Annotated in this window: 46 protein-coding genes and 4 tRNA genes (1 of these 50 only partly in view); 14 read left to right on the top strand and 36 right to left on the bottom strand. The window is 61.5% G+C overall.

Annotated elements, in window-relative coordinates:
- From B7Y64_RS03680 to B7Y64_RS03670, 3 genes are all read right to left on the bottom strand, one after another.
- Nucleotides 1–616, bottom strand: the 5' portion of a protein-coding gene (locus B7Y64_RS03680) for an HD-GYP domain-containing protein (protein WP_114656027.1). 410 nt of this gene lie to the left of the window's left edge; only the first 616 of its 1,026 coding nucleotides appear in the window; the start codon lies at nt 614–616; its stop codon lies beyond the left edge, outside the window.
- A gap of 10 nt (nt 617–626) precedes the next feature.
- Nucleotides 627–1,277, bottom strand: coding sequence for a TIGR02281 family clan AA aspartic protease (locus tag B7Y64_RS03675; RefSeq protein ID WP_291323896.1), 651 nt, complete (start codon nt 1,275–1,277; stop codon nt 627–629).
- A gap of 61 nt (nt 1,278–1,338) precedes the next feature.
- Nucleotides 1,339–1,824 (bottom strand): YajQ family cyclic di-GMP-binding protein, encoded by a 486-nt coding sequence (locus B7Y64_RS03670; RefSeq protein ID WP_024814772.1) that lies wholly within the window; start codon nt 1,822–1,824, stop codon nt 1,339–1,341.
- 74 nt (nt 1,825–1,898) lie between these two features.
- Between B7Y64_RS03670 and murB the strand changes: the two genes are divergently transcribed.
- A complete protein-coding gene (gene murB / locus B7Y64_RS03665) occupies nt 1,899–2,972 on the top strand; it encodes a UDP-N-acetylmuramate dehydrogenase (protein ID WP_291323897.1) in 1,074 nt (357 codons plus the stop codon).
- 108 nt (nt 2,973–3,080) lie between these two features.
- Here the strand turns inward: murB and argG are convergent, their stop codons facing one another.
- From argG to B7Y64_RS03645, 4 genes are all read right to left on the bottom strand, one after another.
- On the bottom strand, nt 3,081–4,418 hold the full coding sequence (argG, locus tag B7Y64_RS03660) for an argininosuccinate synthase (protein ID WP_291323898.1): 1,338 nt from the start codon (nt 4,416–4,418) through the stop codon (nt 3,081–3,083).
- Between the two features lie 72 nt (nt 4,419–4,490).
- Nucleotides 4,491–4,808 (bottom strand): pyrimidine/purine nucleoside phosphorylase, encoded by a 318-nt coding sequence (locus B7Y64_RS03655; protein ID WP_024814775.1) that lies wholly within the window; start codon nt 4,806–4,808, stop codon nt 4,491–4,493.
- 157 nt (nt 4,809–4,965) lie between these two features.
- Nucleotides 4,966–5,652: a glycine zipper 2TM domain-containing protein gene (locus B7Y64_RS03650; RefSeq protein ID WP_291323899.1), complete on the bottom strand. Its 687-nt coding sequence runs from the start codon at nt 5,650–5,652 to the stop codon at nt 4,966–4,968.
- Between the two features lie 129 nt (nt 5,653–5,781).
- Nucleotides 5,782–6,168 carry an arsenate reductase gene (locus tag B7Y64_RS03645; RefSeq protein ID WP_291323900.1) on the bottom strand — a complete coding sequence of 129 codons (387 nt, stop codon included), beginning with the start codon at nt 6,166–6,168 and terminating at the stop codon, nt 5,782–5,784.
- A gap of 36 nt (nt 6,169–6,204) precedes the next feature.
- Here B7Y64_RS03645 and folC point away from each other — a divergent pair, with 36 nt between their 5' ends.
- From folC to B7Y64_RS03605, 8 genes are all read left to right on the top strand, one after another.
- Nucleotides 6,205–7,530, top strand: a complete 1,326-nt coding sequence (folC, locus tag B7Y64_RS03640; protein WP_291323901.1) for a bifunctional tetrahydrofolate synthase/dihydrofolate synthase — start codon at nt 6,205–6,207, stop codon at nt 7,528–7,530.
- Nucleotides 7,531–7,552: 22 nt separating this feature from the next.
- On the top strand, nt 7,553–8,413 hold the full coding sequence (locus B7Y64_RS03635) for an SPOR domain-containing protein (protein WP_024814779.1): 861 nt from the start codon (nt 7,553–7,555) through the stop codon (nt 8,411–8,413).
- A 27-nt stretch (nt 8,414–8,440) separates the two neighbouring features.
- Nucleotides 8,441–8,929, top strand: coding sequence for a CvpA family protein (locus B7Y64_RS03630; protein WP_291323902.1), 489 nt, complete (start codon nt 8,441–8,443; stop codon nt 8,927–8,929).
- A 72-nt stretch (nt 8,930–9,001) separates the two neighbouring features.
- Nucleotides 9,002–10,501, top strand: a complete 1,500-nt coding sequence (gene purF / locus B7Y64_RS03625; protein ID WP_291323903.1) for an amidophosphoribosyltransferase — start codon at nt 9,002–9,004, stop codon at nt 10,499–10,501.
- 97 nt (nt 10,502–10,598) lie between these two features.
- On the top strand, nt 10,599–12,014 hold the full coding sequence (gltX, locus tag B7Y64_RS03620; RefSeq protein WP_111864352.1) for a glutamate--tRNA ligase: 1,416 nt from the start codon (nt 10,599–10,601) through the stop codon (nt 12,012–12,014).
- A gap of 62 nt (nt 12,015–12,076) precedes the next feature.
- A tRNA-Ala gene (locus B7Y64_RS03615) sits at nt 12,077–12,152 on the top strand.
- 37 nt (nt 12,153–12,189) lie between these two features.
- A tRNA-Glu gene (locus B7Y64_RS03610) sits at nt 12,190–12,265 on the top strand.
- Between the two features lie 50 nt (nt 12,266–12,315).
- Nucleotides 12,316–12,392 (top strand) — tRNA-Asp (locus tag B7Y64_RS03605).
- A gap of 158 nt (nt 12,393–12,550) precedes the next feature.
- Here B7Y64_RS03605 and B7Y64_RS03600 read toward each other — a convergent pair.
- Nucleotides 12,551–13,309: a 3-hydroxyacyl-CoA dehydrogenase gene (locus B7Y64_RS03600; RefSeq protein ID WP_111864350.1), complete on the bottom strand. Its 759-nt coding sequence runs from the start codon at nt 13,307–13,309 to the stop codon at nt 12,551–12,553.
- Between the two features lie 140 nt (nt 13,310–13,449).
- The gene (locus tag B7Y64_RS03595) at nt 13,450–14,502 is read right to left on the bottom strand and encodes an extracellular solute-binding protein (protein WP_291323904.1); all 1,053 of its coding nucleotides are present in this window, start codon (nt 14,500–14,502) and stop codon (nt 13,450–13,452) included.
- A gap of 403 nt (nt 14,503–14,905) precedes the next feature.
- Here B7Y64_RS03595 and B7Y64_RS03590 point away from each other — a divergent pair, with 403 nt between their 5' ends.
- Nucleotides 14,906–16,030, top strand: coding sequence for a site-specific integrase (locus B7Y64_RS03590; protein WP_291323905.1), 1,125 nt, complete (start codon nt 14,906–14,908; stop codon nt 16,028–16,030).
- A gap of 61 nt (nt 16,031–16,091) precedes the next feature.
- Here B7Y64_RS03590 and B7Y64_RS03585 read toward each other — a convergent pair whose 3' ends face one another.
- From B7Y64_RS03585 to repC, 12 genes are all read right to left on the bottom strand, one after another.
- Nucleotides 16,092–17,501 carry a zincin-like metallopeptidase domain-containing protein gene (locus tag B7Y64_RS03585; protein WP_291323906.1) on the bottom strand — a complete coding sequence of 470 codons (1,410 nt, stop codon included), beginning with the start codon at nt 17,499–17,501 and terminating at the stop codon, nt 16,092–16,094.
- A 508-nt stretch (nt 17,502–18,009) separates the two neighbouring features.
- Complete coding sequence (locus B7Y64_RS03580; RefSeq protein ID WP_291323907.1) at nt 18,010–18,264, bottom strand: hypothetical protein; 255 nt, start codon at nt 18,262–18,264, stop codon at nt 18,010–18,012.
- Nucleotides 18,265–18,275: 11 nt separating this feature from the next.
- Entirely contained in the window at nt 18,276–18,917 is a 642-nt protein-coding gene (locus tag B7Y64_RS03575) for a hypothetical protein (RefSeq protein ID WP_291323908.1), read from the bottom strand.
- An 81-nt stretch (nt 18,918–18,998) separates the two neighbouring features.
- Nucleotides 18,999–21,110 (bottom strand): MobA/MobL family protein, encoded by a 2,112-nt coding sequence (locus tag B7Y64_RS03570; protein ID WP_291323909.1) that lies wholly within the window; start codon nt 21,108–21,110, stop codon nt 18,999–19,001.
- A gap of 528 nt (nt 21,111–21,638) precedes the next feature.
- Nucleotides 21,639–24,659 (bottom strand): DEAD/DEAH box helicase family protein, encoded by a 3,021-nt coding sequence (locus tag B7Y64_RS03565; protein WP_291323910.1) that lies wholly within the window; start codon nt 24,657–24,659, stop codon nt 21,639–21,641.
- Complete coding sequence (locus B7Y64_RS03560; RefSeq protein WP_291323911.1) at nt 24,656–25,738, bottom strand: PDDEXK nuclease domain-containing protein; 1,083 nt, start codon at nt 25,736–25,738, stop codon at nt 24,656–24,658. The genes B7Y64_RS03565 and B7Y64_RS03560 overlap by 4 nt, the downstream gene beginning before the upstream one ends.
- A 14-nt stretch (nt 25,739–25,752) precedes the next feature.
- Nucleotides 25,753–27,789 (bottom strand): site-specific DNA-methyltransferase, encoded by a 2,037-nt coding sequence (locus B7Y64_RS03555; protein WP_291328386.1) that lies wholly within the window; start codon nt 27,787–27,789, stop codon nt 25,753–25,755.
- Nucleotides 27,790–27,864: 75 nt separating this feature from the next.
- Nucleotides 27,865–28,530 carry a DUF4391 domain-containing protein gene (locus B7Y64_RS03550; protein ID WP_291323914.1) on the bottom strand — a complete coding sequence of 222 codons (666 nt, stop codon included), beginning with the start codon at nt 28,528–28,530 and terminating at the stop codon, nt 27,865–27,867.
- 35 nt (nt 28,531–28,565) lie between these two features.
- Nucleotides 28,566–31,901, bottom strand: coding sequence for a helicase-related protein (locus B7Y64_RS03545; RefSeq protein ID WP_291323915.1), 3,336 nt, complete (start codon nt 31,899–31,901; stop codon nt 28,566–28,568).
- 272 nt (nt 31,902–32,173) lie between these two features.
- On the bottom strand, nt 32,174–33,079 hold the full coding sequence (locus B7Y64_RS03540; protein WP_291323916.1) for a hypothetical protein: 906 nt from the start codon (nt 33,077–33,079) through the stop codon (nt 32,174–32,176).
- A 1-nt stretch (nt 33,080) separates the two neighbouring features.
- Complete coding sequence (locus tag B7Y64_RS03535) at nt 33,081–34,394, bottom strand: MT-A70 family methyltransferase (protein ID WP_291323917.1); 1,314 nt, start codon at nt 34,392–34,394, stop codon at nt 33,081–33,083.
- A 441-nt stretch (nt 34,395–34,835) separates the two neighbouring features.
- Entirely contained in the window at nt 34,836–35,978 is a 1,143-nt protein-coding gene (gene repC, locus B7Y64_RS03530) for a replication protein C, IncQ-type (protein WP_291323918.1), read from the bottom strand.
- 298 nt (nt 35,979–36,276) lie between these two features.
- On the opposite strand from repC, the gene B7Y64_RS03525 reads away from it, so the two are divergent.
- Nucleotides 36,277–36,561, top strand: a complete 285-nt coding sequence (locus tag B7Y64_RS03525) for a hypothetical protein (RefSeq protein WP_291323919.1) — start codon at nt 36,277–36,279, stop codon at nt 36,559–36,561.
- Here the strand turns inward: B7Y64_RS03525 and B7Y64_RS03520 are convergent.
- Nucleotides 36,558–37,220: a hypothetical protein gene (locus tag B7Y64_RS03520; RefSeq protein WP_291323920.1), complete on the bottom strand. Its 663-nt coding sequence runs from the start codon at nt 37,218–37,220 to the stop codon at nt 36,558–36,560. The two genes, B7Y64_RS03525 and B7Y64_RS03520, sit on opposite strands and share 4 nt — an antisense overlap.
- Before the next feature lie 13 nt (nt 37,221–37,233).
- Nucleotides 37,234–37,310 (bottom strand) — tRNA-Arg (locus B7Y64_RS03515).
- Between the two features lie 428 nt (nt 37,311–37,738).
- On the opposite strand from B7Y64_RS03515, the gene ybaL reads away from it, so the two are divergent.
- The gene (gene ybaL, locus B7Y64_RS03510) at nt 37,739–39,472 is read left to right on the top strand and encodes a YbaL family putative K(+) efflux transporter (RefSeq protein WP_291325924.1); all 1,734 of its coding nucleotides are present in this window, start codon (nt 37,739–37,741) and stop codon (nt 39,470–39,472) included.
- 116 nt (nt 39,473–39,588) lie between these two features.
- On the opposite strand, the gene B7Y64_RS03505 is transcribed toward ybaL, so the two are convergent.
- The 3 genes from B7Y64_RS03505 to B7Y64_RS03495 all read right to left on the bottom strand — a co-directional run bounded on the left by B7Y64_RS03505 (nt 39,589) and on the right by B7Y64_RS03495 (nt 43,921).
- Nucleotides 39,589–41,448, bottom strand: a complete 1,860-nt coding sequence (locus B7Y64_RS03505; protein ID WP_291325922.1) for a M14 family metallocarboxypeptidase — start codon at nt 41,446–41,448, stop codon at nt 39,589–39,591.
- Between the two features lie 102 nt (nt 41,449–41,550).
- Entirely contained in the window at nt 41,551–42,057 is a 507-nt protein-coding gene (locus B7Y64_RS03500) for a nucleoside-diphosphate sugar epimerase (RefSeq protein WP_291325920.1), read from the bottom strand.
- A gap of 97 nt (nt 42,058–42,154) precedes the next feature.
- A complete protein-coding gene (locus B7Y64_RS03495) occupies nt 42,155–43,921 on the bottom strand; it encodes a DEAD/DEAH box helicase (RefSeq protein WP_291325918.1) in 1,767 nt (588 codons plus the stop codon).
- A 243-nt stretch (nt 43,922–44,164) separates the two neighbouring features.
- On the opposite strand from B7Y64_RS03495, the gene ettA reads away from it, so the two are divergent.
- Together ettA and B7Y64_RS03485 are read left to right on the top strand one after the other, a co-directional pair.
- A complete protein-coding gene (ettA, locus tag B7Y64_RS03490) occupies nt 44,165–45,826 on the top strand; it encodes an energy-dependent translational throttle protein EttA (RefSeq protein WP_111864342.1) in 1,662 nt (553 codons plus the stop codon).
- Nucleotides 45,827–45,887: 61 nt separating this feature from the next.
- Complete coding sequence (locus tag B7Y64_RS03485; protein ID WP_291328384.1) at nt 45,888–48,308, top strand: DUF1631 family protein; 2,421 nt, start codon at nt 45,888–45,890, stop codon at nt 48,306–48,308.
- A 72-nt stretch (nt 48,309–48,380) separates the two neighbouring features.
- Here B7Y64_RS03485 and B7Y64_RS03480 read toward each other — a convergent pair whose 3' ends face one another.
- From B7Y64_RS03480 to B7Y64_RS03435, 10 genes are all read right to left on the bottom strand, one after another.
- Nucleotides 48,381–49,703 (bottom strand): TAXI family TRAP transporter solute-binding subunit, encoded by a 1,323-nt coding sequence (locus tag B7Y64_RS03480; protein ID WP_291328382.1) that lies wholly within the window; start codon nt 49,701–49,703, stop codon nt 48,381–48,383.
- Between the two features lie 35 nt (nt 49,704–49,738).
- On the bottom strand, nt 49,739–50,743 hold the full coding sequence (locus B7Y64_RS03475) for a P1 family peptidase (RefSeq protein ID WP_291328380.1): 1,005 nt from the start codon (nt 50,741–50,743) through the stop codon (nt 49,739–49,741).
- 134 nt (nt 50,744–50,877) lie between these two features.
- On the bottom strand, nt 50,878–51,261 hold the full coding sequence (locus B7Y64_RS03470; protein WP_291328378.1) for a copper-binding protein: 384 nt from the start codon (nt 51,259–51,261) through the stop codon (nt 50,878–50,880).
- Nucleotides 51,258–51,785, bottom strand: coding sequence for a DUF411 domain-containing protein (locus tag B7Y64_RS03465; protein WP_291326324.1), 528 nt, complete (start codon nt 51,783–51,785; stop codon nt 51,258–51,260). The genes B7Y64_RS03470 and B7Y64_RS03465 overlap by 4 nt, the downstream gene beginning before the upstream one ends.
- Nucleotides 51,786–51,830: 45 nt before the next feature.
- Nucleotides 51,831–52,328 carry a cupredoxin family protein gene (locus tag B7Y64_RS03460; RefSeq protein WP_291326322.1) on the bottom strand — a complete coding sequence of 166 codons (498 nt, stop codon included), beginning with the start codon at nt 52,326–52,328 and terminating at the stop codon, nt 51,831–51,833.
- 12 nt (nt 52,329–52,340) lie between these two features.
- On the bottom strand, nt 52,341–53,723 hold the full coding sequence (locus tag B7Y64_RS03455; RefSeq protein ID WP_024814796.1) for a copper oxidase: 1,383 nt from the start codon (nt 53,721–53,723) through the stop codon (nt 52,341–52,343).
- 1 nt (nt 53,724) lies between these two features.
- Nucleotides 53,725–55,149 carry a TolC family protein gene (locus tag B7Y64_RS03450; RefSeq protein WP_111864329.1) on the bottom strand — a complete coding sequence of 475 codons (1,425 nt, stop codon included), beginning with the start codon at nt 55,147–55,149 and terminating at the stop codon, nt 53,725–53,727.
- Nucleotides 55,146–55,538: a hypothetical protein gene (locus B7Y64_RS03445; protein WP_024814798.1), complete on the bottom strand. Its 393-nt coding sequence runs from the start codon at nt 55,536–55,538 to the stop codon at nt 55,146–55,148. Before B7Y64_RS03445 ends, B7Y64_RS03450 begins: the two co-directional genes overlap by 4 nt.
- Nucleotides 55,539–55,636: 98 nt before the next feature.
- Nucleotides 55,637–56,071: a hypothetical protein gene (locus B7Y64_RS03440; protein ID WP_291326320.1), complete on the bottom strand. Its 435-nt coding sequence runs from the start codon at nt 56,069–56,071 to the stop codon at nt 55,637–55,639.
- Between the two features lie 151 nt (nt 56,072–56,222).
- Nucleotides 56,223–56,867, bottom strand: a complete 645-nt coding sequence (locus tag B7Y64_RS03435) for a YitT family protein (protein WP_114656198.1) — start codon at nt 56,865–56,867, stop codon at nt 56,223–56,225.
- Between the last annotated feature and the right edge of the window lie 250 nt (nt 56,868–57,117).

Raw genomic sequence — 57,117 nt, 5'->3', positions numbered from 1 at the left:
GAGGGCTGATCATGGCGGCATAGCGGTCGATGGTGCCCAGGATGCGGGTGAGCCGGTCGTGCGGCTCCTGGCTGGCCAGCGGCACGCGGTCGGAAATGCTGGCGTGGTGCTGGCCCACCACGTCCAGCCAGAGGTTGTCGGTGATGAACAGGCGTTCGAGCAGTGCCTGGCTCTCCTGGGGGTGATTGCGAATCGCATCCTGCTGTGCTGCCGTGGGTTTTTCCCGCTGGCCGGCCAGCACGTCCTGCAACGCCGTCATGGCGATGTTCATGGTGAGGGCGGCGCGCACCAGGCTGTCGCGCTCGCGGGGAGGCAGCTGCAGCTCTTGCGCCATGATGTGGCACAGGGTGCCGCACACCAGCGCGTGCGATGCGCTGTAGCCCACCGAGGAGGTGGAGGCCAGCTGGAACATCAGGTACAGCGCGGCGTCGATGTCGTGGGCCACCAGGTCTTGCAGCCAGCGGTCGACCTGGCGCACCTTGGCCGGAAAATCCTGCACCCGCAGCGGCGCCGAGAGCACGACGGACAGCGCCGATTCCAGATCGGACCACAGGCTCAGAAGGTCTTCATATTCGCCATCGTGGCGCTGGTTTCCGGGGGGAAGTCGGGCAGCCATGGGCAGCAGGTCAGTGGCGCTTTTCCAGCACCATCTGGTCGTTGGTGCGGGTCATCTGGAACTCGGTCAGAAAGCTGTTGCCCAGCAGCACGAAGGGCATGGACTGGGGCGTGACGATGGCTTCCACGCCAAACACCTCGACATCACCGATGCGCACCGAATCGAGTTTCATGCGCCATCCCTGGGCAACGCCGTTGGCGGTGCTCATGCGCACGGGCTGGCCGCTCAGGTATTTCAGGCCCATGCGTTCCGCATCGGGGCGCCCGATGGCCACGGTAGAGGCGCCCGTGTCCACCATGTATTGCATGACGCTGCCGTTGATGGTGCCGCTGTTGATGAAATGCCCCCGGCCGTCGGCGGTCAACACCACGCGCTTGCCGCCGCTCTTGCTGCCCACGCTCACCGGGGCCTCGCCAAGATGCAGGGTGCGCCGGGCACCCGAGATTTCGACCATGGCCTCGTCCTTGCCAACGGCGACCACCTTCACTCCCTGATGGGACTCACCGGCCCCCACACCCTTGGGCGCACCGTTGTTGACGATGAGCAGCGCCTTGGTGCCCAGAATGCCGCCCAGGGCCACCGATTGAGCGCGCGCAAACAGCGGCGCCAGCAGCGCGGCGGCCAGCAGCGCAGCGGCGGGGTGCAAAAGGTGCTTTTTCATGGTGAATGGCGGCGCCCCAGGGTGCAGTGGGTGTTCGGCGAAACGGGGGCAGGCCCTGTGTTCAGTCGCGAAAGTTGTCAAACGACAGGGGCACGTCGTTGATCTCCTTGCGGATCAGCGCCATGGCCGCCTGCAGGTCGTCGCGCTTGGCGCCCGTCACACGCACCTTGTCCTCCTGGATGGCGGCTTGCACCTTGAGTTTGCTCTCTTTCATGAGCTTTTGCAGTTTCTTGGCCAGCTCGCTCTCGATGCCGTTGCGCACCTTGATGACCTGCTTGACCTTGTCGCCGCCCATTTTCTGCACGTCGCCCATGTCGAGAAAGCGCACGTCCACATTGCGCTTGGTGAGCTTGTTGCGCAGCACGTCCTCGATCTGGGTGAGCTGGAACTCGGCATCGCCCACCATGGTGATTTCCTTGTCCTTGATTTCAATGCTGGCAGAGGTGCCCTTGAAATCAAAGCGGGTCGTGATTTCCTTGACGGTGTTTTCCACCGCATTCTTCACTTCAACGAGGTTGGCTTCACAGATGGTGTCAAAAGAGGGCATGGCGGTTCTCAATCTCAGGGGAAACGGGAGCAATTCACAGAAGGCCGAAAGGACCCGGTGCGACAATCGGGCCAATGGTAGTCGAGAAAAACGCCCCTTTGCAGCCCTGGAACACCTTTGGCATCGTTGCACGTGCCCAAACCCTGGTGCGCGTGCGCTCCGTGGCAGATTTGCACGCTGTTCTGGCCGATCCGGAACTGGCGCCCGCGCCGAAATGGGTGCTGGGCGGCGGCAGCAACATCATCCTGACGGGCGATGTCAAGCCCGTGGTGCTGAAGATGGAGATCAAGGGCCTGCGCCTGGTGCAAGAGACCGATCGGGCCTGGATCGTCGAGGCGGGCGCGGGCGAGGTCTGGCACGACGCGGTGGCCTGGACACTGGCGCAGGGATTTCCGGGGCTCGAAAACCTGGCGCTGATCCCCGGCACGGTGGGTGCGTCGCCGGTGCAGAACATTGGTGCGTATGGCGTCGAGTTGCAGGACCGGTTTGAGTCGCTGGATGCCATTGATCTGCCCACCGGCCAGCCTTTCAGCCTGGACGCCGCGCAATGCGGTTTTGGCTACCGCGACTCCGTTTTCAAGCACGCACCTTCCGAATCGACGGACGGCAGCTCAATGCCGCGTGGCATGGGCCTGGCAGGCCGCGCCGTGATCACCCATGTGCGCTTTCGGCTGCCCAAGCCGTGGCAACCGGTGCTCGGATATCTCGATCTGGAGCGGCGGCGCATTGAGGCGGGGGTCGATCAGCCCACGGCGCAGCAGATTTTTGACTGGGTGTGCGACATTCGCCGCGCCAAGCTGCCCGACCCGGCGGTGCTGGGCAACGCCGGCAGCTTCTTCAAGAACCCCACGGTGACGCCAGAGCAGTGTGTCGACATCATCGCCCGCGACCCCAAGATCGTGCACTACCCCATGCCGGATGGCAGCATCAAGCTGGCGGCAGGCTGGCTCATTGATGCGTGCGGCTGGAAAGGCAAGAGCGTGGGCAAGGCCGGGGTGTACGAAAAGCAGGCGCTGGTGCTGGTCAACCGCGGCCAGGGAACTGACAGCGTGACCGGCGGCGAGGTGATGACGCTGGCCCGCGCCATCCAGACCAGCGTGTACGAGCGCTTTGGCATCCGGCTGGAGCCCGAGCCGGTAGTGTGGTGATGCTATATTAAATATAGCTAATGGCGCTTGCTGCATAAGCGCCAAAGGTCAAAAAGACCATAAAAAAACCGCCCGAGGGCGGTTTTTTGTTGCGCGCGTGACGCGGGCTTATTTGTCGTCGTTGCTCAGCTGCGGCAGCGGCGAACCCTGGCCCAGCGTCAGCAGGCCGGACTGGGCGTAGGTCATCAGCTTGGCGCGCGTGTCCACGATGTCGAGGTTGCGCATGGTGAGCTGGCCGATGCGGTCGGCGGGCGAGAACGGCGCGTCTTCCACCTTTTCCATCGACAGGCGCTCGGGCGCGTAGGTCAGGTTGGGGGATTCGGTGTTCAGCAGCGAGTAGTCGTTGCCGCGGCGCAGTTCCAGCGTGACGGTGCCGGTGATGGCGCGCGCCACCCAGCGCTGGGCGGTTTCGCGCAGCATGATGGCCTGGGGGTCGAACCAGCGGCCCTGGTAGAGCAGGCGGCCGAGTTTGAGACCGTTCATGCGGTACTGCTCGATGGTGTCCTCGTTGTGGATGCCAGTCACCAGGCGCTCGTAGGCGATGTGCAGCAGCGCCAGGCCCGGGGCCTCGTAGATGCCGCGGCTCTTGGCCTCGATGATGCGGTTCTCGATCTGGTCGCTCATCCCGAGGCCGTGGCGGCCGCCAATGCGGTTGGCTTCGAGGATCAGCTCGACCGGGTCGGTGTATTCCTTGCCGTTCAGCGCCACGGGCTGGCCTTCGTTGAAGGTGACCGACACTTCCTCGGCCTTGACCACGACATCGTCCTTCCAGAACGCCACGCCCATGATGGGGTTCACGATGCGGATGCCGCTGGAGAGGAATTCGAGGTCCTTGGCCTCGTGGGTGGCGCCCAGCATGTTGCTGTCGGTGCTGTAGGCCTTCTCGGCGCTCATCTTGTAGCCAAAGCCTTGCTGGGTCATGAAGGCCGACATCTCGGCGCGGCCGCCCAGTTCGTCGATGAACTGCTGGTCCAGCCAGGGCTTGTAGATGCGCAGCGAGGGGTTGGTGAGCAGGCCGTAGCGGTAGAAGCGCTCGATGTCGTTGCCCTTGAAGGTGGAACCATCGCCCCAGATGTGGACGTCGTCTTCCTTCATGGCCGACACCAGCATGGTGCCGGTGACGGCGCGGCCCAGCGGCGTGGTGTTGAAGTAGGTCACGCCGGCGGTGCTGATGTGGAAGGCGCCGGCCTGCAGCGCGGCGATGCCTTCGTGGGCCAGTTGCGTGCGGCAGTCGATCAGGCGCGCCAGCTCGGCGCCGTATTCCATGGCCTTGCGCGGGATGGCGTCGTAGTCGGGCTCGTCGGGCTGGCCCAGGTTGGCCGTGTAGGCGTAGGGCAGGGCGCCCTTGTTCTTCATCCAGCGCAGGGCCGCGCTGGTGTCCAGGCCGCCGGAAAACGCGATGCCGACCTTCTGGCCGAGGGGGAGGTTTTGAAGGATGGTAGCCATGGAATGTTTCTCAAAAATGATAGCTGCTCGCGCTTACTGGATAAGCGGTAGATGCCAAAAAGACTAAAAAAATCAGCCGAAGTGGCAGATGTAGTGGTAGGCCTCGGTCACGCGGATGTCGAACTTCGAGTTGCCGGGCACATTGAATTGCTCGCCGGCGGAGGACTTCACCCAGGCGTCGCTGCCCGCAAGCTTGTACTCGCACGAACCAGCCACGCATTCCATGATCTCGGGCGCGCCGGTGTTGAACGTCAGCGTGGCGGGCAGGATCACGCCCACCGATTTTTTCGTGCCGTCGGGGAACGTGATGCCATGGCTCACGCATTTGCCGTCGAAATAAACACTGGCCTTGGTCGTGACGGACACGCCGTCGATTTTTTCGGTGGTCATGGATGCGCGGGGTAGAAAGAAGGAAACCGGTGATTTTAGGGCAGGGGGCACGGCCTGGGCGCCGTGGGGCACGGTTGCGCTGGCGTTTGCTGGCGCATCGGGGCAAAAAAAGAGCCCCTACGAGGGGGCTCTGGTGACGCAATGCGCTAAAGGCTGCTCAGCGCCAGTGGGGGTTGCGGTGGGTGGGGTAGGAGGGGCGACCGTAGCCGTACTCGATCACCATCGCAGGCGGGCTCACGTAAACGGGTTGATCCGGATAGGCAGGCTGGACGGCGTAGGTGGGTTGCGTGCGGTATGTGGACGTGACCACCCCGGGCTGCGAATACACGCCCTGCTGCCGGTACGAATCGGGCTGTGTGGAGTAGATCCTGCCCTGGGTGCCGGTCAGCGGCTGAACGCTGAGCGCAATCCACGGTCCCGGATCGGCCTGGGTGCGGGTGTTGTACTGGCGCCCGGCATATTCATACACCACGTCATAGCCCACGGTGCGGTCCTCGTAATAGGTTTCGGTGGTACAGCGCTGTACGTTCTCGTACCGGGGCTGGCCGTTGCCTTCGATCTGGTTGCCCAGCAAGGCGCCACCGATCACGCCCAGCGCAGTGGCGGCAGCGCGCCCGCTGCCATGGCCCACGGCATTCCCTGCCGCACCACCGGCAATGGCGCCCAGCAAGGCTCCGGCGCCCGAGTTGGGCGCGCCGCCGTAAACGGTTTCGTTGCCGCACACCTGCTGCGGAATGCCCACTTGCTGCACCACGGGGGTGGCTGACAGCACACGGCCTTGCTCCTGCGCTGTTGCGACAGTGGCCACGGCGAGTGCGCCGAGAAATAGGGCGGTCTTCTTCATGAGGTAACTCCTGACAGTTCGGTACATAACGCGCCAGACTGAAAAAAAGTTGAGGTGCGCCGTGTCAATCCGCCGGCACGGCACCGTAAAGCTGGGTAAAGAACCACGCCTCGGCGGGGTTCCTGGGTTTCATTCATTTGCCAGCGCTGTGCGCAGCGTCTGCCAGTGCGCCGCATCAAAGCCGACCGTGATGGCAGTGCGTTCCCCCTGGCGCCATTCCACCACCGGGCGTTTGATGATGCTGGGCTGCGCCTGCATCAACTGGCTGGCGCTGGCATCGTCTTGCACGGCCGCCTGGGTGCCGGGGTCCAGCTTGCGCCAGGTGGTTCCCTGGCGGTTCACCAGCTTTTGCCAGCCCACGGCGGCCAGCCAGTCGGGCAGGCGCCCCACCGGAACACCTTGCTTCTTGAAATCGTGAAACGTGTGGTCAAGCCCCTGCTCGGTGAGCCAGGCGCGCGACTTTTTGACGGTGTCGCAGTTGGGGATTCCGTACAAGGTGATGAGGGGTGTTTGCATGACCGCCATCATCCGCTAAGCGACAATTGCCCGCGTATGCACACCAAAATTCACACACTGGAAGGCTGGCTCCGCCATTGCGAGCTGCTGCACCCGCAGAACATCGACATGGGCCTGGAGCGGGTTCGCGAAGTGGCCACCCGCATGGGCCTGCGTTTTGACTGCCCTGTGATCACCGTCGCCGGCACCAATGGCAAGGGCTCTACCTGCGCCATGCTGGAGGCCGTGGCCGAGCAAGCCGGTTTTCGCACCGGGGTGTACACCTCGCCGCACCTGGTGCATTTTGAAGAGCGCTGCCGCGTGCATGGCGAAGCTGTAAATGCTTCTGATCTGATAGCGCACTTTGAAGCGGTGGAAAGCGCAAGAACGCTCAATGGCAATGATGTTTCGCTGACCTATTTTGAGTTCACCACGCTGGCCATTCTGCGCCTGATGAGCCATTCGCTGCTGGATGTGGCCATCCTGGAGGTGGGGCTGGGCGGCCGGCTGGACGCCACCAACATCATCGACGCAGACTGCGCCATCATCACCAGCATCGACATCGACCACACCGAATACCTGGGGCCGGACCGCGAAAGCATCGGGCGTGAAAAGGCCGGCATCATGCGCACGGGCCGCCCGGTGGTGGTGAGCGACCCGATGGCGCCGCAAAGCGTGATCGACCATGCGCGCGAAATGGGGGCCGACCTCTGGCGTTTTGGTCACGACTTCAATTTTTCGGGCGACAAGCAACAGTGGAGCTGGGCCGGGCGCGGGCGGCGTTATGCCGGGCTGGCCTATCCGGCGCTGCGCGGGGCCAACCAGCTGGTGAATGCCTCGGGGGTGCTGGCGGCGTTTGAGGCGCTGCGCACACGCCTGCCCGTGACGGCGCAGGCCGTGCGCAATGGCCTGGCACTGGTTGAATTGCCGGGCCGTTTTCAGATCGTGCCGGGGCAGCCGACACTGGTGCTGGACGTGGCGCACAACCCGCATTCCGTGGCGGCGCTCACGGCCAACCTGGATGCCATGGGCTATTTCCCGGCAACGCACGCCGTGTTTGGCGCCATGGCCGACAAGGATCTGGCCCCCATGCTGGCCAAGGTGGGGCCGCTGGTAGACCACTGGTATTTCACCGATCTGCCCACGCCACGCGCCGAAAAGGGCGCCGTGCTGCAGCAGAAATGGAATGCGCTGCAGATGGTGTCGGGCGGCCTGCGGCAGGTAAACACCAGTGTCCACTCCGACCCCTTGCAGGCCCTTCAGGCAGCGGTGGCTGCGGCAGACCCCGCTGATAGAATTGTGGTCTTTGGCTCGTTTTACACGGTGGGTGGTGTGCTGATCAACGGAATCCCCCGCCTGCACGCCAAACATCTGGGCGCATAAGCTCCGCACGAGTCTCTACTCCATGGCATTTTTCAAGTTTCGGTGGCCCGGTCAGAGTGAACAGGCCGACAAGCCGGCCAAGCGTTCCCGTTCGGCCCAAGCCGAGAGCATCGAAGTCATGCGCCGGCGCGCACGGCATCGTCTGATCGGCGCTGCGGTGCTGGTTTTGCTCGGCGTGGTGGGCTTTCCGTTGCTGTTTGATACCCAGCCACGCCCCATCCCGGTGGATATTCCCATTGAGATCCCCGACCGCAACAAGGTAGCGCCGCTGGTCGTGCCAGCGGCAACGCACGATTCACCTGCAACGCGGTCCGCTGTGTCGCAGTCCAGATCGCCAGCGGCCGCATCATCGCAGGCACCGGAGCGCAGCGCTGCCGGGGCCGGGCTGGGTGACGGCGAGGAGCTGGTGGCCAGCCGCCGCAGTGCAGACAAGCCGGCGGCGGGAGAGCCTGCAGCGGAAAAGTCCACCGCCAAGCCGGATGCCAAGCCAAAGCCCGCAGCGTTGCCCGAGCCGAAGCCGGAGCCCAAACCCAAGCCAGAGCCCAAGCCGTCTGTCCCCGAGCGTAAGCCTGCGGCGGTCGATGAGTCGGCGCGGGCCCGGGCCTTGCTGGAAGGGCGCTCTGCACAGCCCGCCGCCGGTGCACAAGCCGAGGAAGGCCGGTTCATCGTTCAGGTAGGCGCCTTTGCCGATGCCGACAAGGCCCGCGAGGCGCGCACCAAGCTGGAGCGGGCTGGGCTCAAGACCTACACCCAGGTGGTGGATACCAAGGACGGAAAGCGCGTGCGTGTGCGTGTGGGGCCCCTGACCAGCCGCGCCGAAGCAGACAAGGCCGCCAGCCGCATCAAGGGACTGGGGTTGTCGGCCTCGGTGTTGACGCTGTAACTGCAGGCGGTTTCACCATTGCTCACCATGGCATCGCTGGACTGGATTTTTGCGGTGGTACTGCTGGCATCGATGGCGATCGGCGCGTGGCGGGGCCTGGTCTTCGAGGTGTTGTCAGTAGCAGGCTGGGTGGCGTCATTTTTTGTGGCCCAGTGGTTTGCCCCGGACGTGGCGGCCGTGTTGCCACTGGGGGATTCCGATGGCGCACTGCGCTATGCGGCCGGCTTCATCGTGGTCTTTGTCGGGGCAGTGTTTGCCTGCGGATTTCTGGCCTGGCTGGCCAAGAAGCTGGTGGATGCCATCGGTTTGCGTCCGGCAGATAGAACGCTGGGGGCGGTGTTTGGTGTGGTGCGGGGGGTGGTGTTGTTGCTGGTGGTTGCCGTGGTGGTGGGCTTGACGCCCTTGCATGAGGCGGCGTGGTGGCAGGAGTCGCACAGTGCACCGGTGCTGGGTGGCATGCTCAAGAGCCTCAAGCCTGCATTGCCCGAAGAATTTGGAAGGCATTTGCCTTCGTGACAGGGGGGTGGCCACAAGCCGCTGCCAAAAAATTGCCGCGGGGCTGTTCCCGCAAATGGATGGAATCGAACTATGTGTGGAATCGTCGGCGTCGTCAGCGCAGCGCCCGTCAATCAGCTGATTTATGACGCCTTGCTGCTGCTGCAGCACCGGGGCCAGGATGCCGCAGGCATCGTGACCCAGCAGGGCCGCAAATTCTTCATGCACAAGGCCAAGGGCATGGTGCGCGATGTGTTTCGCACGCGCAACATGCGGGCCTTGCCGGGCAATGCGGGGTTGGGCCAGGTGCGCTATCCAACGGCCGGCAACGCCTTCAGCGAAGAAGAGGCGCAGCCGTTTTACGTGAATGCACCGTTTGGCATCGTGCTGGTGCACAACGGAAACCTGACCAATGCGCTGTCCCTGCGCAACGAGCTCTTTCAAACTGACCACCGGCACACCAACACCGACAGCGATTCGGAGGTGTTGCTCAACGTGTTTGCCCATGAGCTCGAGCGCGCGACCCGGGGCGTGCCGCTGCAGCCCGAGGACGTCTTTACGGCGGTGCGTGCCGTGCACCAGCGCATCAAGGGCTCGTATGCCGTCATCGCCCTGATCGCAGGCCATGGGTTGCTGGCTTTCCGCGATCCCCACGGTATCCGTCCCCTGGCCATGGGGCGCAGCCAGGATGGCACCGTGATGGTGGGCAGCGAGTCGGTGGCACTGGAGGGAACGTCGCACGTCTTCGAGCGCAACATCGACCCGGGCGAAGCCATCTTCATCACGCTCGATGGCAAGGTGCATGCGCGCCAGTGCGCCGAGAATCCGCAGCTCAACCCCTGCATCTTCGAGTTTGTCTATCTGGCAAGGCCCGATTCGGTGCTCGACGGTATTTCGGTCTACCAGGCGCGGCTCAACCTGGGCGAGGCGCTGGCCAAGCGGGTGGTGTCCACCGTGCCGCCGAACGAGATCGATGTGATCATTCCCATCCCCGAGTCGAGTCGTCCCAGCGCAACCCAGCTGGCGCATCTGCTGGGCATTCCCTACCGCGAAGGGTTCGTGAAGAACCGCTACGTGGGCCGCACCTTCATCATGCCGGGGCAGGGCGTGCGCAAGAAATCCGTGCGCCAGAAGCTCAATGTGATTGGCAGCGAGTTCAAGGGCCGCAATGTGCTGCTGGTCGATGATTCCATCGTGCGTGGCACAACCTCGCGCGAGATCGTGCAGATGGCCCGAGACGCCGGTGCCCGCAAGGTGTATCTGGCCAGCGCTGCGCCTCCAGTGCGCTACCCCAATGTGTACGGCATTGACATGCCCACCAGCAGCGAGCTGGTGGCCCACGACCGCACGGTGGAAGAGGTGCGCCAGGCCATTGGCTGTGATGCGCTGATCTACCAGGATGTGGACGGCATGAAGCGGGCCATCGGTTCCCTGAACCCGGCCATTGTGGGGTTTGATGCCTCGTGTTTCGACGGCGTGTATGTCACCGGAGACATCACTGCGGACGACATTGCGCGCCTCAACGAAGGCCGCGTGGGCGTGGAGGAGGGTGAAGAAGACACCTCCCGCCTGGCACTGCCCAACGCGCAATAGAGCCACGCGCGATGATCGAGGGCCGGGTTTCGCGAGGAGCCCGCTCTTGTTGCCGACCCCAATAACGACGCCGGGCCCATGCCCCGGCCTGACTGCCATGACTGAAAACCAATCCCCCGCACACGTGCGCACCCGTTTCGCGCCATCGCCTACCGGCTTCATTCACCTTGGCAACATCCGCTCGGCGCTGTACCCATGGGCGTTTGCGCGGGCCACCGGGGGTGATTTCATCCTGCGCATCGAGGACACCGATCTGGAGCGCTCCAGCCAAGCGGCAGTGGACGTGATCATCGAAGGCATGGCCTGGCTGGGGCTGGATCACGATGAAGGTCCGTTCTACCAGATGCAGCGCATGGACCGCTACAAAGCCGTGCTGGCTGAACTGCAGGCGGCCGGACATGTCTACCCGTGCTACATGAGCGTGGCCGAACTCGATGCCTTGCGCGAAAAGCAGATGGCCGACAAGGAAAAGCCACGCTATGACGGTACCTGGCGCCCAGAGCCCGGCAAGACGTTGCCTGCGGTGCCCGAAGGCGTGCAACCCGTGCTGCGTTTTCGCAATCCGCAGGGCGGCGTGGTGGCATGGGACGACAAGGTCAAGGGCCGCATCGAGATCCGCAACGACGAACTCGACGACCTGGTGATTGCGCGCCCCGACGGCACGCCCACCTACAACTTCTGTGTGGTGGTGGACGATATCGACATGGCCATCACGCATGTGATCCGTGGCGACGACCATGTGAACAACACACCGCGTCAGATCAATATATTCCGCGCCCTGGGCAAGGAACCGCCGGTGTATGCCCACCTGCCCACCGTGCTCAACGAGCTCGGCGAGAAGATGAGCAAGCGCAATGGCGCAAAACCTGTCACGCAATACCGCGATGAAGGCTATCTGCCCGATGCCATGGTGAACTACTTGGCGCGCCTGGGCTGGAGCCACGGAGATGACGAAATCTTCAGCCGCGAGCAGTTTTTGCAGTGGTTCAACCTCGACCACCTGGGGCGCAGTGCGGCGCAGTTCGACGAAGCCAAGCTGCGCTGGGTGAATGCCCAGCACCTCAAGGCCATGGCCGATGATGCACTGGCGGCCCTCGTCGCCCCCCAGTTGGAGAAGCGCGGCATTGCTGCTTCAGACTTGGCCGATGGCCGTTTGCCCCGCATCTGCGCCTTGTTCAAGGACCGGTGCGATACCACCGTGGCCCTGGCAGACTGGGCGTTCGTGTTTTATGGACCCGTTTCCCCTGCGCAGGCAGAGCTTGCCCAGCATGTGACCGATGCCATTGCGCCTGCTTTGGATGCGTTGGCTGATGCGTTGGCTTCATGTGACTGGGACAAGGCTGCCATCAGCGCGGCGTTCAAGCAAGTGCTGGCGACACATGGGCTCAAGATGCCTCAACTGGCCATGCCCGTGCGGGTTCTGACCGCGGGGTCCGCCCACACGCCATCGGTCGATGCAGTGCTCGAACTGGTGGGGCGTGAAAAAGTTGTCGCACGTTTGCGAAACCGCTAAAAATCTGTCTATAATTCAAGGCTCTGATGACAACGATTGCAATGTGAACGTTGTTGCCAAAGGGGGGTATAGCTCAGCTGGGAGAGCGCTTGCATGGCATGCAAGAGGTCATCGGTTCGATCCCGTTTACCTCCACCAAGGTTTGTTAGTAGTTATCGGTTAGTTCCAAGGTTTTGACCCCATCGTCTAGAGGCCTAGGACATCACCCTTTCACGGTGAGTACCGGGGTTCGAATCCCCGTGGGGTCGCCAAGTTGTAGCGCTTGGCTTGCGTGAAGAATGCAAGCAAAAGCTGCCTGCCAGGAGTGGTAGTTCAGTTGGTTAGAATACCGGCCTGTCACGCCGGGGGTCGCGGGTTCGAGTCCCGTCCACTCCGCCAGATAAGAAACCGCTGCAGTCGCAAGGCTACAGCGGTTTTTTTGTGTCTTGGTGCGACTAAAACCCCGCAAATTTCCGTTTGCGGGGTTTGTGTTGAATTGGCTTCTAGCGCTTGATGGGTAAGCGTCAATAGCTATTAAATTAATAGCAAAATCTTATTCAACGCGGAGCCAGGCGGATGGCACCGTCCAGGCGAATCACCTCGCCGTTGAGCATGTCGTTTTCAAAGATGTGCTGCACCAGCTTGGCATAGTCCTGCGGCGTGCCAAGGCGGCTGGGGAACGGCACGCCGGCTGCGAGCGCGTCCTGCACTTCCTGGGGCATGCCAAACAGCATAGGGGTGCCAAAGATGCCGGGTGCAATGGTCATGTTGCGGATACCGTTGCGGGCCAGGTCGCGTGCAATGGGCAAGGTCATACCCACCACGCCGCCCTTGGACGCGGAATAAGCGGCCTGGCCAATCTGGCCGTCATAGGCGGCCACGCTGGCGGTGGAGATCATCACGCCGCGCTCTCCGGTGGACTCGGGGTCGTTCTTGCACATGGCCTCTGCGGCCAGACGGATCATGTTGAAGCTGCCAATCAGGTTTACCGTGATGGTCTTGCTGAAAACGGCCAACGCGTGGGCGCCGTTCTTGCCCACGGTTTTTTCTGCAGGGGCAATGCCTGCGCAGTTGACCAGACCCATCAGCTTGCCCAGCGAAACGGCCTTGGCCACCACGGCCTGACCGTCGGCTTCGTTGCTGACATCACATTTGACGAATGCGCCGCCAATGTCCTTGGCCACTTGTTCACCCTTGTCCGTCTGCATGTCGGCGATGACTACCGTGCCACCCTGTGCGGCCAACATGCGCGCGGTGCCTTCGCCCAAGCCCGATGCGCCGCCGGTCACGATGAATACCTTGCCCTTGATTTCCATGTTCTGTCTCCAGTGAATGACGTTGACGTAAACGTCAATTATCACCCAGGCATTCGGGCTTCAACGGGCAAAAAAATGCCCAGCCAGAGCTGGGAATTTTTACAAAACCCCTGCGCAGCAGGGCGCGCAGAGGAGGGCGATTACTGAAAACCCACCCGGTCCAGCATCTGCTGCACTTTGGTGATGTTGGCGCCCACCGCGCTGATTGGAATGGTTTCGCTCTTGAAGGGCTGGCCTTGCGTCATGGCCTTGAGCGCCGGATTGTCGATGTTCAGGCCCTTCGCTGCAGGCCATTCATTGTTGCCGTTGGCAAAGTAGTTTTGCGCTTCTGCGCCGGCCAGATATTCGAGGAACTTGACCGCGTTGGCCTGGTTCTTCGCATGGCGGGCCACGGCGCCGCCAGCAATGTTCATGTGGGTGCCCCAGGACTGCTGGTTGGGGAACACCACACCCACCTTGTTGACCACGGCAACGTCTTCAGGCTTGCTGGAGCGCATCATGCGTGCCAGGTAGTAGCTGTTGGTGACGGCAATGTCGCATTCGCCTGCTGCTACGGCCTTGATCTGGTCGGTGTCGCCACCCTTGGGCGCGCGGGCAAGGTTGGCCACCATGCCTTTGAGCCATGCCTCGGCCTTCTGCTCGCCAAGGTGCTCGGTGACAGAACCGAACAGACTCAGGTTGTAGGGGTGCGAGCCCGAACGAATACACAGCTTGCCCTTGTTCTTGGGATCGGCCAGCTCTTCGTAGGTGTCCACGTCACTTTTCTGGACCTTGGCCTTGTTGAACACGATCAGCCGCGCACGGGTGGACAGGCCGAACCACGAAATGCCACTGTCGGCAACCGGCAGACTGCGCAAGTTGGCGGGGATGGCGTCTTCCAGCACCTTGGAGCGGATAGGCTGGAACAGGCCATCCATTTCTCCCCGGTAAAGCCGGGCTGCATCGACCAGCAGGATCACGTCTGCGGGGGAGGCAGTTCCTTCCGCTTTCAGCCGCGCCAGAATGCCCGCATCGTCCGCATCCACCCGGTTGATCTTGATGCCAGTGGCCTTGGTGAAGCCGGTGTACAGCGCTTCATCGGTGGAATAGTGACGAGCCGAGTAGAGATTGACCACCTGTTCCTGGGCGGTGGCGGCACCTGCAGCAGCGGCCAGGGCGCAGGCGGTGAGCAGGGCTTTGACGGTCTTTGACATGTAGTGCATCTTTTGAAGGTTGGAAACCTTGATGATAAAGCAAACGCGAATTATTCGTAATAAAACCACGTTGCAACCCAGTGCATATGCTGCGCTTGACGCGCAATGCCTTCACCAGGAAGTGGCGCGCTGGCGGGATTGACATCTTCAGGGGGGCGTCTGCGCGGCTGAGGAAATCCCCCTGCCAATGGCAGGCGACTTCCAGCGAACTGTTCAGGCGCAGTGAATGCAGGCTTGGCCTGCCCGGAGGGACTCGAACCCCCGACCTATAGCTTAGAAGGTAGCTGATATTTGTTGAGTTTTCACCTTTTAAATCAACAAGTTACGATGATTTTCTGATACGATAAAACCCTAATATCTCACAAAAATCTCTCCGACGTGTGGAGAATCTTGAAAGATTACGATGGGTTCTATCAAGAAACGGGCGCTTAAAGACGGCAGCTCCGTCTATGACTGCCGCATCAATCGGGGAGTTGCTGGGACCCTGAGCAAGACCTTCAAGAGGAAGGATGAAGCCGAAAGCTGGGCCCGTGCTATCGAGGGAAAAATTGATCGCGGCGAGAACATCAGCCGCAAAGCGCAGACGACTATGTTTACGGTCGCCTGTGCTGAATACATCAAGCACTACAAGCCCTTGAAAACCAAAGAAAGGGTGCTGACGCCGGGCGAAATCATGGCAGTCCAAAGCTTGAACCAAGATTTCAAGAAATTTGCCATTAGCGAAATCACGAACCAACTGATACAGGCATGGATTGACCGGTTCTTGGAGACAGAGGTGGCCACGCAGCCTCGCAAGAAAGTTCACCCGTACTACAACGGTGGGCTCGACAAGAACGGCAAGAGGAAGACGTACAGCGAGAGTACCGTGCGTCGGCACTTCTTTGTGCTTAAAAAGATCCTGGTTTGGTATTCAGTGCGCGAGGACTTCGTCCTTCCAAGCAATCTCTTCTTGCAGCTCCAAATCCCGCGTGCATGGGCAGGCAAGCGCAAGCGCCGATTGGAAGCGGGAGAACTGGAACGCCTGCATGAGGCCGCAGTTAGGGGATACGATCACAAAGTAGAGTGGCCGTTGCTGATCGACTTTGCGTTGAACACGGCGGCGCGAATGCAGGAAATCCTCAAAACCAAGTGGAGCGATCTCAACTTGGAAGGGCGAAGCTGGACCATCCCGCCAGAGAACGTCAAGACGTCTACTTTCCGCACCGTACCGCTGTCGAAAAAGTCGCTGGCCATTCTCGAAAAAATGGCGACTCTTCGGGTCAAGGGTGAAGACCGCATTTTCCACATGTGGCGCGATAGTGCTACGGCCAGCAAAGGATTCCGGCGGCTCGCGGTGCGCGCTGGCATTGAAGATTTCCGCTTTCATGATCTGCGGCATGAAGGTGTCAGCCGCTTGTTTGAGACCACTGACCTGACCGACAGCGAAATCATGAGCATCACCGGACACACCTCGTCCGAAATGCTCAAAGCCTACTCGGCACTTCGCCCCAACGCGCTCGCGCGCAGACTTGACGGCGAAAAACGGTAGTCGGCGCGGCTCGTTCGTCATCCTGTGCGCATGGCGGGTATTTCGAATGGTGCTGCCGGATCTACGGCATTGGGAAAGAGCCGAGGCCAGTCCAATCGGTGGCATTGATCGGCATCACCCAGTTGTTTTGGTTCTCACATTCCGGTGCGTCACGCGTTTGCCGAACGCCAGTGTCCGCGCCCATCTCATGTCCCATGGCTTGTCCCTCGAATGCCGCCTTGGCTGCGGCTTCCAGCTGAAAGGGATGACGTTGCATCACCCAGTCAGCAGCTTTTTCCGCTTCTGCGAATGCGGTCATGAGTGCCTTGGGGTCATCAAGAATCGTTTGCCGCCATGAACTCAAATACGCTGCGGTTCTTGCCGTGGTCTCTGAGGAAGTGGCGGCGCAAGCCAGCCCGGTTTCTGCCAGCAGGAAGCAGCTAGCCGTCTCCGCGACCAGTTCCTCTCTCCCGTATGAGGGTGATCCATGCACCCCGCTCATGGGGCGCGCAAGGCGATGCTTGGCACCAGTGGCGTGGGATGCCTCATGCAGCAACACTGAAAGGTATTTGTCGCTCGCCGCCTCGGCTATATGGCCGCTGGCGTCCACTGTGTCCTTGAACTGCGCGCGTGCGGGGATCGTGATCGAGTCCGTAGTGATGGAGTAGTACGCGCGATTGCCAGGCGTGTGTCTGACGGGCACCCCCATTTTTTCGATCAGCTCTTCCACTTGCGAGCGCACTGCCCACACCGGCTCTGGCTCTGTCGCGGGTAGCTGCGGCATGTTCGCGATGGCACTGGCTGGAAAGACCGTGTAAGACCGCAAGTAGGGACGCCCACGCACAATGTCGAAGATGGGCTTGCCATCGCCGTCCATCCGGGGACGGCCCGCAGCATCCAGAGCGGGCGTCTTCTTCTCCACAAAGCCGAACTTGTAGATGGGCAAGCCGCGCGCTCCTGCTTTGACATGCGGTAAATCCTCTGGCTTCACTCCTTCATTGGCCATGCTCGCCGCCATGGCCTGTACCTGGCGGTACGTTATGAATCGCGCATCGGTCCATCCGTTGGCGAGCATCTCGCACATCAAGCTGAATCGGTTGAACCCCGAGAACGGCAGGCCGCTATGTGCGCTGTATGGTCGTGAATGGCCGCGTGGCGCCACCCACGGCTTTTGCCATATAGAGTTGCCAGCATCCATGAGTGCCACGATGCGTTCCGCAGCATCGCGGTATATCTGGTTGGTGATCTGCTCCATCGTCTTTTTCTTGGAAGCTGTGGGCGCACCAGCCTCCGATTCCGCAAGGGTGGCACCTGTGTCGGGCGTCGATTCGTCAGCTGGTACGGCGGGGGATCTGGCAGGCTTTGGTTTGGGCCTGCGCGGTCTTGGTTTCTTCCTTGATGCCACGGGGGCGGTGGTCTTCCTTGGCTTCTTGGGTTTTTCTTCTGCGACAGCGCTGAATGCCAGTGCGTCGATATCGGCGTCGTTGTCCATGTGGTTCTCCTGGGGTGGGTTGACCGTCCCAAGCTAGCGAACGCCGATATGAAGATCCACCAATTCGCATGTGCTGCGGGCGACGAACGGTATGCGTGTCGCTTAGCCAAAAAGGCGTTGACGCATCACTGCACACACAGCAGGCCTGGGAGCTGATGCAGGGCCTCCGGTAGCGTGCGTTTTGATGCCTGCGATCTGGAAGAACGCCACAGCGGCCCAGCACAAAAACAGGGCCAAGTGGTGAACGCGGACTTTCGCGGTGGATGTGGGGCGGTCGCATAAGTGCATGGTGTCGGTCCTTCGCCCATGACAGGACCGAACCATGAACTGACCGCACAATGTTCAACGCGCTGTCTCCCGCACCATGCCTACAACTCAAAGCAATCAGCATGACGCGAGCATGCGAATGGCGTGATGGATGCGAAGTTGAGAGGCACGAAGAGACCTATTTGCTTTTGGCCGCTTCCACCGTTCTGAGGACGGCGAAGCCGCGTAAGGCAATGTTTTTTTACAGCTCAAACGTACCGATGGCTGTGTCATTTCTTTGCTTTGCAAGAGTGGCTTTTTCAGCTGCTTGCCGTAAATTTTCGGCTTCTTTGGATTGCATCGCAGCACTGCGGGACTGCACTTCTGATTGCGATTGCTGAGCCACCGCTGCCCAATGCGCGGATGTCCAGTCAAACGCAGAAACCTTGTGGGGCTGCACTTCGGCGAACAAGGGCTGTAACAGTCGCTTGACCCATGCCCACAAAAACTGCTCCATAGCGTGCGCCATCAAATCACCGCCGCCAGTGGCAAGTTCACGTTGAGCGCGGCCAGATGAGGAATGCCCACGTTGATGTTGAGCACGTTGAGGAGCGGTGCTTCGGCTTGCGTTGAGCCGCCAGACATCGTGTTGCCGGGCGCTGTCGGCGGCTCCCCCTCGGTGATCGACAGGGTTAGGGCGGGGTTTTTCCCGGCCATTGCGATGCGAATGGGTGCGTCATCGCCCTTGATGACTACGTTGCTGACAGTGAAGGTGTCGTCGCCGAACACAATACCGCTGGCCAGCCGCAGTCCCAAGGGCTTGTGCAGCAACGTCATGGGATGCGTCTCTGCCAATACCGCCTGTCCCGGACCATAGAAGAACGCGACAAACACGCGCCTTTGTCTGGTGCTCGCTGATGGCGGTGCAACGAGATAGCCGATAGACCTAATTGGGGCCGGGGTGGGGGGCACCACGTAATGCAGTGCGCGCTGCGAGTTGCCCCAGTCAGCGTACCCGTCCAGCGCATTGAACGGCGCGTAAGAGAAACTCATCTGCTTGCCCAGGTTCATAACCTCAGGGAAGCTGCCATTGGGGGAGGGACTGTTCGCCAGCCGCTCCCAAAACTTGCTGTCTGGAATGCATTGCACCCGGAAGGCCTTATCTGACATATTGAACTCCTTGAAAGCACGCGAACGATCAGCGTGCGTGCGCGTTCAAGCTAGCAGTAGGTGCTCCGGCCAGACAAGCATTTATGCCGTTGCACCCGGCGCTGCGCCGTTGTCGCGCGCAGCGGGATGAACGTGCCATGGATCTGGCTGGTGTTCGGTAGTCAGATGCGCAGGATAGATGCAGCCAACAGCCTCGCTTTGTGAGGGCTCGGGCGTAGCCGCTTTGGGGCCGCGCAGGTCGCGCGTCATCGACATCGACGGGTTGGGGTCATGGGCAGCAAGGGAATACTGCTGGGGACGTGGCAGTCCGAACCAAGCTGGTAAGTGCTTGCGGAAGGCCGCCAGCTCACGGCCTTGCAACGTCACTTGCTTCTCCTGCCACCATGCTGTCTGCCATCCACTGTGATGCTGCGCATGGCGCTGGATGTCCCGTTGGAATTCGCTCCACAGGTATTCCTTGCCCATCGCCTTCATTGCGATACACCGTATTGGATAGTCGGCCAGCTGCCAGTCGCTGAGTGCCATCCGCACATTGCATTCGGCCTGCACTTCCATCTGGGCTTGTGCAGGCAGTGCACGCGATGCCACGGCATGGCCCGCATCCACCACGCAAGCACCCAGCACCGATGCAACAACGTGCTCAAAATGACTGCGGTGATCAGGTGGCACAGCATTCAGTGCGTCGGCAAGTTTGTGCTGCCGACGTTTGGCCGCGAAGACAATTTCGCCAGTGATCAGCGCATCCAACAATTGGGCTTGGTTGGCTGGCCAGGTATCACCCGCCAGCAGTCGGTTTATGCGCTTGGCCAGGATGTCTGGGGATATCTTTTTTTCGATGCTGCGCGCGACCTGCTGACAGGTTCCCACCAGCGCGGCCATATCGGTAATGAGATAGGCCAGTGGTGTGAAAGCATCGGCGTAACTCAGAAAATCGGGCTCCGGCGAAGCGCCGCTCGCGGGCATAGCTTGCTTGTCCGAGTCATTCGGCGAAGCGGCAGCCGCACCGGCCACCATGCTATCTATGAGATGCAGCACTTCGGGCTGAGATGAATGCGCCCACGCTCTGGCGGCTGTCGCAATGTTCGCCATGCGGGAGCGCGGCACCAGCTTGCCGAACTCCGAAATCTGCTCGGGCGACCGGCTGGCTACCCAGATCAAATCTTTGACCAACAGCGTGTCGAGCACGTCGCCGCCGGATTTTTTATCCAAGCGCTTGTATTGGGCTGCGAGTGTGGGCCAGTTCCACTGCCGTCCCAATCCTGCGCGAACCCGTCCCATTGCCAAGAATATTTCGTCGGCACCTGGCTCTTCGGTATGCATGTATTCGTGTGCCGCAACGGCGTCGGCCGACATGGATGGAGTCAGCGGTGCTGCGGAAGCTTCACGGCTGTCATCAAGCTGATCGCGCAGGGCTGTCATCAGCTTGCCCGCTTGCACACCGGCTACGAGACTTGGGCGCGCTTCGGCACGTCGCCGCTTGCTTCGTTGCTGATAGACGGTTTTGACGCGCCGGTTGTGGCGCATGCGGTCTTCGCGTTTGGCTTGGTAGGGTGTGTCCTGTTTGCCAGAATACTCCGGCCCAACATGTTTCGTGGGTTCCCGGTCTATCCCCAGATCGGCATACGATTTGTGCGTTACGCGCTGAGGAAATCCTGCCTTTTCCAACGCCTCGTTGATGTGTTGGGCGAAGCGCTCTCGCGTTTTGTACAGCAATGCAAGTTGCCGCCAGCGGTGGTTTTTGACCCCGAATTGCTCTCCCTTGATGTGGCGAGTTGTGGCCATGGCGTGAAAGTGTCGGTTGCCCGGTTTATCGTGCAGTGCCCAGCTAATCACCATCCCCTCCACAACCAAGTCGTTCACGAATGCGGAGGCGATGGCCTTGCAGGCTTCGATGTCCAACTCGTTCGGGAGGGCGCCCACCCACTCAGCGAAAAGGACAGAATCGCTGCGGCGCTCGCCACCCTCTACCGCACGCCCCCATAGCTCAATGGGATCTCGCATCCACTCGGGGGCTCCGGGCGGCAGCAGGGTCTCGCAAAAAACGACCTCTTTTTTGTTCGTGGAGTTGTAAACCCGAGAGTTCAAAGGATCGATGACCCGAGCACCTGCCCGGTATGCGTAGGCCCGCAGAGCCCGGAGTTTTTTGTTTTTACTTCGTGTGTGCCACTTGGCCGTGAGATGGTAAATCGCCATGGGTATCGCCCTGCGCTGCTCGCGCACCCGATAGGCCGACCCCGGCCAGCTCGGGCAAATTAGGCACATGCCGTCCGTCCTCGGACAGCATGCGGGAGCCGTGGGGACGAAGGCCAGCACGGGGCGAAGCCCACGAGAGCGATTGACCGCCAAGGTCAATCGCTAAGTGCGCATTCCATACACGCAGTGGATGGCGGAGTTCGTGCTTTCTGTGTCCCATGCAAACAAAGTACAGGGTGCAGCCAAAAGAGCAACCAATTCGTGGGGGCGGTAAGGGTGCCCAAGGTGCCTGATATCCGGCAGCTCAATGCAGAGTAATTCCATGAAAAAACCGCGCGACCGCAATGCCCGGTGAAGTGTCGGCAAAACATCCATCAAACAGCACGCTATCGACCACGTTCCCCATTGAATGAGATGGGCTGAATCAACTCGCGCGGCGTACAACACCCATGAGCAGCTCTACGACGGCATTACGGGGCGCAATTGCCAGCGTTTTGACAGCGATGGGCTGTGCATCCTGTCGATACGCTACGCCACCAGCTCCATCAACTTCCCATACCCATCAACCACGTCGTACTTGACCTGGTCAGACGTGATCTTGGCGAAGAACTTGCGGGCGCACTCGATCTTGCTTTCCTCGATTTTCCGCAAGTCCATGCTGGACATCGAACCCTTGGTCTCGGCGACAAAGTAAACGTGCTTGACCTTGCCCTCCTGGAAGGCAATGGCCCAGTCGGGGTTGTAGTTGCCAACCGGCGTTGGGATGAAGAACCCACGAGGCAGCTTGGCATACACCACCACTTCGGTGCTGGCATCCAGCTCGCGCACAAAGTCCCGCTCGTTCTTGGAGTCCGTGAAAACGTAGTCGTAGATGTGGTGGTTGGCCTTCACCGCCTTGCTGAAATCTTCCTTGGGCTTGTCCTGCGTGAAGATTTCCATGGTGTGCGTTTCACCCGTGGGGTCGTAGGCGATGTGCTCCACAATCACCGTCGCCTTCTGCTCGTTCATCAGGCGCGCGGCCTTGCGCATGAAGTCTTCGGGGTTGGTGCGGTACTGGCTGAACACGGCCTTGTTGATGCCCTGCAAGATGCTGGCGACCGTGGCACGCGTCAGTTGTGTCTCTTCGGCCAGGCGGCCAATCAGGTCGTACTTGACGGCGGAATGGGCTGATGCACGGTGGTAGTCCGTCGTGGACTCTGTTACCTTGAAGGACTCGCCCTGGCGAACGCCGTCGTAGGTTGCGGTGTCGGCCTGCTCCCCGGCCACCACGGTGTACTGCATGGGGCTCACTTTGAGTTCGGCCTCCAAGGCCTTCACGCACTTGGCCACCAGCTCTGGCGTCTCGAAGTCCACCGTGTACGCAGCCTTGCGGTTGATGCGACTCCACAGCGCCTTGAACTCGGCTTTCTCAAAATTGCCGTTCAGCGGATTGGTCTTGGCCTTGCGGTCGTCCTCCGGTAATGGCAGCTTTGTATCGCTGAACACGGTGTCGATCAGCGCAAAGACCGCTTCGGCATGGGCCACCAAGTCGGGCGGCAACGCGGCAAGCGTCCCTTCCTTCTTGGCCTCATGGTACGCATCCGCGATGCGGTCCTTGTCGTCGGTGTAGTCGTTTTTAAGCAGGTACTTGTATATCTGCTTGGCCAGTTGCGGGGTTACCTCCACATCGCCAGCCGCTGTTTTGAGCACCTTGCCGGTGAAGTAGGACTCGTCGGCCACCCGTGGCCGCTCCGACAAGCCTTCGCTCATGTCCCGCTGCAAGGCGGTTACGAAGTCCTTGTAGCTCTCGCTGGCCACTACCGTCAGCACGTTGACGTGGTGCACCGTTGCAGGTGCGTCCATGCGGTCGCCATGCTGATTGACAGATAAGCGCAATCCGCGCCCCACCTCTTGCCGACGGCTGATGGTGTTGTCGCTGTGCTTCAACGTGCAGATCACAAACACGTTGGGGTTGTCCCAACCTTCGCGCAGGGCTGAGTGGGAGAAGATGAAGCGCACCGGCTCTTCAAATTTGAGCAACTGCTCCTTCTTGCGCAAAATCAGGTCATACGCGTCCACGTCGTCGGTTTCCGTTGACTTCTTGCCCGTTTCGGGGTCCACCATGCGCTTGCTCTTCTTGTCGATGGAGAAGTAGCCTTCATGCGTTCGGTTGGTGGCAATGCCTTTGAGATACCGGTTGTAGGGCGTGTCTTCCAGCGTCATCACCTCGGCCAGCTGCTCGTTGTACTCTTCCTCAAACATCTGGGCGTACTCGCCATTGCGCTCGCCCGCTTCGTCATAGCTGCGGTACTTGCTGACGGCATCAATGAAGAAGAGAGACAGCACCTTGATGCCCTGCGCAAACAAGGCCTGCTCTTTCTCGAAGTGGGCTTTGACAGCCTCGCGGATCTGGATACGGCGCAATGCGGATTCGTTGACATCGCCCGTGGCTTCGCCTGCTATCAGCTCGTGGCCATTGGTAAAGCTCACGGTGTTGGTCAAGGCATTGATGTCAGCCACCACAAAGCCACGGTACTGCTCCAAGCCGCCCGACAGGTCGAATAGGTTGTCGTTGCGCGACAGCTTGCGCAGCACGCGTTTGATACCGCTGTTCTGCTTGATCTCGAACTCTACCCGCGCCACTGGGGCGCTGGTGGACACTTCAATTGACTCCAAGTACAGGTAGGCATTGGTGCCAGTGAGGCCCTTGACCGATATGCCGCGCACCGCAATCTTCTTGACCAGCTTCTGGTTATAGGCATCCAGCGCATCCAGCCGGTGGATCTTGTTGTGCGTTGTCTTGTGCGTGGCCGAATACCGCAGCACCGCCAGCGGCTTGAAGTTGGCCAGCGAGTCCAACGTCTTGCCTCCTTCCATCTTCTGCGGCTCATCCAGGAACAGGATGGGGCGGTTGGCACTGATCACATCAATGGGCCTGCGGGACTGGAAGTCGTCCAGCTCCTCATAAATTCGGCGCGCGTCCTTGCCCGTGGCGTTGAAGGCCTGCACGTTGATGACCATGACATTGATGCCTGCATCGCTCGCGAAACTTTCCAGGTTGTGCAGCTGTTTGGAGTTGTAGATGAAAAAGCGGGCGCGCTTCTTGTAGTCGTCCTGGAAGTGCTCCGCTGTGATTTCCAGCGACTTGAACACGCCTTCACGAATGGCAATGCTGGGCACCACCACAATGAACTTGCTCCACCCATACCGGGCGTTCAGCTCGAACATGGTCTTGACGTAGCAATACGTCTTGCCCGTGCCGGTCTCCATCTCCACGTCCAGATTGATGTCGCACACCTTGGTTTTGACCAAGGCGGCAGACTGCGGCAGGTTTTGCCTGCGCTGCACCGCGTGGATGTTTTCCAGCATCTGGCCAGGAGTCAGGGCCAGATCTGCATTCTTGAACCCGGATGACTCCAATGCCGCAGTCGCCTGGCCGCTGGCGTCAACCACACGGCCTGGGTCAATCCGGTAATTCAGCCCTTCGCGCTTGGGCTGCCCGGCAAAGCAATCTGCGACGGCCTCCACGGCGTTGGTCTGGTAGGCCTGTTTCTTGAATTTGAGCTTCATTGAGCCGCCTCCCATGCCTTTTCGGCTTCCTGAATTTTTTGACGCAACTCTTCCTTGGAAGGCAGGTACAGCTGGTACTGCGCGGCGTAGATGTTGCTGTTCTGGGGCAGCGTGAGTTCCACCAGTGCGTCGTTCTTGTCGTAGCACAGCAAGATGCCCACCGTGGGCGCTTCGTCGGCGGTTTTGACGTGCCGGTCGAAGTAGTTCACGTACATCTGCATCTGGCCCAGGTCTTGGTGCGTCAGCTGGCCGATTTTCAGGTCGATCACCACATAGCACCGCAGCAAGCGGTTGTAGAACACCAAGTCCACGTAGAAGTGGCTGTCGTCAAACGTGAACCGCTTTTGCCGTGCCTCAAACAAGAAGCCCTTGCCAAGCTCCAACAAGAAGTGCTCCAACTTGTCGATGATGGCCAGTTCCAGCTGGTGCTCTGAGTAGGTGGGGTGCTCTGGCAAATCCAGAAACTCCAACACATAGGGGTTCTTGATCACATCCGCAGGTTTGGCCAGCACCTGTCCCACCTGGGCCAGGGCTTTCACTTCATCCTTGCTGCGGCTCAACGCCAGGCGCTCGAATAAGCCGCTGGCAATTTGGCGTTTCAGCTCACGCACGCCCCAACTCGCCTGCTGCGCTTCCACCTCATAGAAGCTGCGGGCCTGCACGTTGCTCACCGACAGCAGCACCACATAGTGCGACCAACCCAAGCCCAGTTGGGCTTTGAGCGCGTTCAGGTCGGGCGGCTGCGGTGCAGTGGCCGAAGATTCAACAGACGCCGTCTGTTGAATCTTCTGGAACGACTCGTAGAAGCTGCGGCACAAGCGCAAATTGGTCGGCGACACGCCTTTGATGCCCTGGCTACTCAATGCAGCCGACAGTTTGTCCACCAAGCTCTTACCGTACACCTCTTGCCGCCGGGCCGAGGCGTTCTCAAATTCCACTAAGTGCCAGCCAAACAGCCAGTTGCGCAGCACCAAAGCCGTGTCCACCGACCGCGCGGCCTGCGCTTGCAACTGCTGGTGTGTGGCGCTGAGCGCCTGCACCAAGACAGAAAAATCAGTGCCCAGAGGTTCCAAACCCATTGTGTGCCGCCCCATCAAATGCACTTGACTTCGGTGCTGGGGCTCATCAGCTTGAAGATTTGCTCCACGTTGATCTTCACGCTGTCGCTGGCAAAGCCCGCATCGCGGAACACCACGCGTAGCGGCTCACGCTGGGCCAGCAGCTTGACGAAATCTTCGCTGACACCCTCTTCAAAGCATGCGGCCAGCGCGTTGCCATCCACAAAGTACACCGTCTTGCCCGCAATGGTCTCCTGCGTGATGGGCAGCGCCAGGTCAACGCCCCAATCCAGCAGCACCTGGAACAACAGGTCTTCTGACGTGCGGTCTTCGCGGATGTTGTTGATTTGGTCGGACAGCAGGTCTTGGGACACCGCGTCGGGGGTATAGAACACCTCCTTCATGTTGGAGGTGTCAATTTTGAGGACTCGGAAACCAACGTCTCTATCCCAGTCTTTGTGACATCCGCCATCTAGGACCTGCTTTCCGGCACGCCGGATACGCTCCTTGCTTATGTCTGCGATTGTGTTCAAGCCAGACTTGCGCGCGTCACTTTGCTCGTCGCACTGCTCTGGAATTTGCACCAAGATAAATTTGCGATCGCCACCGTCTTCTGCATTTTGCTGCATTACCGCATGGGCAGTACTTCCACTCCCGGCAAAGAAATCTACAACTAGATCGTCCTTCGATGTAGCCAATGAAAGCATTCGCTGGATAAGTTTGATCGGCTTTTTCCCATTTGCGAATTCCGTATTGCCTTCCTTTGTGAGATTATTGTAATCAATATCATCCCAAAGTGAACTCACTTTGTCCATGTAGTAGTAGACACCGTCAATCTTCTGAACAACATCTGACAAAAACATGACCATATTGCGTTGGTCAGCAGTAGCGCCTGATTTGTACAGAACCTCGATCACTGAGCCTTCATTCCGTCCCTTTATTGGCGCATATTCACAACCATACATGGGACAGTCCGTATTCTTTGTTTCTCTGATGACTGTCTGGCGCACGCTGCTCTGTGCGTTTGTTGTCCTAAAAATCTTGTCCGCATACTGGTTGTACACATCTTCTACGGTCAGACCTTTTTCACGAGCAAATGCCTGAATGGATATGGTTTCCAGGGCCTTGTAGCCAAAGTAACGAATACTTCGAACAGCATCTTCTTTGATCAAGAACTTTTCGCCCAATTTTGTAATGATGGACGTGTACTTCCAACTTTTACCCTCAGCTTCATAGCTATTTATTCTTTCGGATAATTTTGTCTTGATGTAAACAGGAGTCAGAAGTACGACCTCCTTATTCTTTGCGTAAATCCAAATGAATTCGGTGGTATCTTTTAGACTCTTACCTTCTGAGCTGCCGGACACTCCACCTACTTTCGTCTTTACTGTAACGATATTGATGAAGTTTTCTTCTCCAAAAACTTCAGAACACAGCTTGCCGAGCGTCTCAACTTCGTTGTCATCAATGTGAACAAAAATTACACCATCGTCACGCAACAAATTTTTTGCTAATTTGAGACGTGAGTACATCATCGAAAGCCAATCCGAATGAAATCTTCCGTTGGAATCGGCGTTTGCCACAAGCCTGTTTCCGCTCTGATCTTTCTGATTCGACTTGATAAAAAATTCTTCTGAACTCTGCGCGAAATCGTCCTCATAAATGAAGTCATTACCAGTGTTATAAGGCGGATCGATGTAGATCATCTTCACCTTGTTCAGGTAGGTCTCTTGCAGCAGTTTCAACGCGTCAAGGTTGTCCCCCTCAATGAACAGGTTCTGCGTGGTGTCAAAGTCCACGCTCTCTTCGCGGCAGGGGCGCAATGTCTTGGCGATCGGCGCATTGGCAGTCAGCAGGGCCTCCCGCTTGCCGGGCCAGTTGAGCTGGTAGCGTTCTTGCGGGCCTTCCACGATGGATGGGGACAGCTCCTGCCGCAACTGGTCAAAGTCGATGCCGCGCTTGACCTCACCATCGGCGCCACGCATTTCGGTCAGGCAGTTGGGGAACAGCTTTGCCAGCTTGTCGATGTTGGCCTGCGTCAGGTCGGGGCTGTGCATTTTTAGTTTATTCATGGTCAAATTGGCTTGTAGCGCTTATTCAGAAATCGCTGCACGCTATTAAATATATAGCAATTGTAGTGGCCCGGTTCACAAGGCCAGTGCTTGAAGCTCGCTGCGAATGGTACGCAACTGAGCGTTGATCTCGACTTTGCGGTTGAACTGCTTTTCCTGCGCCAGCCGGGTTTCCAGCCTGGCCGCTGCGGCCTGCTTGGCTTCCAGCTGCGCCAGCCGATCCAATTGGTCGCGCAAAGTCTCCCCAGCCCGGGCGGGCACCGCCAGATGCTGGCGCAGCAGCTGCTCGTACAGGCCTTGCAAATCCAGTGCAACGGGTAAGCCGTGGCGCGGCAAGTCGTCCGACTGCCACGGCGCTGCATGGTAGTCGCCCAACACCCATTGGCCGCTGGCGGCTTCGCTGGGGCGCTTATAGGCGGCGACGGGTCGGCTGTTGCCATCGTGCCGCAGCACAAACAGGATGGGGAACGGAATGGCTTTGTCGATGCAGCGCAGTACCGAATGACTGACATCCGGCAGCTTCAAGGCGATTTCAAACACCTCGATTTCGGGCACGTCTGGCTTGGCGGGCAAATTGATGCTTTCCGGGGATAGCTTGTAGGCCCAGGTGATGCTTTCGACCTGCTCCACAAACAGCGCGCGCAATGCGGCGGTGGGTTTGGCGTGCGCGTAGATTTTGGCCTTGGCCACAGGGCGAGACACTGCGGCTTTTGCAGGCCAGGCGAATAGGGCGCGGGCCATTGTTTGCGAGGTGGTTGGCGCAGTCGTTGGATGGGTCATGCAGGCTGCACCACGAGGAAGCTGACCAGCTCGAAGTCTTCCAGACCGGCCACCTCGTGCACCAAAGCACTGGTCTTGCCCGGCGAGAACAGGCTGTCCACGTCTTGCTCTTGCTGGCGCTCGATCATGGAGTGGATGGCCTGGTCCAGCAGCGTTGAGTACACCGCCATGTTGCGGCCATCGCTGGTGGCTGTATTGAAGGGTTCAAAGGCGGTGGGCACTGGCTCGGTGCGGCCTTTGCAGGCGTTGCGGGCCAGGTCCAGCAGCGTCTTGACTTCGGTGTGGTCGGCAATGATGCGGCCGTCCATACCGATGTACACCACGTAGTAAGGGTGCAGACGGTTTTTCTGCCGCACCACTGCACCGGCTGCACCATCAAGTTGCCGGTTGCGCAGCGTAAAAATCACGCCGGGGCGCAAGCCCTTTTCCACATCGGCGGGCACCACGGCGTGCAGGCCATTGGGCAGGCGGGACAGGTCGCCATGGGCTTTGACGTAGTTCAGCAGGTCCATGCGGAAGTCGTTGAGCCCGAGGTCAGTAATGGACACCCCGGTTTTGAGGTCTTCCATCTCGATGACCTCTTCTTGCAAACGGCGCAATTGCTCTTTGCGATAGGCCACGTCGTTGGACTGCGCAGACAGCACGTTGTCATCGCCTGTGGCCGTAACGTCGGCAATCATCATGCGGCTCTCCACCCGCTCTTTGAGGCGGATGTATTCGTCCAGGCTGATGTCGGGCCAGTAGTTGACCAACTGGATGCGCGCGTTGGGCGAACCGATGCGGTCCACCCGCCCAAAGCGCTGGATGATGCGCACCGGGTTCCAGTGGATGTCGTAGTTGATGACGGTGTCGCAGTCCTGCAAGTTCTGCCCTTCGGAAATGCAGTCTGTGGCGATCAGCACGTCAATCTCGCCGGGCTCGTGGGGCAGGGTCAGCGCCTTCTCTTTGGCGCGGGGCGCAAAGAGGGTGAGCATGGTCTGGAAGTCGATGCCCTGGCGCGGGTTGGCGGCAAGCCGCAGGGTAGTTTTAGGCTCTGTGGTGCCCGTAACCTTGCCAGCGTGGATTCCATGGGCCTGGAATAGGCCAACTGCCAGGTTGTCGTAGAGGTAGTTGGCGGTGTCTGCAAACGCAGTGAATATCAGCAGCTTGCGGTTGCCCGGATTGATGGGGTTGGCCAGCTTGTGCTCGATCTGGGCTTTGAGGTGTTGGAGCTTGGCGTCGTCGGCTGGGGTGATTTTTTCCATTTCGGCCAGCAGGCCATCAATCACGCCCAGGTCGGCGCTCAGGTCGTACTCCCACGATGGCAGGTCCATGTCGGCCAGGTCGATTTTGACCTTGCCGCCCGTGCTGCTCTCGTTTGCGTCGTCAAAATCGGGCAGTTCTTCGCCGTCGAAATCGACATCCTCAAAAACCGATGCCTGATCGGTGAACGGCCTTGCCCGGCCCGTTTGCTTGAATGCTGCGATCTGGGCCAGCGCTTTCTGGTGATTGCTTTGCAGACTCTGCAAGGTGAGCCGGAACGATGCGACTGAACTTTCCAGCCGTTTGAGCAGGTTGACGGTCATCAGCGCCTGCAAGCTCTTTTCGCGGTCGGCCTGTTTGAGCTTGCCACCGCCACTGGCCACCTCGGTGTCATACATGTCTTCGTACTTCTTGATGCGGCTGGGCAAGATGTAGCCCACAGGCGCATACACGGCCAGCTTCAAGAGTGAGAGCTGGTTGAAGATATCGTTGAAGCCAATGACATCGGTGCGCAGGGTCAGAGGGCAGTGGAATGACAGGGGTTTGAGGCGTTGCGGGAAGGTGCCAATGTCCTTGGTGTCGTAGAACGTCTCGATGTGCTTGCGGGATCGGGCAATCGTTACGCTGTCGAGCAGCTCGAAAAAGTCGAAGTCCAGGGCGCTCAATATGGCGTTGGCGGTACGCTCTTCGGGCGGCAGCTTGGTCCAGTTGTTGAACGCGGCCTGCGCCCTGCGAAAAATCTCCTCAACGTCTTTCTCGGTGTGCAGCTTGTCGCCCAACTGCAAGGAGTTGCCCTCATAGGCCAGCGCCAACTGGTTGCGCAAGTCGTTGAAGCGGTTGTTGACGGGCGTGGCCGACAGCATCAACACCTTGGTCTTCACTCCTTGCCTGATGACGGAGTCCATCAGCTTTTGGTAGCGCGTCTCCTTGTCCTTGTAGGCGTCGTTGTTGCGGAAGTTGTGCGACTCGTCGATCACCACCAAGTCGTAGTTGCCCCAGTTCACCCGGTTCAGGGGTGTACCAAACGATTCGCCACTGGTGCGCTGCAAGTCGGTATGGCACAGCACTTCGTAGTTGAACCGGTCCTTGGCGAAGATGTTGGTTTTGAGGTTGCGGTTGTAGGTCAACCAGTTGTCGGCCAGCTTCTTGGGGCACAGCACCAGCACAGACCGGTTGCGCAGCTCGTAATACTTGATAACGGCCAGCGCCGTGAACGTCTTGCCTAGGCCCACGCTGTCGGCCAGGATGCAGCCGTTGTAGGTTTCGAGCTTGTTGATGATGCCGGTGGCGGCGTCGCGCTGGAAGTTGAAGAGCTTTTGCCACACCAGCGTGTCGAGGTAGCCCGTGCGGTCGTTGGGCAGCACGTCTTCGTTGAGGTCTTCCAGAAACTCGTTGAAGATGTTGTAAAGCATCAGGAAGTAGATGCGCTCGGGCGAGTTCTCTTGGTACACCGACGCGATGTGCTCGCACACCAAGCTGGTTACGTCGTTCAGCTTGGCGGGATCAGCCCAAATCTGGTCGAACAAGCTCAGGAATACGCCCGTGTTGGCGGGCTCGTCGAATTTGTTGACGATGTTCGATACGGCGTTGCCAGGCTGGTAGCCCAAATCGACGGCAGTAAAGCCATGCAAGGGCATGTAGACGGCATTGTTCATGTCTTCCGTCGCAATGGCCGCTTGTACCGCAGCAAACTGCTGCATGGGCGCGTTGCCACTATTGGTGCGGAACTTGGCCTTGCGGCGCATCCAGTCGGCGCATTCACGGGCAATGGCGCGCTGGGTCAGCTTGTTTTTGAGCTGCACCTCGAATTCGGTGCCGTAGAAGCTGCGCTCGGTTTTCGCTTCCGAGGGGGGCTTGGGGATGTGGAACTCGCGCCGCTCTTTCTTGGCCGCGTCCGTTGCCTCGTCGGGCATGAACGATGGGGAGGTGAAGATGAATTCGAACGATTCGACCGACTCCAACTCGCGCTTCAAGGCCTCATAAGCGTAGATCGAGAAGCAGGAAGCCGCGATTTTGAGGCGCGCGCCTGGCTGGACAGACTGTTTGATGTCGTCGCCCAGCAGGTCGTTGATGTTGTCGATGAGTTTCATGCCATTTTCCCGCCGCTCCTTGGTTACATCTTAGCGAAGGAGGGGGGATGCCCGAACCAGGCAATTGCGACCGGACTTAGCTCCAAGCCATCACGATCTGTGTTGGCTAGGTTTTGGGATAAGCCATGCGGCAAAGGGGAGGTGCGCCCGCCAGGGCCGTGGTTGTGCCCGGATGGGCATGTTCCGGTCTGGCGGGAATGGCTGCCCTTTTTGAGCTAGTTATGGGCGATGGGACGTAGCAGAGGCAGAAAGCAGTTGAGTCAACTGGATGGCTAGTCCTCGTCCAGAAAAAATTCAGGCAGAGAAATGACATCGATTTTGGCTTTTCGTTTTCGCTTTGCTTTCGGGCCTACTCCCGTCGTGTGCTCCTCTAAACAAATTGCGATTGCTCGGCGGATTTCGTGCCACTCGCAGCCTTCTCTCCCAAACCAGAGGGCTGGGAAGTCTGGCATCAGCAACGCAATCCGCGCAACGATGACGTCGATAGATTTCGCGTGGAGCACTGGCGTAGTCATCATGCTCAACAGCGCGGTCATGTAGAACGCGGGCGGTGGCTCGTGAAACGGAAAGTCTTCCTCGCCCAATTCGGCGCCATCACAGAAAACCTCTCCGTACCAGACCCATACCCCAGTGTGGTTTCTGCTGGTATTTACTACGGCGGGACCATCGCACCGATGGAGAAGGCCGTGGTAGTACCACTTCTCGAAGCAGTCGATGAGCGCCGGTCCATCGGCTCGATGTCTCCGGCCCATGTGCCAGTATTCGCAGTAGTTGAAGATTCCTGGGCACAGCTGTACTGCTGGATCTCCAATGCGATGGATTAGACCGTCTTCACACCACACGAGTGCCCCTGATCCGAAGTCCAACCGGTCGCAAATGGTGCCGCCTTGCAGTCCCGAAGGAACAAATACGTCAAGTTCGCTGGAATTGCCCAAAGAAATGGCAGGCCAATCGTCAACGCTATGGGCATGGCCATGTCGCCACCACTCCTCTGTCCCGTCGTCAAGAGCCACGGCAAAGCCATGTTCGTTGTGCAATCGACCAGCCTCATCGCGATATTCAGCAAGGGTAGCCGTGGTCCTGACAGGTTCTGCTTCAAAGTAGCGTACCGCAGGCGGCAGTTTTAGTTCTCGGTCGATATCGGAGGGGCGCGTGATGTCAGTATGGGTAGAGGCCATATCAAGCCACCTTCCTTGCTGCAACCGTCTCACCTACTTGATTGCCGAACATGGTCCAGCCCGTTCGCTGCGCTCGGCTAAAAAGCTCGATGCGACTAACCTTGGGATACAGCTTTTCCAACCGCTCGTGCACCACGGCGGGTTTGGCGCTGTGGCCTTTTACCGACGCGCTGAAAACGGATGATTCCCTCGCCTTTTTGCCCACGATGGTCAGGCCAGCGCCACGCTTGCCGACTAAAAGCAGTTCGTGATGGATGGCCGCCGTGCCGCCACCGCAGTTGAGTCTGCCGCCGCTTTTGTGCCAGACCCAGTTCGAGGAGTAGTCGAACCCCCAGGCTGCCATGACTTTGAGGCCGTCGGGCAGCAAAGAGGCCGGGCACCACATGAAAAGCATGGCATCGTCCGCCGCGATCTCCTCGACCTCCATGTCGCAGATAGCCGCAACGGTCATCGTCGGATAATGATTGTGCGGAAGGACTCTGCTGTGTGATCGGTCAGCCGCCATGCCGTAGTCCCAGGGAGGATCGGCCAAAACGATGGAATGGCGTGCACCGGTAGGCAGCGCCAAGTTTTTGGCGCTGGTGGCCGCTTGTTTGATCAATCGCAAGTTGCGAGATTCCTCGCCCAGCCGTTCCTTCAAGCCAGCAACTACTTGCAGCGCTTCGCGTTCTTTTTCTGTCGTTTTCGCTCGCAAGCCAGTTTTGCCGTTCTTATAAATTTCATAGGCCACATTGAGCTTCATGGTGCCGTTGTGAACACTGTCCAGCAGAGCCGTGTTATTGCCACGGATCAGAAGGCAAGCCTTCTGGACGGCATCTCGCGATGCTCCAAACAAGGCCGCAGCTTCTGGTTGGGAAAGAACGGCACCAACATGCTTGGCTGCTTTGGTCTGGCCAGGCTTGCGGGTTGCGAGTTGCGCGGCCAGCAGAGCCAGCTGACCATGTCGTAGTTGGCGGCGATTGATGTTCGCGGCGAAGGTCGCGCTGACCGCCTGCGCGTAGTCGCAGCTCAATCGCTTGATCATTGGTTCAAGGCCGAGCTCTTGGCAGGCTTTGAGCCGGTGGCGGCCATCCACAATGCGGTCGTTCCATACGATGATGGGCTCTTGTTGACCGTTTCGTTGGATGCTGGCTTTGAGCCCCAAGAATTCGTCGTGCTGCATCGGCGGGAACGCCTCGCAGCAGGGGTCGATAGTCAACGCAGTGTGCGTCTTATCAGCGTCTACCGCTGCAACGGATTGGCCAGCGCAGGAGGGGGTTTTTTGTGTCGAAACGACACGATTTTGGCCGCGATTGGCCAGAGAAGAAGTTCGCATGAATGTGCTCCAAAAGGGTTGAACCCTCCGCTTGCGTTTGCAAGCGGGATGAAGCGGCGAAACTGGGTGAGGTTTGCCGCTTAGAGCGGCCGTATGCGCGCAGACGTAGTCTGGCGAGGGAGATGTGAGGTGTAGATGGAGAGCGAAAAACTCATGCAGCTAATGTAGCTTTTCGCGCCCCGAACGTCAAGCGATTTTCATGCCAGCTAGTTTTCATGTGGCTGCTGCCGGATGTCAGGTGGCAGAGCGCAGAACGAGGGGATCTCCACGCCCAGAGATGTAGCATGACATCAAATTGATATCACCCTCTATCCTTGGCTAGTAACGTTTTATCCCCCAAGATGCAGCGTCTCATCCGATGGGCGATGCCTCGGCGCTCATCGTAGCGACGGGGCTTCGCCCCACACCACCATGGTTCGTCTTATTCTCTCCTTGGTGGTCTTAGAGAGAGAACACAAGCTCATCAGAATCCAAGCTGGGCGCGGCTTCCAGCGTATCGGCGGTGGGCGTGGCAGCGACCGGGGTGGCCGTTGCAGCAGTTTCGGTGGGCGTTGCAGCGGCTTTGGTGGGCGTGGCAGCGGCAGGCACAGCAGCAGTCAAATCCTCCTTTGCGGCTGGCGAGGGCGTCGAGTGCTCGGCCTGCGCGGCAGTACCGGCAAACAGGGGCTTGCGCACTAACAGGTGCCGCCCGTCCTCACTCAATGCGCAAGACCAGCCCGCCAGTTGGCCGACCTCCTGAATGGCCTTGCGCAGCGTGCGCATCCTGTCTTTGCGGATGGCGGGCGTTGCGGGCGGCTCGCCCCATACGCTGACCAAGAGTTTGTCGAGCGCCACCAGCTTGCGCTCCCACGGTGAGGCCCATGCCGTCATCCAGGCATGCAGGCGCTTGGCAGGCTTGCTGGCCAGGCTGCGGTGCTCGCGCATGTTGACCCAGGCCACGCCCTTGTGTTGGTGGGCGTGTAGCCCGGATTCGAGGTTCAGCACGACCCACACTTCGGTGTCAAAGTTCAGCAAGCCCAGGAACCTGCTGTGGCCTTCCTCGGCCACTGACCCTGCCCCGAACTTGCGGCGTTGCAGAGTAGTGCACGATAGTCGGGCAAGGGAAGCCAGCATGGCCTTGGCGTTAGTGCCGGTGCGGGTTAGGCCAATGCCTGCGGCGAGGTCTGCGGGCTGGACGCGAACCACCGGCAGCGGGGAGTTTGCCCACATGCCGCTCAGCCCGAGTGCTTTCTTGAAGGCGGCATAGTTTTCGTGGGCGGGCACTAACAGGTGCTTGCTCTGTGCCATGAGCTGGCACAGGTGAAAGTACACGGCCTGGTCAGGAACGTTGAGCGCTTGGGGGCTGCGCGCCACGTAGTGCATCTGGGAGCCCTGAATCTTGGAGGTGAAGTGCACTTCCAATGGCTGGGCCGGGGCGCCGTTTTGTGTGGGCCGGAACAGACCCCGCGCGAAGATAGGCGCTTGCCAGACGGGCGCGTGATCCATGTAGTCCACGGCATAGCGCATGGTTCTTTTTGCTAGGCGCTTCTGGTCGATGGGGCGATTGCGCGCGTGGGCAGTTTTGCTGGGTTGGGATGGTTTCATGTGGCTCCTTGAAGTGAGTGAGCCACCAACCTAGCAAACGGGTGGGCGTTTGAGCAAGTGAAGGGGGGAGGGCTGCCTGAGTTCAGGTAGCAGTCCTTGCCGAAGTCCCGGGTGATGCGCGGGCCTTGTTCTCGTCTCAGTTGTCGTCCGCATCCGAAGATGAGAACAGCACAAACAGCGCGATGGTGCCCATTTCAAACATGGACAAACTGGTTCCGGTTGGCAACTGATCGATAGGGGGGCGTACAAACGCGGAGTGGAGGTACCATCCGTGGCTGTTGTCCGAGCGGCCTTCCACATGTCTCTTTCCCCCCGTGCGCGTGCCGACTTCCTGTTGCTGGGACCAGCGACGGAGCAACGGTGTTTAGAGGCTTTTGCGACAGCAGAAGGTGTAATGCTGTATGCCGGGTACCCGAACATCGTCAGCAAGGCTACGTGGGTTTTTCGCGAGTTACCCGCTCTGATCGACGAGGGGCTACCCCCAGAACTGGTTGCGGTGCAGGTGTGCCGCTTTCTGGACGGGGGATATGCGGCACTCGAAGTGCCTGAAACTATTTCTATTGACGGTCTGATCCCCGACTAGATGCGTTGAAGGATCGCCTCGCGCTCGGCTTCCACAAGGGCGGCGGTTCCCGGTGCAACGGCCTCTGCACGGCGTAACCACTCCATACGGGTATCTTCACTTTTCCAGGGCTTTGCCAAAGCAGCAGTCCACGTTAGCCACTCTAAATCCACCTCATCGCCTTGCGGCGCAGCTTCTTCATCGGGACCATAAGTTAGGACAAGCCCGCTGGCCTCGACAAAAAATAGGTCTGGTTGGTCATCAAAAACGGCCAGACTAACCGTGTGGACTGGGCTAGCGCTTTCTTGTTCGAGCTGGTGCTGAATAGCCACTTCGAGGTCGGCGAGAAACTTCCGTTGGGCATGTACCTGCAAGAGGAAGCCGGACATGTCCGCCTTGTGTCTCTTCGGCTCGGGAACTGAGACTTCCGCTTCCTTCTGCGGCTTCGAGCGCGCTGTTTTTGGCGTGTTCCCCGCAAGCCAGTCCGCTACGTCATAGATCGACACGGCCACGCGTCCGCCCACTTTGAAGCAGGGCACCGGCAAGGTGCCGCGTGATTTAAGGGTGTAGATAGCGCTGGTGGACCGGTGCAACGCTATGGCCAATTCCTCGGCGTAAAGCACGGCCTTTCGGGCTCCAAACTGTTCACGCAGATCGGCGAGGATGATGGAAGAGTCCATGCAGAGGTTTGGTTGGCCAGCCAGGAGGGACTCGAACCCCCTACCCACGTCTTAGAAGGACGTTGCTCTATCCGGATGAGCTACTGGCTGGTGTGTAGATTCTAAACGGGAGCAGTGTCAGCCCAGAATTCCTGTCGCAACTGTCTTGGCAACAGTTTCATCTCACAAAAATCTCTCCGGAAAGTGCAAAAAGCTGCGAAATTTTGACAAATTCAACTTTAACTTAAATCTGTAAGTTGTTGATTTGTAATGATTTTTTTGGTCTAAAAAAATCAAGAAATTCAGATTGCACTTGCTTAGAAGGCTATTGCTCTATCCAGTTGAGCTACGGGCAGATGGATTTGCTGGGCGCCTGGGGCAGCGCCTGGCGTGCAGTGAGTCAGATTGACTCCAAGGGTGCGAATCATACCCGCCGCACGGCTGGGTTCTGGTGGTTGGGTGGCATTTTGCCGCTGAGTCGTGATTGCAGTTATAACAACTCTTCTCCCCCACCTTTGGCCACTCTGGCCGCATGGACCATGCCGCACAGCCTGAACCTCATCAACACCATTGCTGCCGCGCTGGGCCTGGCGCTGGTGTTGGGTTTTCTGGCCACGCGTGTGCGGCTCCCGGCGCTGGTGGGCTACCTGTTGGCGGGTGTGGTGATTGGCCCGTATACCCCCGGTTTTGTGGCCGATGCCGCCATGGCCAGCCAGCTGGCCGAAATTGGCGTGATGCTGCTGATGTTCGGGGTGGGGCTGCATTTCTCGCTGGGCGACCTGTTGGCGGTGCGCAAGATTGCGGTGCCCGGGGCGGTGGTGCAGATCATCGTGGCAACCGCCCTGGGCATGGCCGTGGCGTCATGGTGGGGGTGGAGTCTGGGTGGGGCTTTGGTGTTCGGAATTGCGCTGTCGGTGGCCAGCACGGTGGTGCTACTGCGCGCGCTGGAAACCCTGGGCATTCTCGATACCTACACCGGCCGCATCGCGGTGGGCTGGCTGGTGGTGGAAGACCTGGCCATGGTGCTGGTGCTGGTGTTGTTGCCGCCGTTGTCCGGCGTGCTGGGCGGCAATGCTGCCGCAGCCACGTCGGTCAGCATCTGGCAAACGTTGGGGTGGACGCTGCTGCAGGTGGGCGGGTTTGTGGCGCTGATGCTGGTGGTGGGGCGGCGGGTGTTTCCGTGGGTGTTGTGGCAGGTGGCGCGCACGGGTTCGCGCGAGTTGTTTACGTTGTGCGTGGTGGCGGCGGCCGTGGGCATTGCGTTTGGGTCGGCTGTGCTGTTTGGGGTGTCGTTTGCGCTGGGTGCCTTTTTTGCCGGCATGGTGATGCGGGAATCCGAATTCAGCCACCGGGCAGCGCAGGAGTCTTTGCCGCTGCGGGATGCGTTTGCCGTGCTGTTTTTTGTCTCGGTGGGGATGTTGTTCAATCCCTCTGTCATGTGGGAGCGGCCATTGCAGGTGCTGGCCGTGGTGGCGATCATCATTGTGGGCAAATCGCTGGCGGCGGCCGCTTTGGTGCTGGCGTTTCGGTATCCGCTGCACACGGCGCTGACGGTGTCGGCCAGCCTGGCGCAGATTGGCGAGTTTTCGTTCATTCTGGTGGGGCTGGGTGCATCGCTGGGCTTGCTGCCGCCCGAGGGCGCCAGCCTGGTGCTGGCTGGAGCGCTGATTTCGATTGCGCTCAATCCGCTGGTTTTTCGTGCCATAGCGCCGCTGCAAAAGTGGCTGCTGGCGCGCTCGGCCCTTGCGCGGCGGCTGGAGCAGCGCGACGACCCGCTGGCCGAGTTGCCCACCAGCACGGACGAGCGTTATCTGGCGCGCCAAGTGGTGCTGGTGGGCTATGGCCGCGTGGGGCGGCGTGTGGCCAGTGTGCTGGCTGCGCACAACATCCCGCTGGTGGTTGCCGAGCAGAACCGTGAACTGGTCGAAAAGCTGCGGGCTCAGGGCATGGCGGCCGTGTTTGGCGACGCGGTGGAGCCGGCGGTGTTGATCCAGGCCCACATCGCGCGCGCTCACATGCTGGTCATTGCCACGCCCGATACGCTGAATGTGCAGCAGATCATTGCCACTGCACGCCTGCTCAATCCCGGCATTGAAACCGTGGTGCGCAGCCACGGCGAAGAGGAGGCGGTGCGCCTGGAGAAAGAGTGTGGCAGCACGGTTTTTATGGGCGAAGAAGCTTTGGCCCAGGCCATGGCGGGCCATGTGCTGGCCCGCGCGGCCGCGCGGGGCAGCAACGCCACACCTCCCGGCGTGCTGCATGAATCGGCTTGAATTGTAGCCAAATTGGCCTGTAGCCCTTATGTATCAAGCGCTACATGCTATTGTTGTTGATTGTTCGATGCACTTGTGTGCAGCGCGCAGCGAATGCCCTGTTCGCCATGATCGGCTTATTCGTCCGATTCTTCAAACACCAGCGAGGGCACAGTCATGACGCGTGCCGTGCTGCCCAGCTCGTCAATCAGGCGGTTGGCGAAATAGCTGCTTTGGGTGTCAGGCTCCAGGGCCGCAACGGCCAGATGGGCCAGACCCTGGTTGAGCGGCACATAGAAACTGCCGGCTGGCACATCAATGGCGCTGCGCACCGGCGTCACCTGGGTGCGGATGATGCTGGAGCCACCTGCGATGGTGCCGCGCACATCCGTGCGTTCGGTGGTTTCGCGCGCGGTTTCATGGTAAGTGTCGGCCAGCAACGCGCCGGGTTCCGCGATACGCAACACCTGCACGCCCAGCATTTGCAATCGCTCAACCGCTGCGGTGGCATGGGCTGCCAGCCAGTAGCCGCAAGGCCGGGGGCGCGATTTGACGGGCCGCAGGGCGAGCGATGAATTCCAGTCCACTTTCAGGGTGCGGTCTGCGCCGGTGTCGGGGTCGAGCATGGTCAGCTCCCGCTGCATGGGTGTGGCCTGGGCCTCTATCACCACCTGGCCCTTGCATGCCTTGGAGGCTGTGTCACGCGCGACATAAGAGCGCACTTGTTCCAGATCGGCTGCGCGCTCTGCGGTGCTGCGCAGGGCGCTGGTGATGGTCGTGACCTGGGTGTGAACCCGGCGCTGGATGTGCAGGCGCCCCAGTCCCACGCCACGGGTTTCGACCAGCAGGCTGACGGCGTTTTTCAGGCCGTTCACGTTGCGGCCGGTGTCGGGTTGCACGCCGCCCATGGATATGCGCTTGTCGTCAGGCTGGGTCGAGGTGGTGTAGTACCACTCGCTCGACATGCCCTGGGACTGCAGTGCGCCGAGCATGGGCTGGTGGTACCACTCCTGCGATGCCTTGGTCAGAAACTCGTGGTAGTTGGCCGTGGTGGTGTATTGCAGCAGGGCGTCGTAGCGCTGAATGGCGTTGAACTTTTGCAGATAGCGCCCTGCCACCGTGAATTCGTGCGCATCCAGAACCAGAATGGGGCGGTAATCTCGCACCACGCGTGCCAAGGCCCGGGCTTCGGGGGTGTTCAGCAACAGGTGATCGCGGTTCATGTCCACGCCATTGGCGGTGGTGCGATTGCCGTTGGTGGCGCCATCGGGGTTGGCACGGGGAATCACCACCACGTTGATGCGATCGAGCAAGGGTTCAAGCAGGCCCTGTGCGAGTTCTCGGGCAACCACCAGCAGCGCTTCGCTGCCCGCGGGTTCGTCCCCGTGCTGCTGGCCGATGAGCACCACCGTGGAACGGCCATTGGCCTCCAGGCTGGCCATGTCCATGCCTTTGGCGCGCGTCAGGAGCAGGCCCAGAATCGGTTCGCCTTGCTGCGAGGCACCCAGTTGCAGAACACTGGCCTGCGTGGGGCCCCTTGGCGCAGCATTAGCGATGTTGTGCAGCCATTGCCCCAGTTCGGAGTTGGTTGTGAAACCGCGCCGTTCGGGGGCGAGCCCAGGTGTGCTGTATTGGGTGGACGGTTCGGCAAACCGAGCGGCCACGGCCGGGCCATAGGGGGCAGCCGCAGCGCTTTCGGGGGCGGCTGGCGTGGGCGCGCCGACCTGCAGTGGCGTGACCACCACGTTGTCGCGCGCCTGCCCCAGAGGCGCCGGCACCACGACGCCACGTTGCACGCGTGGCATGGAATCGGCTGTTGTGGAGCGCGCCGCAGTAGGCGTGCCGGGCCACGGGGGAAGCGGGGTGCTGGCGCATGCGGACAGCAGCAAGGCCACTAGGGCCAGCGAACCGCGCCACGGCAGAGGGTGCCCAATCCGTGGTGCTGGCTGTGCGGCCTTAGCGGGGGTTGAAACAGACAGGGTGTGGCGCTGGGTCATGGTGTGCTTTGCTTGGGATACTGTCGGGCTTGGCGCGATGTTAACTGCGCCTGCTGCCAGCGGCGTGTCGGCGGACACCGCGCGGTCCCTGCCAAGGCCCGATTAGCCGGATTGCAACGCACGACCTGACAGCACCTGCACACCCGAGGGGCCATGCCGCACAGCGTGCACCAGTGCATGTGCCACATCGCGCGCAGCCACGGCACGGTAATTGGCGGGGATGAGCGGGCGCAGCCACTGCAGGAGCGCCAGCGAAAGGGACTCGCCCCGGCGCGGGGTCTGGTGGAGCGGTTGTCTGTTGCCTGCCAGCACCGAAGGTCGTGCGATGACCAGGGTGGAGAAACCCAGGGCCTGCAGGTCCCGTTCCATTTCACCTTTGATGCGGCTGTAGAAAATGCGCGACTGCGGGTCGGCGCCCATCGCGCTCACCACACCGCAGCGCGTGGCGCCCGCCCGTCGAGCGGCCTGCGCGGTGGCCAGCACGGCGCTGTAGTCGATTGCACGGAAGGCGTTCTGGCCGCCCGCCGCTGCCATGGTGGTGCCCAGCGCGATGTAGACATCGTCCACAGGCGGCAAAGAAGGCAGCGCCGAAAAATCAACGGCATGCACCACCACATTCCTTGCGAGGGCAGCAGGCGCACGGCGCCCCGCTGCATGCAGGATGTGGATGGGTGGGCCGTCAAGGCTGGCTGTGCCTGGGACGTTTTCAGCGGCTAAAAGAGCCGCGATTACCTCCCGGCCCACGAGACCCGTTGCCCCGGCCACCAGAGCCACCCGTGCCACCGCCATAGCCACCACCTCCCGAATTGCCACGATATCCACCACCGCCACGGCGGCCGCTGCCAGCCATGCTGTCCACACTGGTGCGCATGGGGTCGGGTTGGCCGCCTGCCGCGTGGCCTGCGTTGCGCTGACCCGGGTTGCTGTGGCCCGAATGCGTGCCCAGGTGGGCATTGGGACGAGGAGGTTGTGCGTCGTCGTAGCGGTTGCCACCACCGCCTTCGTAGCCGCCGCCACCGGCTGGTGGGCGTGCACGACCGCGTGCCGGTGCCTGGGCACCCCCACGCGCGCCGCCGCCCTGGCCACCACCGCCGCCGCCACGGCCGGAGCGGGGTGCATTGCCGCCGCCGCCACCGCCGCCAGCAGCCTGGCGCGGGCCGCGTTCACCACCGCCGCCACCCTGGCCAGCCTTGTTGGTGCGGATGCGATCCATCATTTCGCTGCGAGCCGCCTTGGCAGCCGCTTGCATGACATCGCGGCTTGGCGGTTTGCCCGCACCGCCCCAGATGGTCTGGCGGCCCATGGCAATGGGCTCTGCCTTCTCGCCCGCGTCGGGTCCAAATCCTTCGATCACCTGCACGGGAATCTGCTGCTTGGTGAACCGCTCGATGTCCATCATGAAACCTTCCTCGTCCATGCAGACCAGGCTCACGGCTTCACCACTGTTGCCTGCGCGGCCGGTACGGCCGATGCGGTGCACGTAGTCTTCCGACACGTTGGGGATTTCGTAGTTGACGACGTGTGGCAACTCGTCGATGTCGATGCCGCGTGCTGCAATGTCGGTGGCGACCAGGGCGCGGATGTCGCCGCTCTTGAAGCCGGCCAGGGCCTGCGTGCGGGCGCTCTGGCTCTTGTTGCCATGCAGGGCCATGGCGTTGACGCCGTTCTTGGTCAGAAATTCGGCCACATTGTTGGCGCCGAACTTGGTGCGCGTGAACACCAGCACCTGGCTCCAGTTGTGCTGCTGGATGATGTGCAGCAGCACCTGCTTTTTCTTGCCGCGACCGACGGGGTGGATCACCTGCGTGATGCGCTGAACCGTGGTGTTGCTGGGCGTGACCTGGATGCTTTGCGGGCTCTTGAGCAGGGTGTTGGCCAGCTCGCGGATCTCGTCACTGAAGGTGGCCGAGAACAGCAGGCTTTGCTTGTCCTTGGGTACCAGGGCCAGCACCTTCTTCACGTCGTGGATGAAGCCCATGTCCAGCATGCGGTCGGCTTCGTCGAGCACCAGCACCTGCACGGTCGACAGGTCCAGGAAACCTTGCTGCTGCAGGTCGAGCAGGCGGCCGGGGGTGGCCACCAGGATGTCCACGCCGCGCTTGATGCGGTCGATCTGGGGGTTCATGCCCACACCGCCGAAGACGACGGTGGAGTTGATATCGAGGTATTTGCCGTATTCGCGCACCGACTCTTCCACCTGGGCCGCGAGTTCGCGGGTGGGTGTAAGAACCAGGGCACGAATGCCCTTGCCGCCAAACTTGTTCTTGGGCGCAGCGCTTTGCGACAGGCGATGCAGCATGGGCAAGGTAAACGCGGCGGTCTTGCCGGTCCCGGTCTGTGCGCCGGCCAGAAGGTCATGGCCCGCCAGCACGGCAGGAATGGCCTGCGCCTGGATGGGCGTGGGGGTCTCGTAGCCTTGTTCGAGCACAGCCTTCAAAAGGGCAGGAGCCAGATTCAGTTCTTCAAATTTCATGTCGGTGAATGCACCCGTCCGGGGCGCTGGGTATCGGCCTGTCGTGGCAACCGGTGGGTTGCCGAGCCAGTCTTAGGCAGATGAGGTTCAAGAGTGGGAGCCCGGAAGATGCTCTTCCTTTGTCCCCAGCAGATTGCTGATGTGGCGGGCAACTGGAGCCCACAACGGCATGTATTGTCGCATGGGCCGATAATCGCGGTTTGAACGCAGAATTTCTGCCCACTTTTGCAGGTTAGAGAACGAATGGCCCAATACGTATTTTCCATGAACCGTGTCAGCAAGACCGTGCCGCCCAAACGGCAGATCTTGAAAGACATCTCCCTGAGCTTCTTCCCGGGCGCCAAGATCGGTGTGCTGGGGGTCAATGGCTCTGGCAAGTCCACTTTGCTCAAGATCATGGCGGGCGTGGACAAGGAGATCGAAGGCGAGGCCATTGCCATGCCGGGCATCAAGATCGGCTATCTGCCCCAAGAGCCGCAGCTCAACCCCGACCACACGGTGCGTGAAAGCGTCGAGGAAGCCATGGGCGAGGTGTTCGCTGCCAAGGCCAAGCTCGAAGAGGTGTATGCCGCTTATGCCGACCCGGACGCCGATTTCGACGCGCTGGCCGCCGAGCAGGCCCGTCTGGAAGCCATCATTGCCACCGCTGGCACCGATTCCGAGCACCAGCTGGAAATCGCCGCCGACGCGCTGCGCCTGCCCGCGTGGGACGCCAAGGTAGGTGTGCTGTCGGGGGGCGAAAAGCGCCGCGTGGCGCTGTGCCGCCTGCTGCTGTCCAAGCCCGATATGCTGCTGCTCGACGAGCCTACCAACCACCTGGACGCAGAATCGGTGGACTGGCTGGAGCAGTTCCTGCAGCGCTATCCCGGCACGGTAGTCGCCATCACCCACGACCGCTACTTCCTGGACAACGCGGCCGAGTGGATTCTCGAACTCGACCGGGGCCATGGCATTCCGTACAAGGGTAACTACAGCGACTGGCTCACCCAGAAGCAGGCGCGCCTGGAATCCGAGCAAAAGGGCGAAGAATCGCGCGCCAAGGCCCTGAAGAAGGAACTCGAATGGTCGCGCCAGAACCCCAAGGCCCGCCAGGCCAAGAGCAAGGCCCGCCTGGCACGGTTCGAGGAACTGTCCGACTTCGAATACCAGCGGCGCAACGAAACGAATGAAATCTTCATTCCTGTGGCCGACCGTCTGGGTACCCAGGTGATCGAGTTCAAGAACGTCACCAAATCGTTCGGCGACCGTGTGCTGATCGACAACCTGACCATGAACGTTCCTGCTGGCGCCATCGTCGGCATCATCGGCCCCAACGGGGCCGGTAAATCCACGCTGTTCAAGCTGATTGCCGGCAAGGAAAAGCCCGACAGCGGTGAAGTCGTCATTGGCTCGACCGTGAAGATGGCCTTTGTGGACCAGCACCGCGATGCACTGGCCAATGACAAGACGGTCTGGGAAGACATCTCCGGCGGCCTGGACATGATCAACATCGGCAAGTTCACGATGGCCAGCCGCGCCTATGCGGGTCGCTTCAACTTCAACGGCGGCGACCAGCAAAAGAAGGTGGGCATGCTTTCGGGTGGTGAACGCGGTCGCCTGCACCTTGCCAAGACGTTGATCTCGGGCGGCAACGTGCTGCTGCTCGACGAGCCCTCCAACGACCTGGATGTGGAAACCCTGCGCGCCCTGGAAGACGCTCTGCTGGAGTACGCCGGCACGGTGCTGGTCATCAGCCACGATCGCTGGTTCCTCGACCGCATTGCCACCCACATTCTTGCTGCCGAGGGCGATAGCCAGTGGACCTTCTTTGATGGCAACTACCAGGAGTACGAAGCCGACAAGAAGCGACGCCTGGGTGAAGAGGGCGCCAAGCCCAAGCGCATGCGCTTCAAGGCACTGAAGTAAGCAAAGAGGGCTTGCAGTCAAGTAGCATTGCAACTGGAAGCTTTTCTTTCCTCCTCCCAACATGTCTTCAACTGCGCCCCGATCGAGAACGGTGTTCCGTGCCTGCGTCGTCAACGCCGTGCGCGCGGGCGAAGCACTCATGTTGCAACTGGTCAAAGTTACCAAGGGCGCTTTGTCGGGGGAGGAGTCGACTACCCGCGATATTCAGCGGCGTTCTCTGGTGGGTGATGCGCTGCGGTTGCTGACCCAACACGAGGCCGCCCTGGCCAAGGCCTATCCGATGGCCTTGCTCGAAATTTTTGCCGAAGGGCCCTCCAAGGCAGGCGCACGCACGGTGGACGACACCGGCATGGATTTCGGTGAGCTTTCGCTCATGGACGAAACCGAGATGCACGACCAGGTGGAGCTGTCCCGGGCACAGCAACTGGCCGCGCATGCCACCGACGCTGTGCTGACGGAACTCAACACCCTGGTCAGCTCGGCACAGGGCTTGCGCAATGTGCAGCCCGAACGCAATCCGCTGCGCCCGGAAAACTACATTCGCGCATTGCAGAGGGTGGTGGCCGAAACCGGGGTGGAGCCGCCAGTGCGGCAACTGTGGATGCAGCACATGCGCGAAGTGCTGGGCCAGTTGCTGGTGGCGGAATACAAGAGCGCCTCCGCCAGCCTGCGGGAGCATGGAGTCGAGCCTGTGGGATATGCGGTGCTGGGCATGCCCTCAGGGTGGGCTGGACGCAGCGGCTACGGTGCTCCCAACCAGAACACCGGCTATGGCGGGGGCTCTTCGACCGGCTACGGTGGGCATTCCATGGCTGCCCCCGTGAGTGAGTACGGCATGCCTGGATCGTACGGGCGGGGCATGGGCGGATCGACCGGCTGGCAAGGTGAATCGCAGCAGGCACCCATTTCCTCGGCAGCCGAGGAGGCCTTGTTGACCGTGGGCATCCTGCGCCAGATGCTGGCAGGCGGTGGTGACCCCTATGCCTTCGATGCGCGCGCCTATGCTGGAGGGGCATCGCAACCTGTCAGTTTGCACTCTGCATGGTCCGACCCGCGCGGCGGTGGTGCCAGTGCGCAGGCGGGACTGACGGGCCAGCCCAGTGGGTATTTCCCCTCCGGTGCCGTCGCCGAGGCGATGCAGGACATGGCCCAGCTCGAACGCCTGGTGGGACGCCTGTCCGGCAGTCCTGCGGCAACTGGCACAAACTGGCGCGGACCGGGCGCTGCCCCGGTAGCGTATGTGGTTCCCTACGCGCCCCCGGTGGATGGCCAGGCCTATTCGCCGGCTGTTGCCGTCGAAGTGGTGGGCCGCATGATGGACAACATTGCGCAGGATGGGCGCCTGCTTGCCCCGGTTCAACGCGCGGTGCAAAACCTCGAACCGGCGATCAAGCAGCTGGTGCAGCATGACGGGCGCTTCTTCACCGACGAGACGCATCCGGCGCGGCGGTTGCTGGATGAGTTGACCCAGCGCAGTCTTGCTTTCAACACCGAGAGCGCGCAGGGGTTCAGCCAGTTCATGCGCTTGCTGAACCAGGCGGTCGAGCATCTGGCTGCCACGGATATTCAGGATGCGGGGCCTTTTGACACGGTGCTCAAGGCGCTGCATGCGGCCTGGGACACCCAGGCGCAAAAGATCAAGTCCCAGCAAGAGGTCAAAGAAAAAATTCTGCTGCAGGCAGAACAGCGTGAAATGCTGGCCGAAAAGATTGCGGCCGACATCCGCAAGTTGCCGGATCTGGAGCAGGTGCCCCAAGACATTCTGGACTTCGTCACCGGCCCGTGGGCCGATGTGGTGGCGCTGGCCCAGGTGATGCAGCCCGAAGGCCTGAACGGTACGGAGGGCGACCCCGGGGGGTATCTGGCACTTGTGCCCCTGCTGCTGTGGAGTGCGCAGCCCGCACTGACGCGCGCCGAACCTGACCGCCTCACCAAAGCCATCCCTGGCATCCTGACCACGGTGCGCACGGGGCTCAAGACGATCCAATACCCTCCCACCCGGACGAGCAGTTTCATGCAGCGGCTGGTGGGCCTGCACCAGGAGGCTTTTGAAAAGCCAGCCCCTGTCGCAGACGCTCCCGAACCCGAGCCCGAACCACCCGTTGTCGAACCGGTGAGTGAGGTGCCTATGAGTCAGGTGCCGGCGGTGGAGGTTTCGGAAAGCGCGCCACCAGACAGCGCGCCTGCCGAACCCGTGGAAGAAAACCTTTATGCAGAATTTGTGGTCGGCGTGTGGGTGGAGCTGATCACCAACCGCCGTGCGGTGCGCACTCAGCTCACCTGGGCCAGCCCCCACGGAACCCTGTTTCTGTTTACGGCGGCCGACGGCAGCACCCAGTCCATGACGCGGCGCATGCGCAACAAGCTGGCATCCGACGGGGCCCTGCGCGTGGTAGCCGATGCGCCGGCGCCCATTGCCCGCCCCGCCGAGGCGAAGGTAAACGCGCCCTGGCCACCTGCCAAGCCCGGCAAAGCCCGCTGACCACGCCTGCAAAGGCAAGCACGGACAAGCACACAGGGCGGGATGTCCGCCAGCCTTGCGGTGCAAGCACCTTCAGGTGCGCAAAAGCTTTTTTCGGACCAGGTGAATGTGGTTGCGCAGGGCATACAGCTCGTCGGCATACGACAGCGGCACGCTCACTTTTTCGGCCTGGGCCTCCAGCGTGTCGAGCGCCACCAGCAGGTCTTGTGGCGAGGCTTTGCCCGATTCAAAGTCGTTTTCGATCTCGCGCAGCCGTCCATACCAGCGGAACACCCGCGAACGCACCCGGAACTGGTAGATCGGTGGCACCACCCGTGACAGCGGCAGCATCACCGCCAGCAAAATGCCCAGTACCAGCCACATGCGCTCGATCAGGTTGGCAATCCAGAACGGCAGATAGCGCTGTAGCAGGGGCACTGGTTCGTTGATGGCGCGCTCACCTTCCTTGGCAATGGGCAACTCACCGTGCCGGGTGCTCGGAAACTCGCGCGCACGGTTGAACCAGCCCGCGCTGCCATGCAGCGCCTGCGCGTTCTGGGCAAAGAGCGTCAGAAGCGCCGGGTGGGTGCCCTCCCGGGCCACCAGCGATGTGGTCGATGCCACCAGCCGCACATCGTGCGCAGGCACATTGCCCGCCAGATCCACCACGCCACGGGGCAGGGTCACGGGGGTGAGAAACGGAAATTTGCGGCCATAGGCCTCGTGCTGGGCAAAATCCATGAGCCGCACACCAGGGGTCTGCAGCAGCATCTGCACCATGAGGGATTCCGGCGCCGATGCAAATACCAGTGCATCCAGCTTGCCTGCCAGAAAGGCCATCGTGGCGGGTGTCTGCTCCAGCCGGGACAGTTTCACCTGCCCCTTTTCGACGCGGTTCGCATCGAGCAATCGGTCTATCAGGGTGGGCACGCCGCTGCCTTCCGAGCCCACGTTCACGCGCAGGCCCCGCAATTGGCGCAGGCTGTCGAGCCGTCCGCTGTCAGTCACTTTCAGGCCGGCATCCGTGCGATAGAACAGCCAGACCGGCTCGACAAAAAGGCTGCCCAGCGACACCAGGAGATCAGGGTCGTCCGGCTGCAGCTCTGCGGTGCCGCCCTGCACAAAGGCCAGATCGGCCTTGCCCTCGCGCAGCAACTGCAGGTTGGCCGATGAGCCCTCGCTGGGCAGCAGCACCACCTCGATGCCGTCGGCGGCAAGGGCTTTCTGGTAGCGCTTGCCAAATTCTTCGTAGGCGCTTTGCGCGGGACCGGTGGCCAGCGTGACCTGGTTGGGTGGATTGGGGTTGAGCCACCAGTAGGCGGCCACCAGCAGCCCCAGGGCCAGGAAAGCCAGCGGGCCGGCAGAGACGATGAGGTCGCGCAGTGTGAGCAGGGTGTTGCGAAAAGCCTGGGGCATGGTTCTTGTGGTGAATGAGACCGTGGGTGCGCGGGTCAGGCCAGATCGGCTGCGCAGGGCAGGCGCAGGCCGTTGGACATGGTGAGGGACTTTGCCGCCCGCACCGCGCGGGCCGTGGCAATGGAGGTGGCTTCGGCTGCCATGGTGGCAAGCACCAGCATGCCGGGGTGTCTGCCTGAAAGGCCGGTGCCCAGGGTGAACAGCGTGTCGCCATCGGACATGGTGTGCACCGGGTTGATGCTGCGCGCCAACCCGTCATGGGCGGCCACTGCCAGGCGGTGGGCCTGCACCTTGGTGATGACGGCATCGGTGGCCACCACGCCGATGGTGGTGTTGGTGCCGGCCAGCAAGGGTTGCGGAGGCTCGCCGCGCAGCAGGGCGCGGCGGGTGTCGAGCAATCGCAGGCCGTCTTCGGTGCGGGCGCCGGCAATCACCTGGGCAGTGTCGGGGTCGAGCACGTCACCCAGGGCATTGCAGGCAATCAATGCGCCCACGGTGACGCCACCCACGGTAATGGACGCGGTGCCCACGCCGCCCTTCATGGCCCGCTGCATGCCAAAAATCTTGCCGACCACGGCGCCGGTGCCAGCGCCTACATTGCCCTCGGCAGGATCATTGCGCGATGCGGCAGCACACGCGGCATAGCCGGCGGCGGCGTCGGGGCGGATGCGCATGTCGCCCACCAGCAAGTCAAACAGCACCGCGGCGGGCACGATGGGCAGGCGGCCTACCGCCACGTCAAAGCCCACGCCGCGTTCCTCCAGCCAACGCACGGCGCCGGTGGCGGCCTCCAGCCCCCAGGCGCTGCCGCCGGCGAGCACGATGGCGTGCACCTTCTCAACCAGGTTGCATGGGTCGAGCAGGTCTGTTTCGCGCGTGCCGGGCGCTGCGCCGCGAACATCAACCCCGCCCACGGCGCCCTCGCGTGCCATGACCACGGTGCAGCCGGTGGGGCGGCGCGCGTCGGTGAAGTGGCCCACCTCGATGCCGGCCACGCGGGTGATGCTGCCAGCGTCGCTGGTGGGAAGGCTTGCGTTCATGGGCGGTGATTATGGTGCCCGCCCAGGTCCGAAGGTGTCTGCCTCAGGTCTTGTGCCAACACCGTCGCGCCGTATGCACAAGGGTGCAGCGGCTTGCGCTGTAGATGCTCAGAGAGCGCCCTTGCCGGGTGCCTTCAGCGTGCGGCTTCCATGCGCGTGACGATGTAGGCCCCGGCGCGCTGTTCCACCCGGAACCGCACCTTATCGCCGGGTTTGAAGGGGGCGAGCATGTTGGCGTCGGTCACGCGGAACACCATGGTCATGGGCGGCATGCCCAGGTTTTTGATTTCGCCATGGCGCAGGGTGACCTTGCCGGTGCGCGGGTCCCAGCGGGTGATTTCGCCATCGCTCAGATCACCCTGGTCTGCCGATGTGCCGACTGAATTGTCCTGCACCGCCGGTGCGGTGACGGGGTGGTGGCTGTCATGGTCGTTCGTCGAGGCAGGGGCTTGGGCCAGAGTAGGGCCCAGCACGCTGGCCAGCAACAGCGCGGCAACGGAGTGGGCAAGGGGTTTCACGACGAGGCCTTCTGGTTGTAGCTCTTGAAGATGCGGGTGGTGCCATCGCGAGCCACCAGCAGCACGTCGTAGGGGTCGCGGCGGTTACCGTATACCGCGCCGTCCATGCCGGGCGATCCCACGGGCATGCCCGGCACCGTGAGGCCCAGCGCCTTGGGCTTTTGCTGCAGCAATGCGCGCACGTCGCTGGCGGGCACATGGCCCTCGATGAGGTAGCCGCCCACCAGCGCGGTGTGGCACGAGCCCAGTTTTTGCGGCAGACCCAGGCGTGCACGCACCGCGTTGTTGCCGGTGTCGTGGATGGTGAAGGTGAAGCCATTGGCTTGCATGTGCTCTATCCAGTCGTGGCAGCAGCCGCAGTTGGGGTCTTTCCATACCTCCACCGGGGTGCCTGTGGCGGCGCGCACCAGGCGCGGTGCAACCAACACTGCGCCTGCCAAGGGCAGTGCGGTCAGCAGGAGATGGCGTCGGCTCAGTCCGCGGCGGAGTGCGGCGGGGGCTGCAGAAGTTGCGGTTTTGAACATGGTGGAGTCCTTCGATGTGAATAGTGGGATGAACAGAGGGGCAAGTCAGCGGCTGCGCGGCCGCACCGTGATGGTTCCTGTCATGCCGGCCTCGTAGTGGCCGGGGATCAGGCAGGCAAAGTCAAAGGTGCCAGGCCGGTTGAAGTGCCACACGATGTCGCCGCGCTGGCCTGCGCGCACATGGGCCATGTAGGGCGCGTCGTGTTCCATGCCCGGAAACTTTTGCATCATCTGCGCATGCTGGTCAAGTTCGGCCTTGGTGCCCAGCACGATCTCGTGCAGCACCTTGCCCTTGTTCTCGGCGCGCAGGCGCACGGTGTCGCCTTCCTGCAGCTCGATGTGGGCCGGGGTAAAGCGCATGTCGTCGCTCATGCGCAGGGTGATGGTGCGGCCAACGGCCTTGGCATCGCCCGCAATGCCCCAGTCTTTTTGTTCCTTGGCCGCGGGAGCGTCAGAGGCATGGTGTGGCATGTTTTCATGGCCAAAAGAGGTGCCAGCGCTTATGTATAAAGCGCAAGCAGCTATAAATTTGATAGTATTCATGGAGATCCTTGTTCAGTGCTGGTGGCCGCTGGCTGCGGGTTTGCGTGCGTTGGCAGCGCCTGGTGCGGCGCCGGGGGTGTCGGTGCGCGCGGGGCGTGGGGTGCTGGCGGGGGCGCCCGTCCACTCATGGGCCTGTGTGCCCGGCGGTTGCGGGAAGTCGCCCGGGTCGCGGTAGTCGCCCGCGCTCTGGTTGGCGCGCACCTTGAAGGTGGTGAACATGCCGCCCATCTCCAGCGGGCCAAAGGGGCCAGTGCCGGTCATCATGGGGAAGGTGTTGTCGGGCAGCGGCATCTCCATGGCGCCCATGTCGGCCATGCCGCGCTCGCCCATCACCATGTAGTCGGGCACGATCTTCTGGATTTTTCCGACCAGGCCGCGGTGGTCCACCCCGATCATGGTGGGCACGCTGTGCCCCATGGCGCCCATGGTGTGGTGGCTCTTGTGGCAGTGCAGGGCCCAGTCGCCGGGCTCGTCGGCCATCAGCTCAATCTGGCGCATCTGGCCCACGGCCACGTCGGTGGTCACTTCGGGCCAGCGCGCGCTTTTGGGCACGGGGCCGCCGTCGGTGCCGGTCACTTCAAACTCGTGCCCGTGGATATGAATGGGATGGTTGGTCATGGTGAGGTTGCCCACGCGGATGCGCACGCGCTCGCCCAGGCGCGCCACCAGCGGGCTGATGGCGGGGAAGACGCGGCTGTTCCAGCACCAGATGTTGTGGTCCAGCATGGTGTTGACCTTGGGCGTCATGCTGCCGGGCTCCACGTCAAAGGCGTTGAGCAAAAACGCGTAGTCGCGCTGCACCTTGGCAATCTGCGGGTGCGCGGCCTTGGGGTGCGTGATCCACAGGCCCATCATGCCCATGGCCATCTGCACCATCTCATCGGCATGGGGGTGGTACATGAAGGTGCCGGGGCGGCGTGCCACAAATTCATAGACAAAGGTTTTGCCAGCCGGAATCGCGGGCTGGTTGAGCCCGCCCACCCCGTCCATGCCGTTGGGCAGGCGCTGGCCGTGCCAGTGGATGGTGGTGTGCTCGGGCAGGCGGTTGGTGACGAAGATGCGCACGCGGTCGCCCTCGACCACTTCGATGGTGGGCCCGGGGCTTTGGCCGTTGTAGCCCCACATGTTCACCATGAAGCCGGGCGCCACCTCACGCACTACGGGCTCGGCCACCAGGTGGAACTCTTTCACGCCCGCGTTCATGCGCCAGGGGGCGGTCCAGCCGTTGAGTGTGACCACGGGGTGGTAGGGGCGGCCCGTGGGTGGGTGCAGTGGCGCTGCGGTGTCGGCGCTGGTCTGCATGGCGGGCTCGGGCAGCGCAGCCATGGCCACGCGGCTGACGGAAGCTGCGGCCACAGCCGTGGCCGCGCCGGAGAAGAAATTGCGGCGGTTCATGTCAGTGGCCTTGAGGGGTTGCTGTGGCTGCGGTACCAGATGCCAAGCCTTGCAAGGCGCCCGGTGAGGTGCCTGTGAGGGCAAGCTGCAGGTCGGTCTCGGCCAGCCAGAAGTCGCGCTGCGCTTCGATGGCGTGGGCCACGGCCTGGGTGCTGTTGCGCGCTTCGGCCAGCATGTCCCACACGCTGGCCAGCATGCCGTTGTAGCGCAAGGTGGTCTCGTCGCTGATGAACTGGCGCAGCGGCACCACCTCGCCCTGCTGCTGGCGCGCCAGGTCGAGCGCGGTGCGGTAGGTCAGCCAGGCGGCACGCACTTCGCCACGGGCGCGCACGGCGGTGTCTTGCAACTGGGCGGCGCTTTGCTCTACCTCGGCCTGCGCACGGGTGCGGGCTGCACCGCCCCAGTCGAACAACGGCAGGGGCAGCTCCAGCTCCCAACCGCGCGTGGTATCACGGTGGCCGCCATCGCGGTCGGTGGTGGTGTTGCGGCTGTAGGCCACGCCGATATCGCCAAACACGGCACCCGCACGGCTCCAGCCCTGGCGGGTGGCCTGGGTGTCGAGCTGGCGGCGGGCGGCTTGCACATCAAGGCGCTCGCGCAGCGCGGTGGCTTCGATGCCGTCTGCAGGCAAGGCGTTGGCGGGCAGTGGGGGCAGTGGTGCTGCCAAGCGGTATTGCGCTTGCAGCCCCCACACGCCCATGCGGCGGTTGAGCTGCTCGCGTTCGGTGGCGGCGGCCAAGCGGGCGCGGGCCAACTGGGCGCGGGCGTCGTGCAGCACGGCCTGTTCGCGCGCTTGCTGCAAGCGACTCCAGTTGCCCACGCGCACCATGCGGCGGGCCAGCTCGGCCCCGGCCTCGGCGGCTTCGACCATGCGCTCGTGTGCTGCAGCCACCTGCTCGGCGGCCACGGCGCGCAGCCAGGCGCGGCGGGTATCAAAGGCCAGCGTGACCACGTCTTGCGCCGTTTGCAGCGTGGCGATCTGCAGGCGCTCGGCCTGCCGCGCCGTGCGCCAGGGCAGGGTGACGAGGTCGAGCACGCTGAAAGCCAGCGTGCGCTCAATCTCGCGCTCATGGCTGTTGGTAAAGCGCCCCAGAGCCAGGTGCGGATTGGGCAGCGTGATGGCTTGCACTCGTTCGGCATCGGCTACGCCCAGCGCGGCCAGCCGGGCGTGCAGCCCGGGGTTGTTGAGCAGTGCAATGCGCACGGCGGTATCCTGCGTGATGGGCTGGGCCAGCCAGTCGTTGATGGACTGCTGCGCCTGGGTGCGGGCGGTCGGGTCGGTGGCGGGCAGGGCGGCTTCTGTGCCCCCGGTGCGGCCTGCCGTGAGCGCGGCCACGTCGCCGCGCAAGCCGTCGGGTGCGACGCTGGCGCAGCCCGCCAGCACGGCCGCAGCGCCCAGCAGGGACGCGCGATGGAAGGCATTCATGGTTTGCCCCCGTGCATTGGCATGTGGTGGCGCATGGGCTGGGTGCCGGGGCCTGAATGCGGCTGACCGCCCGGTGTCGCTGGCGGTGTGTGCGTCGGGCTGAGGGCGGGGCTTGCGGCAGACTGCTGCTCCCACGCCAGGATGTCGGCGTGGCCGCGCGGAAATGCGGCTACTGCTTGATGGGCCTCACGCCAGGCGTTGGGGGCGGGCGTGCTGTTCCCCAGCGGCAAGGGCGCCATGCCAGGGTGAACGAGCGGGGCCCCCGGCGCTTCGGGGTTGGCCGCATCCTGCAGGAAGGCCGGGCTTTGGGCCAGCGCAATCAAAGGCGTCAGCAGCCCAAGGCGTGCAGTCTGCCGGAGCAAAAAAAACAGTGAATCGGGGGCGCGCATGGCGATCTCCAGACAACGAACAGAACATTGCGCTGCCGCCTGATGCGCCCCGGGGGGGCGGGTTCAGGCCGTGGCAGACGCACTTCGGGCGTCGGAGATCAGGCGATGGGTGGTTTGATGGTGCGTGCGGCCTGCACGCTGGCGAACGGAACGCTGTCCGCAGACCGCACTGCGCCACGCAGGTGCAGGGGCTGCGCTGGCAGCGCGGGCGGCGCCAGCATGGCCGAGTGGCAGATATCGCAGTCCGCGCAACTGGGACTGTGTTCGTGCGGGCCGCATTCGCTGGTGGGGGTGTCGTGGCAGTTGACCGGCGCCGCGGCATGGTGGTCATCGCCCGGGGTTGCGTGCAGTGCGTGCCCTGGGTGCCCTGCAATGGCGCTGGCATGCGCAGTGGGGGTTGCTGGGGCTGCTTTTTGAACGGTCTGCACGGACTGAATCGGCAGCGGTGGCACCACCCCGGCGGCCATGGCGGTACCCATGAGGCCCCTCAGGACCAGCATGACGACCAAAGCCAACGACAGAATGCGACGCATAGGTAAATGATAGACGCCGCCACGAAAAGGTTCCTTGGTGGCGCGGTGCCCCTTCTTGCCGTGGGGTTGGCCGCCATCACTGCTGCGGGCAAGCACGGGGGTTTTGACCACGCCTGCGAAGTACCCGGGTAGAGGGATGGGTATGGCGGGGCTACACCGCCATGTAGCGCCCGGGCCGGTGGTTCATGGCCAGCACCAGATTCAGGGCCACGGCACCGGCAATCGACCAGGCCACGCGCAGGGGCTCTACCGACCACAGTGCCAGCAGCACGATGCAGCAATCCACCGCCATCTGCACTTTGCCGGCGCGCCAGCCATACCGGTCTTGCAGATACAGCGCCAGAATGCCCACGCCGCCCAAGCTGCAGCGGTGGCGAAACAGCACCAGAAAGCCCGTGCCCGTGATCAACCCGCCTGCGATGGCGGCATACAGAGGTTGCAGGTGCGAGAACTGCAGGAACTGCGTCTGCAACTCGGTCAGCACCGACAGCAGCAGCACGGCGGCAAAGGTCTTGATCGTGAACGCCCGCCCCAGCTTGCGCAGGGCCAGCCAGTAAAAAGGCAGGTTGAGCACAAAGAAAATCTTGCCAAAGCCGATGCCCGTGGCGTAGTGCAGCAAAAAAGCCAGCCCGGCCGTGCCGCCGGTCAGCAGCCCGGCGCTGGTGAAAAAAGCCACGCCCACCGAGATCAGCAGCACGCCGGTAAACACCGCCACCGCGTCTTCGGTGAGGGTGTGCGGTGCGGTAGCGGCGGGAGGTGGCATGGCGGGAGCGGGAGCAGTGGTCGTGCGGGTCATGGTGGTGGGGCGTGGCGGGAGTGGGTTGGAGCACGCACGGGGCAGGCCGGGCTTGCTTTGTGTCAACCACGGGCCGTGAGGGAGAGGGGGCTATATCGCAATCAAAATAATAGCATCTAACGCTTTATGGATAAGCGCTTGCGTGTGTTTTATGGTTCTCTTCTATTTCGGGTGGCGTACAACATTCCCCACTGAGTCCATGGTCAGGCCCTTGCTTTTAGCAGAGGATTGCCCGGCAGGTGGGTAAGTT

Source organism: Acidovorax sp. 35-64-16 (genome assembly GCF_002281195.1).
In the GTDB taxonomy this organism is placed as follows: Bacteria; Pseudomonadota; Gammaproteobacteria; order Burkholderiales; family Burkholderiaceae_C; genus Acidovorax; species Acidovorax defluvii.
Note: the sequence above shows the minus strand (reverse complement) of the source record. Positions and strands in the feature narration are given on the sequence as shown.

What these genes read in the sequence shown, in the direction of transcription:
- B7Y64_RS03675 (WP_291323896.1), bottom strand. Translation starts at nt 1,277, where the DNA reads ATGAAAAAGCACCTTTTGCACCCCGCCGCTGCGCTGCTGGCCGCCGCG.
- B7Y64_RS03670 (WP_024814772.1), bottom strand. Translation starts at nt 1,824, where the DNA reads ATGCCCTCTTTTGACACCATCTGTGAAGCCAACCTCGTTGAAGTGAAG.
- murB (WP_291323897.1), top strand. Translation starts at nt 1,899, where the DNA reads ATGGTAGTCGAGAAAAACGCCCCTTTGCAGCCCTGGAACACCTTTGGC.
- argG (WP_291323898.1), bottom strand. Translation starts at nt 4,418, where the DNA reads ATGGCTACCATCCTTCAAAACCTCCCCCTCGGCCAGAAGGTCGGCATC.
- B7Y64_RS03655 (WP_024814775.1), bottom strand. Translation starts at nt 4,808, where the DNA reads ATGACCACCGAAAAAATCGACGGCGTGTCCGTCACGACCAAGGCCAGT.
- B7Y64_RS03650 (WP_291323899.1), bottom strand. Translation starts at nt 5,652, where the DNA reads ATGAAGAAGACCGCCCTATTTCTCGGCGCACTCGCCGTGGCCACTGTC.
- B7Y64_RS03645 (WP_291323900.1), bottom strand. Translation starts at nt 6,168, where the DNA reads ATGCAAACACCCCTCATCACCTTGTACGGAATCCCCAACTGCGACACC.
- folC (WP_291323901.1), top strand. Translation starts at nt 6,205, where the DNA reads ATGCACACCAAAATTCACACACTGGAAGGCTGGCTCCGCCATTGCGAG.
- B7Y64_RS03635 (WP_024814779.1), top strand. Translation starts at nt 7,553, where the DNA reads ATGGCATTTTTCAAGTTTCGGTGGCCCGGTCAGAGTGAACAGGCCGAC.
- B7Y64_RS03630 (WP_291323902.1), top strand. Translation starts at nt 8,441, where the DNA reads ATGGCATCGCTGGACTGGATTTTTGCGGTGGTACTGCTGGCATCGATG.
- purF (WP_291323903.1), top strand. Translation starts at nt 9,002, where the DNA reads ATGTGTGGAATCGTCGGCGTCGTCAGCGCAGCGCCCGTCAATCAGCTG.
- gltX (WP_111864352.1), top strand. Translation starts at nt 10,599, where the DNA reads ATGACTGAAAACCAATCCCCCGCACACGTGCGCACCCGTTTCGCGCCA.
- B7Y64_RS03600 (WP_111864350.1), bottom strand. Translation starts at nt 13,309, where the DNA reads ATGGAAATCAAGGGCAAGGTATTCATCGTGACCGGCGGCGCATCGGGC.
- B7Y64_RS03595 (WP_291323904.1), bottom strand. Translation starts at nt 14,502, where the DNA reads ATGTCAAAGACCGTCAAAGCCCTGCTCACCGCCTGCGCCCTGGCCGCT.
- B7Y64_RS03590 (WP_291323905.1), top strand. Translation starts at nt 14,906, where the DNA reads ATGGGTTCTATCAAGAAACGGGCGCTTAAAGACGGCAGCTCCGTCTAT.
- B7Y64_RS03585 (WP_291323906.1), bottom strand. Translation starts at nt 17,501, where the DNA reads ATGGACAACGACGCCGATATCGACGCACTGGCATTCAGCGCTGTCGCA.
- B7Y64_RS03580 (WP_291323907.1), bottom strand. Translation starts at nt 18,264, where the DNA reads ATGGAGCAGTTTTTGTGGGCATGGGTCAAGCGACTGTTACAGCCCTTG.
- B7Y64_RS03575 (WP_291323908.1), bottom strand. Translation starts at nt 18,917, where the DNA reads ATGTCAGATAAGGCCTTCCGGGTGCAATGCATTCCAGACAGCAAGTTT.
- B7Y64_RS03570 (WP_291323909.1), bottom strand. Translation starts at nt 21,110, where the DNA reads ATGGCGATTTACCATCTCACGGCCAAGTGGCACACACGAAGTAAAAAC.
- B7Y64_RS03565 (WP_291323910.1), bottom strand. Translation starts at nt 24,659, where the DNA reads ATGAAGCTCAAATTCAAGAAACAGGCCTACCAGACCAACGCCGTGGAG.
- B7Y64_RS03560 (WP_291323911.1), bottom strand. Translation starts at nt 25,738, where the DNA reads ATGGGTTTGGAACCTCTGGGCACTGATTTTTCTGTCTTGGTGCAGGCG.
- B7Y64_RS03555 (WP_291328386.1), bottom strand. Translation starts at nt 27,789, where the DNA reads ATGAATAAACTAAAAATGCACAGCCCCGACCTGACGCAGGCCAACATC.
- B7Y64_RS03550 (WP_291323914.1), bottom strand. Translation starts at nt 28,530, where the DNA reads ATGGCCCGCGCCCTATTCGCCTGGCCTGCAAAAGCCGCAGTGTCTCGC.
- B7Y64_RS03545 (WP_291323915.1), bottom strand. Translation starts at nt 31,901, where the DNA reads ATGAAACTCATCGACAACATCAACGACCTGCTGGGCGACGACATCAAA.
- B7Y64_RS03540 (WP_291323916.1), bottom strand. Translation starts at nt 33,079, where the DNA reads ATGGCCTCTACCCATACTGACATCACGCGCCCCTCCGATATCGACCGA.
- B7Y64_RS03535 (WP_291323917.1), bottom strand. Translation starts at nt 34,394, where the DNA reads ATGCGAACTTCTTCTCTGGCCAATCGCGGCCAAAATCGTGTCGTTTCG.
- repC (WP_291323918.1), bottom strand. Translation starts at nt 35,978, where the DNA reads ATGAAACCATCCCAACCCAGCAAAACTGCCCACGCGCGCAATCGCCCC.
- B7Y64_RS03525 (WP_291323919.1), top strand. Translation starts at nt 36,277, where the DNA reads ATGTCTCTTTCCCCCCGTGCGCGTGCCGACTTCCTGTTGCTGGGACCA.
- B7Y64_RS03520 (WP_291323920.1), bottom strand. Translation starts at nt 37,220, where the DNA reads ATGGACTCTTCCATCATCCTCGCCGATCTGCGTGAACAGTTTGGAGCC.
- ybaL (WP_291325924.1), top strand. Translation starts at nt 37,739, where the DNA reads ATGCCGCACAGCCTGAACCTCATCAACACCATTGCTGCCGCGCTGGGC.
- B7Y64_RS03505 (WP_291325922.1), bottom strand. Translation starts at nt 41,448, where the DNA reads ATGACCCAGCGCCACACCCTGTCTGTTTCAACCCCCGCTAAGGCCGCA.
- B7Y64_RS03495 (WP_291325918.1), bottom strand. Translation starts at nt 43,921, where the DNA reads ATGAAATTTGAAGAACTGAATCTGGCTCCTGCCCTTTTGAAGGCTGTG.
- ettA (WP_111864342.1), top strand. Translation starts at nt 44,165, where the DNA reads ATGGCCCAATACGTATTTTCCATGAACCGTGTCAGCAAGACCGTGCCG.
- B7Y64_RS03485 (WP_291328384.1), top strand. Translation starts at nt 45,888, where the DNA reads ATGTCTTCAACTGCGCCCCGATCGAGAACGGTGTTCCGTGCCTGCGTC.
- B7Y64_RS03480 (WP_291328382.1), bottom strand. Translation starts at nt 49,703, where the DNA reads ATGCCCCAGGCTTTTCGCAACACCCTGCTCACACTGCGCGACCTCATC.
- B7Y64_RS03475 (WP_291328380.1), bottom strand. Translation starts at nt 50,743, where the DNA reads ATGAACGCAAGCCTTCCCACCAGCGACGCTGGCAGCATCACCCGCGTG.
- B7Y64_RS03465 (WP_291326324.1), bottom strand. Translation starts at nt 51,785, where the DNA reads ATGTTCAAAACCGCAACTTCTGCAGCCCCCGCCGCACTCCGCCGCGGA.
- B7Y64_RS03460 (WP_291326322.1), bottom strand. Translation starts at nt 52,328, where the DNA reads ATGAATACTATCAAATTTATAGCTGCTTGCGCTTTATACATAAGCGCT.
- B7Y64_RS03455 (WP_024814796.1), bottom strand. Translation starts at nt 53,723, where the DNA reads ATGAACCGCCGCAATTTCTTCTCCGGCGCGGCCACGGCTGTGGCCGCA.
- B7Y64_RS03450 (WP_111864329.1), bottom strand. Translation starts at nt 55,149, where the DNA reads ATGAATGCCTTCCATCGCGCGTCCCTGCTGGGCGCTGCGGCCGTGCTG.
- B7Y64_RS03445 (WP_024814798.1), bottom strand. Translation starts at nt 55,538, where the DNA reads ATGCGCGCCCCCGATTCACTGTTTTTTTTGCTCCGGCAGACTGCACGC.
- B7Y64_RS03440 (WP_291326320.1), bottom strand. Translation starts at nt 56,071, where the DNA reads ATGCGTCGCATTCTGTCGTTGGCTTTGGTCGTCATGCTGGTCCTGAGG.
- B7Y64_RS03435 (WP_114656198.1), bottom strand. Translation starts at nt 56,867, where the DNA reads ATGACCCGCACGACCACTGCTCCCGCTCCCGCCATGCCACCTCCCGCC.